The sequence below is a fragment of the Micromonospora sp. CPCC 205539 genome, from assembly GCF_036906815.1.
Taxonomy (GTDB): domain Bacteria; phylum Actinomycetota; class Actinomycetes; order Mycobacteriales; family Micromonosporaceae; genus Micromonospora.
This window is the reverse complement of the sequence record NZ_JBAKHW010000006.1, coordinates 112,895-158,113: the sequence shown is the minus strand read 5'-3', so window position 1 is coordinate 158,113 and position 45,219 is coordinate 112,895. Positions and strand designations below refer to the sequence as shown.

Below are 45,219 nucleotides of genomic sequence, written 5' to 3'. Positions count from 1 at the left end.
CTCAACGACCGCCCCCGCATGACCCTGGGCTGGGCCACCCCAGGTGAGAAGATGACCCAACTCCTCGGTGTTGCAACCACCGGTTGAGCCCGCCGTCCTGACGGAAACTGTCCAAGATTCACGGGGCCACCTGCGCGGGCGCCGAGGCTACGCCTCGCTACCTCTGCTGCTCTGTCGATCCGCGACGGGCTTGGTGCGGGTTCGCGCACCTTCGACGACAACACCGATGCTTCAGTGCGGGGATCAGTGCAGCGAAGGGCTTGTGGTGGCGGGCGGTGATCTCGCGTCGTGCGGCACCACAACTCGATGAACGTCGGAGTGAGGTCCGCGCGAGAGCGGGTAGGGCGCAGGCAGCCGGCAGGGGAGGGCCCTCTGCTCGCAAGGTGCTGGCGCCCGGTCGGGCCCGCGGTCGGGTCGACGTTGCGGAACTCTTCCGGAAAATCCACCTCGGTAAATGTTCCGCTACGAGCCGGGCGACGGATCCAGCGCTGATGGCGTGAGTGTGCATGCCACTCGGGAGGTAGCGGCCTTCCGGAAAATCTCGTCTTGACAATCGAAGATTTTCGATTGAAGCTGACAACGTCACGCGAGCCGCGGTCAGGGTCGGGCGAAGGGCAGTCCTCGATCTACTCCCCTTCCATGCGCCACTCTGCGGAGGAATCGCGATCAATGAGACCGAACACCAGACTGCTTGCTGTCGCCATGGCGATCGGGACGCTGGCTGCCGCCGCGTTGACGGTCGCCGCGCCAGCGTCGGCGGCAACGCTGACGCAGGTGACCGGCTTCGGCACCAACCCCACCAATCTTCGGATGCACCTGTACGTCCCCGACCAGGTGGCGTCCCGGCCGGCAATCCTGCTCGCCCTGCACTACTGCACCGGGTCGGGCCCGGCCTACCACTCCGGCACGCAGTACGCGTCCCTCGCGGACCGGTACGGGTTCATCGTGATCTACCCGTCGGTGACCCGCAGCAGCCTGTGCTGGGACGTGTCCTCACCGCAGGCGTTGCGTCGCGGCGGAGGCAGCGACCCGGTCGGACTCATGGCGATGGTCGACTACGTACGGCAGCGGTACGCCGCCGACCCGGACCGCATCTTCGCCACCGGCACCTCGTCGGGGGCCATGATGACCAACGTCATGCTGGGCCTGTACCCGGACGTGTTCACGGCGGGCGCGTCGTTCGCCGGTGTGCCGTTCGCGTGCTTCGCCACCGGGGGCTCCTCGGAATGGAACAGCGAGTGCGCGAACGGCCAACTCATCAGGACCGCGCAGCAGTGGGGTGACCTGGTCCGGGAGGCCTACCCCGGCTACGCGGGCCGGCGGCCACGGATGCAGGTGTGGCACGGCACCAACGACGAGACACTGCGCTATCCGAACTTCGGCGAGCAGGTCAAGCAGTGGACCAACGTGCATGGGCTGTCTCAGACCCCGACCTATACCGACTCGCCGCAGTCCGGTTACACCCGCACGCGGTACGGCGGCAACGGTGGCACGGCCCCGGTCGAGGCGATCAGCATGCAGGGCGTGTCGCACAACCTGCCGGTCGACGCCGCGCAGGTGATCCGCTTCTTCGGCCTGGAGAGCGCCACGCCGCCGCCGACCACGCCGCCCCCGACCACGCCACCCCCGACCACACCACCCCCGACCTCGGGTGCCTGCCGGATCGGGTACGCGGTCAACGCCTGGAACACCGGGCTGACCGCGAGCATCACCATCACCAACACCGGCACCGCCGCGGTGAACGGCTGGGCGCTGACCTTCACGCTGCCCACCGGCCAGCGCATCAGCAACGGGTGGAACGCGCAGTACGCCCCGACCAGCGGCGCGGTGACCGCTCGCAACGTCTCCTACAACGCCACCATCGCACCGAACGCGTCGGTCGACATCGGCTTCCAGGCCACCCACGGGGGTGCCGCCGGCAAGCCCTCCTCGTTCGCTCTGAACGGCGCCCCCTGCTCGGTCGCGTGAACCCCCGACACCCCGAAACCACCCCCAGAACTGGAGCTGCACGATGAGAAACGCGACATGGAAGGCGGCATCCAGAGCCGCCCTCGCGCTGACCGGGGCGGGCGCACTCGCCGCCGGCATGGCGATGGTCCTGGTGGCCCCGGCCGCGGCCGGCACCACGCTCGGCGCGTCCGCCGCCGAGAAGGGTCGCTACTTCGGCGCGGCGGTGGCCGCCTACAAGCTGAGCGACAGCGCCTACACCACGATCCTGAACCGTGAGTTCAACTCGGTGACGCCCGAGAACGAGATGAAGATCGACGCCACCGAGCCGCAGCAGGGCCAGTTCAGCTACGGCCAGGCCGACCAGATCGTCAACCACGCGCGCAGCCGCGGGATGAGTGTGCGCGGCCACACGCTGGCCTGGCACTCCCAGCAGCCCGGCTGGATGCAGAACATGAGCGGCAGCGCGCTGCGCCAGGCGATGCTCAACCACGTCACCCAGGTGGCGACCCATTTCCGGGGCCAGGTCGTGGCATGGGACGTGGTGAACGAGGCGTTCGCCGACGGTAGCTCCGGTGCCCGCCGCGACTCCAACCTGCAACGAACCGGCAACGACTGGATCGAGGCGGCGTTCCGGGCCGCCCGCGCCGCCGACTCCGGCGCGAAGCTCTGCTACAACGACTACAACACCGACAACTGGTCGCATGCCAAGACCCAGGCCGTGTACGCCATGGTGCGCGACTTCAAGCAGCGCGGCGTGCCGATCGACTGCGTCGGCTTCCAGTCGCACTTCAACAGCGGCTCGCCGTACCCGAGCAACTACCGCACCACGCTGTCCAGCTTCGCGGCGCTCGGCGTCGACGTGCAGATCACCGAGCTGGACATCGAGGGCGCGTCGGCGGCCACGTACCGCAGTGTGGTCGAGGACTGCCTCGCCGTTGCGCGATGCAACGGTGTGACGGTGTGGGGCATCCGGGACAGCGACTCGTGGCGGGCCTCGCAGACGCCGCTGCTGTTCACCAGCGGTGGTGCCAAGAAGCCGGCGTACGACGCGGTCCTCGCCGCACTCAACAACGGCACGACCCCCACCGACCCGCCCACCACGCCGCCGCCCACCACGCCGCCCCCCGGCCCGGGTGGCTGCACGGCGGCGGTCGCGGTGAACCAGTGGACGGGTGGCTTCGTGGCGACGGTGAAGGTGACCGCCGGCTCGTCGGCCATCACCTCCTGGACGGTCACGCTCACGTTGCCGTTGGGCTCGACGGTCACCAACGCCTGGAACGCCAACCGCAGCGGTGACACCGGCACGACGAACTGGACGAACGTGGCCTACAACGGTCGGGTCGGCGCCGGCCAGTCCACCGAGTTCGGGTTCCAGGCCAACGGCACGGCCGGCGGCCTGACCCCGACCTGCGCGGCGGGCTGAGTCACGCCGGCTGGTGGGGAGCGTGGCTGCGAACCCTCCCCACCAGCCGGCTCGGCCCGGCCCCGCTGACCGTCAACCCAGACTGATCCGGACCGGCTCGTCGGCCGGTCCACTGGGCAGGCGCACGGTGACTCGGCCGTCGGCGGCGGCCACCGTGCCTCGGCTCGTGCTGACCGGTCGGCCGGTGGCCAGCACCACCACGTCGTCGCCCTGCGTGGGGCGTACCACCAACGAGTCGCCGTCGGTGGAGATCAGCTCGCAGGTCGTCTCCACCAGCGTCGCGTCGCCGACCCGGAGCCCGTACGGCAGGATCAAGCCGGTTCGGGCGGGTACCCGGAGCGCTCGGCCATCGAGTACCGGGGTGCCGTGCCAGCTCAGCGTTACCGTCACCGCCGACGGTGCCACGTTGACCAGGTGCAGCAGCCGCTGCCCGGCCCGGTCGACGGTCGAGGTCAGCACCAGGCCGGGGCCGTCCGTCTGCGGGTCGAGTCGGGGGCGTACGCCCAGTCGTTGCAGGGCGTCGCGCCAGAATGCGAGGTCGCACGGGACGTCGGCGGCGACCACCACGGCCCGGCCGGCGCCGTACGCGATCTCCACGGCACACGGGTCCCCGGAGCCGACCTCGGTGAGGATCGGTTGGGCGTTCGCGCCGGCGAGGCGCTGGGCGTAACCGACCCGCACCTCGGGGCGGGCGGCCGCCCACCCGTGCCCGACGACCGACGGGAAGTAGTGCGGCCCGCCCTCCACCCGTCCGGTGACGCTCAGCCCCAGCGCGTCGGCGAGCAGCGTGCAGGGCGTGCCGTCGTGGTCGCGGTCCGGCAGCACCCCGTGCAGCAGCAGCCCGCCGCCGCCGTGCAGATGGTCGACGAGCCGTTGCTGGACGTCCCGCCCCAGCGTCGTGGCGCTGGCCAGGGCGATCACCCTGCTGGTGGGGCCGGCCGACTGGAGATCCAGGGCCGGGAACGAGTAGCCGGCCAGCAGCAGCGCCCGAGCCAGCACGTCGCGTGGCCCCATGCCCCGGAACCGTTCCAGGTCGGCGACCTGCTCGGCGCGCGACGACGAGGCCGGGTGGTGGTACTCGGTGAGGTAGTGGTCCGGGACGAAACCGAGCGCCAGACCGTCGTTCTCCTCGTCGGAGTCGGCGAGCAGGTCGGCGACGCCGCGGACCGCGTGCAGCGCCCGCTTGGCCGCGTCGAACGTCGGGTTGAGCCGCCCCTCCGGTCCGACCGGTGCGGCGAAGCCGTGCCGTTCACCGGTGAAGGCGATCCGGTCGTTGCCGTCGCCCACCGGCTCGGCCAGCGGCGGGTTCTGGCCGCCGGCGAAGAGGTAGAGGTTGAGCAGCCGATTGCCCTGCGCCACGCAGAGCCGGGTCTTCAGCTCGACCGCCTCCGGCGGGTACAGCGTCGACAGGTCCTCGCCGTAGTCGCCGTTGCCCGCCTCGAACTCCAGCGAGGTCAGGGGTTGGTCGGCGTCGTGCACGGCGGCCAGGAACGCATTGCTCACGTACAGGTCCGCGACGTTGGTGACCGTGAGGTCGCCCAGGTAGTAGTCCGAGCCGGAGGTCACCTGTGGCAGGCCGCGGTAGGACTCGAAGAGCTGACTGATGCCGATCGGGAACGTCCGGCCGCGACCACCGCCGGTGCCGTGCACGTTGATCAGGAACGGCACTCCGCGTATCCCGTGCCGTTCGGCGCTGGCGCGCAGCTCGGCCACGTAGCGGCGGTACCGGTCGCGCATGTAGCGGCCCAGGTCGTCGTGCAGGGCCAGGGACCGCGCTTCGGCCGGGGTGCGCAGCGCCGCCGCCCAGGCCGCTGGGTCGCCCGCGTCGGCCCCGATCCGCTCGGCGGCGGCATCCTTGCCGTACCGGTCGATGGCCCACCGGCGCAGGTCCTCGCAGAGCAGGTCGGTGAGGTCGGGGGAGTTGGTCACCCAGGAGAGCATGCCGATCTCGTTGTCCAGCTGCACCGCGATCACCGGGCCACCGCGGCCGGCCAGCCGCTCGGCGATCACCGGCATGACCTCGGCGTACCAGCTGTCGGCGGCGGCGAGGAACTCCGGGGCGAGGTAGTCGATGGTGCGGGTCCCGATCGGTGCGCCGTCCCAGGTGGACGGCAGCAGGTGCGGGTGCTCGTCGTACACCCGGTAGGGAATGCCCTCGTTCTTGACCTCGGCCATAATGAACGGCCCGGGGCGGACCACCGCGTGCAGGCCACGCTCGTGGGCCAGGTCCAGGAAGCCGGCCAGGTCCCGCTGCTCATGGGTACGCCCCGTGAGGTCCACCGTGCCGTCCGGCAGCTCGTGCCAGAGCCAGGGGACGTACGTGGCCACCGTGTCGGCGCCGCACTCGCGTAGCCGGTCGAGGCGGTTGGCCCAGTCGGCCCTGGCCAACCGGAAGTAGTGCACCTCTCCGGCGAGCAGCAGTCGGGGGCGACCGTCGATGACGATCCGGCGGTTCTGGAGTAACACTTCGGACATAAGACCTGTCTCATCCTCTCGGCGGGCATCTCGGGCGGTCCTCTTGTGATCTACCACGAGCCTGCTTATGGTGCCTGAAACCGGTTTCTGTTAACCGCACGTTACGGATCGAGGGGGCCATGGGCAACAGTCGGATCACGGTTCGGGAGATCGCCCGCCTGGCCGGTGTGTCCGTCGCCACGGTCTCCCGGGTCTCCAACGGCACCGGCCAGGTCTCGGCGGAGCTGCGGCAACGGGTCCTCGACGCGATCGAGCTGCACGGCTATCGCCCCGACCACCTGGGCCGGGCACTCGCCGCCCGCCGGCACGGCGCGCTCGGTCTGGTCTTCCCGGGCCTGTCCGGCCCCTACTTCAGCGAACTCATCCAGGGCTTCGAGTCCGAGGCGGTGCCCGCCCGAGCCAGCGTGCACATCCTCTGCACCCACCTGCGGGAGGACTCCGACGCCCAGGTGTTGGAGATGGCCCGGCGCGTCGACGGCATCGCCGTCATGGGCGGCACCATCTCCGATTCGGCGCTGCTCCGGCTCGGCGAACTGGTCCCGGTGGTCGTCCTGGCCGGTCCCGGACGTGCCGCGGTGCCCTCGGTCGGCGTGGACAACGCCGCGGCCATGCGTCGGCTGACCGGGCACCTGCTCACGGAACACGGCCTCCGTGACCTGGCCTTCGTGGGTACCCCCGAGGGGTCACCCGACGTCAGCCAACGGTGGTCCGGCTTCCTCGCCGCCCACCGGGAGCTGGGGCTCACCCGGCCCAGCGACCCGGTCCGGGTCAGCATGCAACAGCCCGACGGGGTGCTCGCCGCCGATCGGTTGCTGCGTGACCGTCGGCCCCCGGGCGCCATCGTCTGCGCCAACGACGAGATCGCCCTCGGCGCCCTGGTCGGTGCCCTCGGCCGTGGCCTGCGAGTGCCACAGGACCTGGTCATCACCGGATTCGACGACGCGCCCATGGCCGCGCTCGTCTCCCCTCCACTCACCACCGTGCGCCAGCCGGTGCGGGAGCTGGCGGCCGAGGCCGCACGGCTGATCCTGCACGCCGCTGGCGACCCCGGCGCCCCCGCGCCGGACAGCATCGTCCTCCCCACCGAGCTTGTCGTGCGCCGCAGTTGTGGCTGCCCGACGGCCACCACCCCTGGAGGTACCGGCAAGTGAAGAGATCCAAGCTCGCCCGGACGGCCGCACTCGTGGCGGCGTTGGCACTGACGGTAACCGGTTGCACCGGTACCGAGTCGGCCTCCGGCCCGGGCACCGAGGGCCGCATCGCCTACCTCGACTACGGCGACTTCGGCGGCGGCAGCAGCCCGCAGGCGAACTACAACCCGTATCTGGACGCCACCCGTCTCGGTGCCACCGAGTACGTCTTCGAGCAGTTGGTCGCCTACGACAGCTACGGCTGCCAGGCCAAGCCCTGGCTCGCCACTCAGTGGACGTGGACGGACCCGCAGACGCTGGTCTGGAAGCTGCGCGACGGGGTGACGTGGAACGACGGCAAGCCGTTCACCGCCGAGGACGTCACCTTCACCTACGACATGCTCAAGCAGCACAAGGCGCTGGACGTCAAGGGGATCTGGCGGTATCTCAGCGCGGTCGAGACCACCGACCCGAAGACCGTCACGATGCGGTTCACCCAGCCGGGCGCGGCGGCGTTCACGCTGTTCGGCGAAATCAAGATCGTGCCGAAGCACATCTGGTCCACCGTGGCCGATCCAGTGACCTACACGAACGCCGAGAAGCCGGTCGGCACCGGGCCGTTCACCGTCAAGGCCTTCAACCCGCAGCAGCTCACCCTCGGCCGCAACGCCACCTACTGGCAGGCTGACAAGGTCAAGGTCGACGAGCTGCGGTTCCACAAGGCCGACGGCGGCGGCCAGATCGACCAGCTCAAGCTCAGCCGCGGCGAGTACGACACGAACGCCATGTTCGTCCCGGACATCAAGAAGGCGTACGTCGACCGGGACCCGGCGAACAACAAGTACTGGTACCCGTCCGGCGGATCGATCAGCGTCTACCTGAATCTCACCAAGGCCCCCTTCAACGACACCGCCTTCCGCAAGGCCCTGGTACCCGCGTTCAACCGGCAGGAGATCGTCGACAAGGCGCAACTCGGCTACGTCAAGCCGGCCAGCCAGACCGGCCTGGTGGTACCGGGACAGGCCCAGTGGCTACCCAAGGACCTGCCCAACCAGGGCGTCGTCGGCTACGACCCGGCCAAGGCCGACGCCGACCTGACCGCCGCCGGCTACCCGAAGAACGGCGACGGCAAGCGCGTCGGCAAGGACGGCAAGCCGATCGCCTTCAGCTTCCGGGTCCCCGGCTCCTGGACCGACTGGGTGCAGGCGCAACGGATCATCGTCGCCAACCTCAACGCGCTCGGCTTCACCGTCCGGGCCGAGACGCCGACCCCCGAGGCGTACGAGAACGACCGGGCAATCGGCAACTACGACGCCGTGCTCGGCGTACACGGCGGATCCTGCAACATGTTCCGCAACTTCCAGGAGCCGCTGGCCAGTGACCAGTCCGCGCCGATCGGCAAGAAGGCCGTAAGCAACTTCGTGCGCTGGAACGACCCGCACACCGACCAGTTGATCGCCACCCTGCGCACCGCCACCGACGAGACGGCGCAGAAGGCCGCCGTCGCGGACCTGACCAAGGTGATGGTGGACCAGGTGCCGGTGATTCCGCTCTGGTACGGGGCGAAGTGGTTCCAGTACCGCACCGCGAAGGCGACCGGCTGGCCGAGCGAGCAGGACCCGTACGCCGGGCCCAGCGACAACCTGCTCATCGTCACGCACCTGCAGCCCGCTGGGACCCCCGCCAAGTAGCCGCTGGCCGGCCGGCGTGCCCGCGCGCGCCGGCCGACCCGTCCCCCGGAAGGGAGGGCCCCGGTGGCCTACGTCGCCAGACGCTTCCTGTTCTTCATCGGCACCCTGTGGGCCGCCGTCACACTCAACTTCCTGATTCCCCGGCTGCAACCCGGCGACCCGGCCGAGGCGATCGTGTCGCGGCTGGCCGGGCAGAGCGAGAGCATCGACCCGGCCCAGCTGCAAGCCATCCGGATCATGCTCGGCACCCCCGACGGCAACCTCTTCGAGCAGTACCTGCAGTACCTCGGCGCGGTCGTGCACGGCGACTTCGGGGTGTCGTACACCTACTTCCCCTACAGCGTCACCCACATGATCGGGCAGGCGCTGCCATGGACGGTGATCCTGGTCGGGGTCACCCAGATCATCTCGTTCATCGTCGGTACGCTGCTGGGCACCTGGGCCGCGTACCGGCGCAACAGCCGGGTCGACTCGTTCATCACCCTCGGCTCGACGTTCCTCGGCACGCTGCCCTTCTTCTGGCTCGCCCTGCTGCTCATCTACGTCTTCGCGATCACCCTGCGCTGGTTCCCCGAGCGCGGCGGCTACGGCGGCGGCAGCAGTCCCGGTTGGAGCTGGATCTTCATCTCCGACGCGTTCCAGCACAGCGTGCTGCCCGCGGTCGCGCTGCTGATCACCGGCCCGATCGGCTGGATCATCGGAATGCGCAACAACATGGTGCAGAGCCTCGGCGAGGACCACGCCCGGCTCGCCGTGGCCCGCGGTCTGCCTCGACGGCGCATCGCGCTCACCTACGGCGCGCGGATCGCGATCCTGCCCAACGTCACCGGCTTCGCCATCGCGCTGGGTAGCGTCCTCGGCGGCACCGTGCTCGTCGAGACGGTCTTCAACTACCCGGGCATGGGCCGACTGCTGCTGGAGTCGGTGTCCAGCCGGGACTATCCGCTGATGCAGGCGATCTTCCTGTTCACCACGGTCGGCGTGCTGGTGGCGAACTTCCTCGCGGACCTGCTCTACGGGTTCCTCGACCCCCGGGTCCGAAAGGCGGAGACGGTATGACCGAGTGGACCGAGGAGCTGTCATGAGCACACCCGCACCCGCCGTACCGGCGCCGGGCGCCGACACCGAGGGCGTGCAGGCCGCCGCTGTCGAGCTGGCACGGCGCAGTCGGCTGCCCGGCTGGTTCGTCATCCTGTGGCGCAACCACAAGTGCCGCACCGGGCTGCTGATGTTGGGCGCCTTCGTGCTGGTCGCGCTGCTCGCCCCGCTGATCGCGCCGTACGATCCGCGCGGCGACGACTTTCCGACCTCGCTCGGCCCGACCGGCGCGCACTGGCTCGGCACCACGGCGCAGGGCGAGGACGTCTTCTCGCAACTGGTCGCCGGTGCCCGTACCTCGTTGATCGTCGGGCTGGCCGCGGGGCTGCTCTCCACCCTGATCGGGCTGGTCATCGGGCTGACCGCGGGCTACGTGGGGGGCTGGGTCGACGAGGTGCTCTCGTTCCTGATCAATCTCGGCCTGGTGGTGCCGGCGTTGCCGCTGATGGTGACGCTGGCCGCGTACGCGCCGGTCCGTGGCCTGTGGCTGATCATCGCGGTGATCAGCGTGACCGGCTGGGCGTACGGCGCCCGGATCAAGCGGTCGCAGATCATCACGCTGCGTACCCGGGACTACATCACTGCCGCCCGGTTCGCCGGGGATGGCACCGCCCGGATCATCGCCCGGGAGATCGTGCCCAACATGACCTCGCTGATCGTGGTCGGCTTCATGGGCGCGGCACTCGGCGCGATCGGTGGCGAGGCGGGCCTGGCCTTCCTCGGGCTCGGCGATCCCCAGACGGTCAGCTGGGGCACCATGCTCAACCAGGCCAGCCTCGGCGGGGCCCTGCTCACCGGGCAGTGGGCCTGGCTGATCGCCCCCGGCCTGGCGCTGTCGCTGCTGATCACCTCGTTCACTCTGATCAATTTCGGTATCGACGCGCTGAGCAACCCCCACCTTCGGGAGGATTGAGATGGCCCTGCTCCAGGTGGAGAACCTCTCCGTCACCTACACACCACGCGACCTGCCGGCCAACCGCGCCGTGCACGACGTGTCGTTCGACATCGGCGAGGGTGAGTTCGTCGGCCTGCTGGGCGAGTCCGGCTGCGGCAAGTCGACGCTGGGCAACGCCATCCTGCGGCTGCTCTCACCACCCGCCAGGATCAGCGGCGGCCGGGTCACTTTCGACGGCGTCGATGTGACCAGCGCCAGCGAGGACGAGCTTCGTGGCCTGCGCTGGACGGACCTGTCCACGGTCTTCCAGAGCAGTATGAACTCGCTCAACCCGGTGATCCGGGTGCAGGCGCAGTTCGCCGACACCTTTGCCGCTCACAAGATTCCCGGCGACGTCACCGCGCGGGCGACCGAGCTGCTCGAGCTCGTCTCGCTGGAACCGCACGTGCTCAAGGCGTACCCGCACGAACTGTCCGGCGGTATGAAGCAACGCGTGGCGTTGGCCCTCGCGCTGGCCCTGCGCCCCAAACTGGTGGTGCTGGACGAGCCGACCACCGGGCTGGACGTGGTCGTGCAGCGCAGCATCCTCACCCGGCTGGCCGAGCTGCGCCGCGAGCTGGGCTTCGCGGTGCTGTTCATCAGCCACGACCTAGGCACGGTGCTGGAGATGGCCGACCGGGTAATGGTGATGTACGGCGGCGAGATCGTCGAGAACCGGTCGGCGGCCAGCATGCTGGCCGAGCCGCGGCACCCCTACAGTCGGGGCCTGCTCGGCTCGTACGCCGACCCGCGCCTGCCCGACGTGCAGGTCACCTACATCCCGGGCCGGCCTCCGGACCTGTCCCAGCCCCAGCCCGGCTGCCTGTTCGCCCCACGGTGCCCCCATGCCGAGGACGCCTGCCGGCAGGTCCATCCCGAGTTGCTGCCCGAGCACGGCGGGCTGGTCCGCTGCCTGGTGGCCCAGGAGGACCGCCTGCCGGTGGTGCGGCTCGGCGCGGCGGACGCCGCCGCCACGATCGGCAGCCATTTCCCGGCCACCGGCACCCTCACCGAGTCGGCCGGCACCCCCGACGCGGCCGTCCTCTCCGTCGACGGGGTCAGCAAGCGTTACACCAGCCGGCGTGGGCTGCGCACCAGCACGGTCGAGGCGGTTCGGGACGTGTCGTTCACCCTGCATCCGGGGCGGGTCACCGCCCTGGTCGGGCAGAGCGGCAGCGGCAAGTCGACGATCGCCCGCCTGATCACCGGCGTCGAGCGGCCCAGCACGGGGGAGGTGCGCTTCGACGGCGACAGCGGCCCGACGGTGCGGGTGGACCGGCTGCGCGGCCGGGCCCTGGTCAACTACCGCCGGCACGTGCAGATGGTCTTCCAGGACCCGTTCAGTGCGCTCAACCCGACCCGGACCGTGGCGTACGCCCTGTCCCGCCCGCTGGTCAACTTCGCCGGGTTGCGCGGTGCCGCGATCCGGGAACGTGCGGCGCAACTGCTGGAGAGCGTGGGGCTGGCACCGGCTGGGCAGTTCCTCGACAAGCTGCCGCATCAGCTCTCCGGTGGGCAGCGTCAGCGGGTGGTGACCGCCCGGGCACTCGCCCCCGATCCGCAGGTGCTCATCGCCGACGAGCCGATCTCGATGCTGGACGTGTCGATCCGCGCCGAGATCCTGGAGCTGCTCGGCGAGCTGGTCCGCAACCGGCGGCTCGCGATGCTCTACATCACCCATGACCTGCTCAGCGCCCGGCTGCTCGCCGACGAGGTGCTGGTGCTCAACCAGGGGGTGCTGGTGGAGCGTGGCCCGACCCGGGAGGTGATCGGGGCGGCGCAGGACGACTACACGAAGCTGCTGCTCGAATCGATTCCCAACCCCTTCGCTCCGGCGGCGCGCCCGTAGCGGTGCGCCGGCGGCGCGGGCCCGGTCAGCGCAGCCAGGCCGCCGACCGGGCGGGGAGCGTCGCGGTGTCCACCCGGGCGCTGGCGAGCAGCACCTGGCTGCCGTACGGTCGCCAGTCGGTTGGGGTGTCACCCAGGTTGACCAGGCAGCTCGGGCCGTCGGCGCCGCGTCGGAAGGCGAGGCAGTCGGCGGGAGCGTCCAACCAGGACACCTGCGCCGGCCGGCCTCGCCAGCACGACTCGCGCAGCCGCAGCGCCGCCCGGGTCAGCGCCAGCGCCGAGGCCGGGTCGTCGGCCTGCCGGGCCACCGAGAGGTCACCCCAGCTGACCGGCTGCGGCAGCCACGGCGTGGACCCGGCCGGCCCGAAGCCGTACGGAGAGGGCTGCTCGGACCAGGGCAGCGGCACCCGTGCGCCGTCGCGCCCCCGGTCGGTCCCGCCGGAGCGGCGGAACACCGGATCGCGGATCTCGTCGTCGGCCAGCGCCACCTCGGGCAGACCCAGCTCGTCACCGGCGTAGAGGTACACGGCGCCGGGCAGCGCGAGCATCAGCAGCAGCACGGCGCGGGCACCGTCATCGCCCCACCGCTGTACGGCCCGACTCACGTCGTGACTGCCGTACACCCAGGCCGGCAGGCGGCCGTGGCGGGTGGTGGCGGTGAGCAACGCGTTCACCCCGGCCCGCCAGGGTTCCGGCCGGAGTGGCCAGTAGAGCGGGTCCATCGCGAAGGCCTGTCCCAGCTCGTCCGGGCGCAGGTACGGCTCGATCACCCCGGGCCCGCCCCAGGTCTCCGCCACGCCGAGCCGGTCACCCGGGTACGCGGCGAGCTGCCGCGCCCACCGACGGTAGATCTCGTGCACCTCCTCGCGGTCGCTGTACGGCGCTGGGTCACCGGGCCGCCAACCCGCTGGCAGTTCCGGATAGGCCGGATCCTTGGTCAGCGAACCGGCGGCGTCGAAGCGCACACCGTCGACGCCGCGATCGAGCCAGAACCGCAGCGTGGCCTCCGCGTCCTCGGCCACCTCGGGATGCTCGTGGCGCAGATCGGGCTGCTCGGTGTCGAACAGGTGCAGGTACCACTCGCCGTCGCCGAACGGCGCCCACGCGGAGCCGCCGAAGATGGAGGGCCAGCCGTTCGGTGGCAACTCCCCGGCCACACCTCGACCGGGCCGGATGTGGAACCGGTCGCGCTCCGGCGAGCCGGGGCCGGCCGTCCGGGCCGCGACGAACCACGGGTGGGCGCTGGAGACGTGGTTGAGCACCAGGTCGACCACCACCCGCAGGCCGAGGCGGTGTGCGTCGGCGATCAACCCGTCCAGCTCGGCGAGGCTGCCCAGGCGCTCGTCGACGGCGCGGTGGTCGGACACGTCGTACCCGGCGTCGTGGTCCGGGCTCGGATAGAACGGGGTCAGCCAGACCGCGTCGACGCCGAGACCGGCCAGGTAGGGCAACCGGGACCGCGCCCCGGCCAGGTCGCCGAGGCCGTCCCCGTCGGCGTCGGCGAAGGAGCGCAGGTAGACCTCGTAGGTGACGGCCTCCCGCCACCATGGTCCGGTGTCGGTCATCGCGGGGTCAGCTCCAGCAGGGAGATCGATGGCATGGGCAGGTTCACCGGCAGCTCGACGCGGTGACGATCCGGTGTGAGCGTCACCGGCGGGGTAGCGTCGGCGAGCCGGTCGGCGGCCCGCAGGGCCGTCCACTGCTCGTCGGTCGGCCACCCGTCGACACCGAGTCGGCGAGCGGTGGCGGCGAGGTTGGAGGTTTCCTCGTCGAGCCGCCGATGCCGCAGCTCGTACGCGCGGTGCGTCAGTCCGTCGACGCGCAGCCGGACGGACCGGTGCAGCCGGTCGCACTGGTCGGTCCGGTCGAGCACGCCCTGGTCCAGGGTGCCGTTCCAGAGCACCACCGCGACCCGGCCGGTGTGCGGGTCGGCCGACGGCCAGGCCTGGACCAGGGTGTTGGCGCCGTCCCCTTCGAGCCGGGCGGCGAGCTGCACCGGGGCCAACTGCTCCAGCATCCACAGCGCCCAGAACCGGGGTTTCGCCAAGCCACCCACCGAGAGCAGCCCGAATCCGCCGTGCAGCAGCGCGGGCGGCCGACCCAGCTCCTCGAAGTGGTCGCTGGCCACCCAGCAGGCGAGCGCCGCCACTCGGCCGCTGGCCTCCCGCATCCCGGTGACCACGAAGGCCGCCGAGAGCACCGAGTCGTTGACCGGCGCGAAGTGGGTGGGGGAGGGGCCCCACTCGGTCCAGAGCAGCGGCGTGCCGGCCCGACCGTGTCGAGCCAGCGTCGGGCGCAGGTCCAGCGGAGGGCTGCCGTAGACGTGCGTCGAGAGGAAGTCCAGCGGGGTGTCCGAGGCGTCGACGTGGTCGAGGAACGGCTCGACCCACTTCGTCGCGGCGGTCGCCGGACCGCCGACGGGAAGTCCGGGGCACGCCGCCCGTACGGCGCGGGCGGTCACGTCGTACATCCGCAGGTAGTCGTCCCGGCTGCCGCTCCAGAAGCAGTCCAGGTCGGGTTCGTTCCACACCTCGACCGCCCAGCGACGCAGCTCGGCGTCGCCGACCCGGTGCCGCAGGTGCCGGATCAGGTCCCCGACCAGGGCCGCCCACCGGTTCCAGTCGCGGGGTGGGCTGGACACACCCGCGTCGGTCACCACTCGCGACGGGTCGCGGGCCAGCGCCCGAGGGGTGAACGACAGCTCCAGCACCGGCCGCAGACCGGTCGGGGCCAACGCGTCGAGGACCGCGTCGATCCCGGTGAAGTCGTGCACCGGCTGGCCGTCGACCTCGCGGTAGACGCCGAGGTCGTCGCCGAGGATGCCGTGTGCCCGGACCCGCTCGACGCCCAGCTCACGATGTACCCGGGCGAGCGCGGCGGCGAGCCCGCGACCCATCTCCTCGCCGCCGACCCGGTCGGTGCTGAGCAGCAGACTCAGGTGCTCGGAGCCGATCATGTCCCGCCACGGCCGGTGCACCGGCCCGAGTGGGCGGGCGGCGTCGACGGTCACCTCGACCACGCCGTCGCCGTCGGCCAGGGCCGCGACCGGCGGGGACGGCGGCCCGAGAGGACAAGCGTCGGGTCGGTCCGCGTCGAGCACCGGACGGATCGCGTACCGCACGGTCCGTCCGGGCTCGACGGTCGTGTCCCCGTACGGCGGGCCGGGCACCGCCAACAGGTCACCGCCGCGATGGTCGACCACCCGGTACGGGCCGTCGCCGTCGGCCCGGTGCACGAGGTAGCCGACGGCACCGGGCACCTGGTCCCAGTCGACGCTCACCTGACCGCGACCGGCCCGGACCCGAGGGCCGCCCGGGACGTCGTTGGTCGACCACGCGGCGGGGGAGGTCACCGCTCAGCTCCCGGTGACCTCGACCAGCACCGCGCCCGGCTGAGGTAGGTGCAGGTCCACCACGGCAGCCCCGCCCCTGACCCGGATGTCGACCTTCTCGGTCACCAGCGTGTCGGCGGCGCGCAGCGCGTCCCACTGCTGCTCCGCGGGCCAGTCGGTCACGCCGAGCCGAGCGGCCAGCGTGGTGACGTCGCCGTGCTCGCGGTCGAGCCGGGTCACCGTCACCGCTCGTCCGGCGGCACCCTCGACGGCGAGGCGGACCTGTCGGGCCAGCGCCGGGTCACCGTCGCGCTTGGACTGGTCGAGCGTGGAGGCCCAGACCAGGATGGCGAGGCTGCCGTCGGCACGGCGGCTGGCCCAGCTCTGCACCAACCCGTCCGCGCCATCTCCGGACGCCTGGACGCTCAGCTCGGTCTCGCCGAGTTCGGCGAGCATCCGCAGGGCGTGGTAGCGGGGCTTGGCGATGCCGCCCACGGTGATCAGACCGAAGCCGCCGTGCAGCAGTCGCGGCGGGCGGCCCAGCTCCTCGAAGTGGTCGCTGGCCACCCAGTAGGAGAGCGCGTCGACCCGGCCGGCGGCTGAGCGCATGCCGCTGAGCAGGAAGGTCGCCGCCGAGGTGCCGTCGTTGACCGGGTGGAAGTGGGTGGGCGTGACGCCCCACTCGGTCCACAGGATCCGCGCGTCCGGGAAACCCAGCCGATGCAGGGTGGGGCGCAGGTCCAGCGGCGGGCTGCCGTAGGTGTGCGTGGAGACGAAATCGACCGGTGCGCCCGAGCGGGTGGCGTGCTCCAGCAGCGCGTCCACCCAACCGGCGGCGGCCGACGACGGTCCACCGACGGCGATGCGCGGGTCGACGTCCTTGACCGCCTTGGCGGTGACGTCGTAGAGCCGCATCCACTCGTCGCGGGTGCCGGACCAGAACACCTCCAGGTTCGCCTCGTTCCAGACCTCGAAGTCCCAGCTCAGCACCGTCTCGCCGTACCGCTCCAGCAGGTGCGCGACGAACGCCTGGACCAGGTCGGCCCAGCGCTGCCAGTCCTTGGGCGGGGAGATGTGACCGCGGTACTGGAAGACCGTCTTCTCCGGGTCGCTGGCCAGGTCGTGGGGCAGGAAGCCGATCTCGACGACCGGTCGCAGGCCGATGGAGAGAAGCAGGTCGTAGACCCGGTCGACTCCGGTGAAGTCGAGCACCGGCTCGCCGTCGACCTCGCGGTACACGGCCAGGTCATCGTGGAAGATCGCGTGCGCGCGAACCGACTCCACTCCGACCTCGTCCCGGATGCGGCGCAACGCGGCGAACAGCTCGCTGCCGATCTCCCGGCCGCCGGAGGTGTCCGTGCAGAGCAGTTGGGACAGCCGCTCGCTGCCGATCATCGGCTGCCAGGGGCGGGGCAGGGCCACGCCCTCGTCGGCGGCGTCGACTCGCAGCGCGACGGTCGGGGCGGCGTCGCCCGCCGGCAGCGCGGCGGCGTGGACCGGGGCGCTGAGCGGGCCGGTCACGGTGACCTCGGGTACGGCGGCCACCGCGTACGCGTAGGACTGGCCGGCCTCGCCGGTGGTGTCGACGTACCAGGTGTCGGGCACGGAGAGGACGTCGCCGCCGAGGTGGTCGATCGGGGTGAGCTCGCCGGTGGGCACGCCGTCGCGCAGCGGTGCGCGATGCGCCAGGTAGCCGACGGCGCCGGAGACCGGTGCCCAGCGCAGGTGGACGTGACCGACGCCAACGGTGGCCACCAGGTCGCCGGGCGGGGTGAGGTGTGGGGTCGCGTTCGTTGTGCCCTGCTCGTCGCTGCGCAGCGCGATGCGGGCCTCCCAGTCGGATCGGGCGTCTGCCGGCTGGCGGTCGCTTGCGCTCGTCACCGGGTGCCTCCAGGTGTGTCGTTGGTCGTCCGGGTCCGGAGCACTGTAACCGGTTTCTGCGATGGTTGCGCCCGGGGAGCCGCGACTTTTCACGTATTGGGTGCGGCCGTCACACGTCGACGTCCCGCCCGAAGCTGCGGCCAGACCGCCCCGAGCCTCGCCCGCGGACGTGGTGGGCTACCCGCTCGTTGTTAGCCGGCCTGGTGAAGACCGGCCCTGGGACGACGGCCGGTCGTCGTGGGGTCCGATGTGCTGCTCGCCGGGCAGCCGCAGCTGGCCCGGACGACCACCTCGGTCGGCAGCACCAGGGCCGACCCGCTGCCGTCGGCGTTCTCGGTGGCCAGGTGCAGCAGCAGTCGCGCGGTCTGCGCGGCCAGCTCGCGGACCGGCTGTCGCACGGTCGTCAACGCGGGCGTGACGAGGGCCGCCATGGGGACGTCGTCGAAGCCGGTGATCACGAGATCCTTCGGCACCCGGAGCCCGTGACCGGACGCGCCGACGAGCACACCGAGGGCGGTCTCGTCGTTGGCGCACACGATGCCCTGGGGGAGAATGCTCCGGCGCAGCACCTGCTCGGCGGCGAAGACCCCGTCGGGCTGCTGTAGACCGACCCGGATCGGGGCGCGCGGGAGTGGCAGGCCCAGTTGTCGGTGTGCCTCCCGGAAACCCGCCCACCGCTCGCTCACGTCGGGCGACCCGCTCGGGTTGCCAACGAAGTCGAGCCGCCGCAGGGCGTGGTCCACCAGCAGGTGTCGGGTCAGGGCGGTCATCGAGGCGGCGTTGTCGACCCGTACGGACGACACTCCGGGTGGGCCCTCACCGGCCAGGACCACGACCGGGAGCATCCCGGCCAACTCCTGCAGAGTCTCCTCGGAGAGGGTGCCACCCAGCACCGCCAGACCGTCCACCCGGTGCGCCATCTCGATCACCTCGGTGTCGGAGTCGGCGCGCAGATGGGTGCAGAGGATGTGCACGCTGGCCCGGGAATTGACCGCCTCGGACTCGAAGCCCTGGATCAGTTCCGAGAAGTACGGGCCGGACAGGCCCGGAAAGACCAACCCCACGGCGCTGTGGCGACGGGCGGCCAGCGCCTGGCCGACGTGGTGCGGTCGGTAACCGTGCTCCTCGATGGCCTCCAGCACCCGACGCCGGGTCTCCTCGGACACCTGACCCGTGCCGTTGGAGACCCGGGAGACCGTCGCGACGGACACGCCGGCCAGGCGGGCGATCTCCCGGGCCGTCAGTCGACCGTTGCCCATGCTCGTCGATCCACTCCTGTCATCGGCGGATACCGGTTACCGCAGCACTATATGGAGGTGGGTCGAAGGCCACAATCGGGCCGGCGGGTCGGTCGTGTCGGCGAATGCCCTGGTCAGTCGCCGGAGAACCCCCAGAAGTAGATCTCCTCGGGTTGGCCCTGGGTGTCGTGCAGGACCGCGCAGCGACCGAGCCAACTCCGCTCGGCCAGGCTATCGATCGCATCCACATGCTCGCGGGTGAGCCGCTCGGTCCCCGCGTGGCGCAGCGCCTCGGTGGCGGTCACCGGTTGGACAGTGCCGAAGGCGGGTTGCTCACCCTCGGACAGCACCCGGTGGACGTCGAGGATGGAGTGCGTGCCGGTCTCCTGCGCCAACTCGTCACCGAAGAGTTCCTCCATCGTGGTGGGACGGTCGTCGCAGTCCCGAGCCGAGTTGGGAATCGGACCGTGCGCCCACCAGTACCTGCCCTCGGTGAACATCTCCTCTCGCAGGGCGTCCAACGCCGCGTCCAGATCTGGTTGGTACGCGACGAAGTAGCCCCAGCCGGATGCGCCCACGATTGCCTCTTCCTCCCACGCTCGAACAGTGCCGGGACCGTAGCGGGGACCACCGACGTTCTCGTCGAGCCTCAGGCGGAGGGGGCGGCGCGGGCGTCGAGGAAGCGGCGCTCGGCCGCGTTGCCGGCGAGCGTGGCGGCTCGCCGGTAGGCCGCCGCGGCCTCCTCGGCACGGCCGAGGCGGTGGAGCAGGTCGGCGCGTACCGCATGGAACACGTGGTGGCGGTCGAGGCCGGTCAGGGCGTCGACCAGCATCAGCGCGGCGGCCGGGCCGTCCACTTCGGCGAGCGCGACCGCGCGGTGCAGCGCGACGACCGGACCGGGCGTCAACGCCGTCAGGTGGTCGTACAGCGCGAGGATCTGCGGCCAGTCGGTGGCCGCGGCGGTCGGGGCGTCGCTGTGTACGGCGTTGACGGCCGCCTGCAACTGGTACGGGCCGGGCTGGTCGCGGCGCAGGCACCGCCTGAGCAACTCCTGGCCCTCGGCGATCAGCCTGGGATTCCAGAGCGTGCGGTCCTGATCGGGGAGGCGCACGAGATCGCCTCCCGGACCGGTGCGCGCCGGTCGCCGCGCCTCGATGAGCAGCATCAGCGCGAGCAGGCCGAGCACCTCCGGCTCGTCGGGCATCAGCTCCGCGAGCAGGCGGCCGAGCCGGATCGCCTCGGCGCTCAGGTCGTCGCGGACGAGGTCGTCGCCGGAACTCGCGGTGTAGCCCTCGTTGAAGATGAGGTAGATGACGGCGAGGACGGCACGGAGACGATTCGGCAGGTCGGCGTCCCGAGGAACCCGGTACGGGATGCCGGCGTCGCGGATCTTGCCTTTGGCGCGGACGAGCCGTTGGGCCAGGGTCGACTCGGGTACGAGGAACGCGCGGGCGATCTCGGCGGTGGTGAGCCCACCGAGCAGCCGGAGTGTGAGCGCGACGCGGGCGGCGGGCGCGAGCGCCGGATGGCAGCAGGTGAAGATCAGACGGAGCCGGTCATCGCGCACGGGGCCCTCCTGCCCGGGATCGGGTGCGTCGTCCGGCGCGTGCACCACCAGCGCCTCGGCCTGCCGATCGGCCCGGATCGACTCACGGCGCAGGCGGTCGATCGCCCGGTTCCGGGCGGTCGTGATGATCCACCCGGCCGGGCTGGGTGGCACCCCGTCGACCGGCCAGCGCTGCACAGCTGTGGCGAACGCGTCCTGGACCGCGTCCTCCGCGACGTCGATGTCGCCGAAGACGCGGACCAGGACGGCGACAGCGCGGCCGTACTCCTGGTGAAAGACCGCCTCGACGGCGTCGCTCATGCGACGGGCCGCACCTCGACCGGCAGCGTCAACGCGCGGGCCAGCTTGGCGCCCCACACCAGGGCGGCGTCCAGGTCGGGCGCGTTGACGACGGTGAAGCCGCCGATGTGCTCCTTGCCCTCGGTGAACGGGCCGTCGGTGAGCAGGTCCTCGCCGTCGCGGGCCCGCACGACCGTCGCGGTGCTGGCCGGATGGAGGCCGACCGAGAACACCCAGGCACCAGCCGCCCGCATCTCCTCGTTCACCGCGTCGAGGTCAGCCATGATCGGGGCGAGGACCTCGGGCGGCGGGGGGTCGCCGTCCGGCTGGTAGATGCTGAGCAGGTACTGCCTCATGGCCACAGGCTCCTATCCGGCGGTCGGACGGTAGGTCGCGATGATCACTCCGGTCGTCGTGGGCACGACGTCGACCAGCTCCAGAGTGCCGTACGCGCCGTCGGGGAACAGTTTCGTCCCGGTGCCGAGCGTGAGCGGATGGATCGACAGGGTGTAGACGTCGACCAGCCCGGCCCCGGCGAGCGACTGCACCAACCGCCCGCTGCCGAGCACGACCAGGTCGCCCTCGACCTGGCGCTTGAGCGCGGCCACGGCCTCCGTCGCGTCGCCGCCGAGCAGGGACGAGTTCTCCCAGGGCAGGGGCTCGGTCAGGGTACGCGAGGCGACGTATTTGCGTTTCCGGTTGAGGACCTCGGTGTACGGGTTGCCATCGGTCTGCTTCGACCAGAAGCCGTGGAACTGCTCGTAGGTGCGCCGGCCGAAGAGCATCGCGCCGTCCGCGCCCATACCCTTGCCCATCGTCTCGGCCATGACGTGATCGGCGTACGGGTGGGCCCAGCCGCCGTGCGGAAAGTCGCGCCGCGTGTCCTCGTCGGCCCCGCCCGGCGCCTGCATCACACCGTCGAGGGTCACGTTCTCCACCACAACGAGCTTGCCCATCACGTACTCCTCGCGTAGCGGGCCAGCCCATCGCCGGCCCGTCACCACCTACACGAACGAGCCGTCCCCGGATCGACAACGCGTGCGAACGGAAGCAGCGCTCACGAGACAAACCGGCCGATTTCAGGGTGGAGCGAGTCCCAGCCGGTCACGTCGAGCGCGGTTGCGCTCAGGCGGGGGTGTCGTCCTCGGTTGGGCGAGGCTGGCGGTACTTCTTGATCCATGCCTCGATGTCCGCGGCCAACCAGATTTTGGTCCCACGTAGCTCTTGGTACGGCTTCGGGAAGGTCGGGTACCGCGCGAGTTGCTGGAACCGCTGCCGCGAGACGCCCAGGCGCTCTGCGATCTCATACGGGCCCATGAGTTGCCCCGGCCCTCGGTCCATGAACCGAAGGTAGGGCGACGGGCTCTTTCCTTTCGGATATTGTCAGTTGACTAATGCTTCTGAGCGCGGCATTGTGGCGGTGTGCCGCGATTCGTGCGATACGAGGAGTACCTAATCGCTGTCGCTCTCACCCTTGCCCGCAGGCATAAGCCCGTGTGGTCGTGGGTCAAGTGGCGCAACGTCTGCTGGTGCGGGAACGAGCTGCCCTGCCGAGCGAGGCATCGCATCCCGATCAGCCGGGGGCACTGGCCGGGTGAGGGCCGATGACGAAGCACAAACCTGTACTGCCCTTGTGGCTGTGCGAGGAGTGCGCGCGTCCCTGGCCCTGTGCTACGCGTCGCGTGGAGTTGCTGGGGGAGCGCGACCGAGTGCGGCTCGCCCACTACATGAGCCTCTGCCTGATCTCCGCTCGTCAGGACATGAGCTGGGCTCCCGCCGATGTGCTCCGACGTAGGTTCATCGGGTGGCTGCCGTGACCATGCCCAAGTCCGGTGAGCTGCTTTACGTGAGCGGGGTGGCCAGCGTGCAGTTCATCCGTCCGATCTTCTTCCGCGTAATCCGCGTGCTCGACTGGATCACGTACAACGGGTGGATCTGGCTGGAGGGGGTACCAGCTCGATGCCAAGGGCGACGCGGTGGCGCGACGGTCGATCTTCGTCATGACGGCCGGCCTGCGTTCCGCCCCGGCTTCGGTCCCGTCCGCGCCACAACGTGGGGCAGCTCCCGGGTACGCAGGCAGCGGACTTCGGCCTCGTCGTGGGAGCCACCTCCGGATCGACGACGCGTTGCAGCGCAAGCAGCGCTCACGAGGCACCCCCGCAGATTTCAGGGTGTGATGTCTTGGCTCATCCCGGACATAAGCCTGGTAGGGGGTGCTGTGGCCGTGATTGAGGACCAGTTCACCGAGTTGTACGAGCGTCATCACGCTGACGTGTGGCGCTACGTAGCTCGGCGGGTTGTCGGCTCCGACGTCGCTGATGTCGTTGCCGAGGTCTTCCTGGTCGCGTGGCGCCGCCTGGCCGACGTTCCGTCCGGGACGGCGTTGCCGTGGCTGTACGGGGTGGCCCGGCTAGTGCTGGCCAACGAGGCGAGGGGCCGCCGACGCTGGCATGAGTTGACGTTGCGGGTCGCCGCCGAGCCGGATCAGTCCGTGGTGGGGGATCACGCGGATGCCGTGATCGGTCAGCGCGACGTGGCGGTGGCGTTCGGGCAGGCGTCCGATGCGGATCAGGAAATTCTGCGGTTAGTGGCCTGGGAGCGACTCAGCGCTGCCGAGGCGGCGCTCGTGCTCGGATGCTCACGGGCGACATTCGCGATGCGGCTGATGCGGGCCCGCCGCCGGCTTCGGGCACGACTTGGTCCGGTTGGTGACGGCGCGAGCCAGACGCCGGGGGCGGCGCCGTCGATGTCGAATCGGGGTGCGTGAGGTGAACGCCGTCGAGGACGTGCGCCAGTTGCTGGGTGGCCTGGATCCGGCCCTGGACGGTCGGACCGGTGACGAGGAGCGTCGGAGGCGCGATCTGACCCGCATCCTCGCCTCCGACCGCACGGCAAGGGCCGACCCGCAGAAGGTTTGGCGGCGTCGTCTGGTGCTGGCCGCCAGTGCGGCGGTCCTGGCGGTGGCCGCTGGCGCGGTCGCTCTCGAGTCGGCTCGGGAGCCACAGCCGGCGTTCGCCGCGACTCCGGCGATCCTCACCTTCGGACCGCCGGCGAGCGCGGAAGCGGCCAACATGCGGCTGCGGCACCTTGCCGAGGTGGCTGCGGCGCGGCCGGTCCTGCAGCGGCCAGCCGGGACGGTGGAGTATCTGGAATCGACGAACTGGTTTCTGAACTCATCAATCTCCGGCGGGCGGACGGCATCGGCCGTAGTACCGCAGCAGTGGCGGTCCTGGCGGACCGACGACGACGCCGGTCGGATGGACAAGAGAAGCCTGCCGCCGACGTTTCGATCCGAGGCCGACCGTAGGGAGTGGCAGCGGCGGGGTGGCCGGGTCGACTCGTCGCAGGAGGTGAGCGACTACGCCGCAGGCGAGTTTTCGGGATGGACGGGTGCGGTGCCAACGGACGCGGCCGCGCTGCGTGAGTGGCTCGCCGGGGGTTTACGCCCGGACCTGGGGCCCGTGCAGCATCTGGAGAACGTCGCCCAACTCGCCGGAGTGCGGCTGCTGAACCCGGCGCAGCGTGCGACGGCGCTGCGGCTGCTGGCCGACCTACCGGGCATCGCGGTGAGCGGGACCGTCACCGACCGGGCCGGGCGTAGGGGAGAGGCGTTCTCCATCTTGTCCAACGCCCATGGCCTGCCCGCCCAGTACACCGTCATCGTGGACCCGGACACCGGCGGTCTCCTCGGCTACGAGGAGGTGCTGACCACGACCGCGGGCAAGTTGAACGTGACGGTGCCTGCGGTGGTCACCTACCGCTCATACCTGGTCGCCGAATACGCGGCGATGCCCCGCTGAAGCCTCAGCCGTCGATGCGCGTGATGTTGCGGATCTTGTTGGACGCGTCCAGAGCGGCGACCTTGTACGCCTCGGCCAGCGTCGGATAGTTGAACACCGCGTCGACCAGGTAGTCGATGGTGCCGCCGCAGCCGATCACCGCCTGCCCGATGTGGACGATCTCGGTGGCGGCGGTGCCGAACACGTGCACGCCGAGCAGCCGGCCGTCGTCGGGGGAGACGAGCAGCTTGAGCATGCCGTACGAGTCACCCACGATCTGGCCGCGGGCCAGCTCGCGGTAGCGCGCGATACCCACCTCGAACGGCGTCGAGCTGTCGGTCAGTTGCCCCTCGGTCTGCCCGACGAAGCTGATCTCGGGGATCGTGTAGATGCCGATCGGCTGCAGGCCGTGCATCTCCCGGATCGGCTCGCCGCAGGCGTGCTGCGCGGCCAGTCGCCCCTGCTCCATGGAGGTGGAGGCCAGCGCCGGGAAGCCGATCACGTCACCGACCGCGTAGATGTTCTCCACCGACGTGCGGTAGTTCGCGTCGACCTTGATCCGGCCGCGCTTGTCCGCCTCCAGCCCGGCCGCCGCCAGCGCCAGGTCGTCGGTCTGGCCCTGCCGGCCGGCCGAGTACATGACGGTGTCCGCGACGATCTTCTTGCCGCTCTTCAGGATGCAGAGCGCCGCCGTCTGGTGCTTCTCCACCGCGGCGACCTCCTCGCCGAAGCGGAACGCCACGGACAGGTCGCGCAGGTGGTACTTGAGCGACTCGACGACCTCGTCGTCGCAGAAGTCGAGCATCCGGTCGCGGCGCTCCACCACGGTCACCTTGGTGCCGAGCGCGGCGAACATCGAGGCGTACTCCATGCCGATCACGCCGGCGCCCACCACGACCATGCTGCGGGGTACGGCCTGCAGGTTGATGACGCCGTCGGAGTCCACGATGGTGCGGTCGTCGAAGTCGACGCTGTCCGGGCGGGCCGGCCGGGTGCCCGCCGCGATGATGATTTTGTCGAAGGTGACCTTGGTGTCGCGCCCGGAGCCGCCGTCGACCCAGATCGAGTGAGCGTCCGCGAATCGGCCGGTGCCGGTGATCATCGCGACCCGGTTGCGGGCCAGTTGATTGCGGATGACATCGGTCTGCCGGGTGATCACGTGCTGGGTGCGGGCCGCCAGGTCGCTGACCGTGATCTCCTCCTTGACCCGGTAGCTGCTGCCGTACAGGTCACGCTGGCTCAGCCCGGTCAGATAGAGCACGGCCTCGCGCAGCGTCTTGGAGGGGACGGTGCCGGTGTTGATGCACACCCCACCGATCATGTCGCGGCGGTCCACGATGCCGACCCGCCGGCCGAGCTTGGCGGCGGCGATCGCGGCCTTCTGACCACTGGGCCCGGAGCCCAGCACCAACAGATCGTAGTCATACACAGGGATCAGCGTCGCAAGATGTCGCGGCCCGCGCCAGACCCGGGAGTGAGCGTTACTCGTCCGCCGCTAACCCACGAGGCGGCGTTCCCAGGCCCAGGCGGCGATCTCGACGCGGTTCCGGGCCGGGAGTTTCGACTGCACGCTCGCCAGGTGGGTCTTGACCGTCCCCACGGCGATGAAGAGTCGGGTGGCGATCTCGGCGTTGGTCAGGCCGCGGGCGACGAGCTTCACGACGTCGAGCTCGCGGGGGGACAGCCCGGCGTCGTCACGCGCCGGGGCGGGCGCACTGAGGTGCTCCAGCAGCCGTACCGTGATGGACGGGCTGATCAGCGCGTCGCCGGAGACGGCCGCGCGGGCCGCCTCGACGAGCAGCGCCGGGCCGGAGTCCTTGAGCAGGAAGCCGCAGGCACCGTTGCGCAGCGCGGTGTGCACGTACTCGTCGAGGTCGAAGGTCGTCACCACGACCACCCGGATCGGGTCGGCGACGCCCGGCCCGGCGAGCAGCCGGAGCGCTTCGAGGCCGTCGAGGCGCGGCATCCGGATGTCCAGCAGGACCACATCCGGACGCAGACGCCGGGCCAGCTCGACCGCCGCGACTCCGTCGGGAGCCTCGCCGACCACCGTCATGTCCGACTGCGCACCAATGATCATGGCGAAGCCGGTACGGACCATCGCCTGGTCGTCGGCGATCAGCACCCGGATCACGAGCCCACCGCCGGCCGCAGCGGCAGCGCCGCGTCGAGCACCCAGCCGCCGGTGACGCCGGGCCCGGCGGTGATCGTGCCGCCGAGGGCGCGTACCCGCTCGGTCAGGCCGATCAGGCCGAAGCCGTGGCCCCGGGCCGGCGCGGTGCGCGGTGTCGCGCCGTCGTCGGCCACCCGGACCAGCAGCCAGTCCGGGGTACGGCGCACGGACACGTCCACGGATCGGGCGTCCGGGGCGTGCTGACGGGTGTTGGTCAACCCCTCCATCACCACCCGGTACGCCGAGGTGGAGACCTCCACCGGCAGCCCGTCCAGCGGGCCGTCGACGTGCAGGCGGGCCGGTGAACCCGCCGACTCGTTGTGACCCGACAGCAGCGGCGCCAGGTCGGCCACGCCGGCGAGGGGGGCCAGCGGCGCCTCCGGCGGGGCGTCCGGATTCCGCAGGATGCCGACCATGCGCCGCATCGAGGTCATCGTCTCGGCACCGGCCCGCTCGATCTGCTCCAGGGCGGTGATGACCCGCTGCGGGTCCTGCTCCGCGACGAACCGGGCGCCCTGCGCCTGCACGACGATGCCGGTCACGTGGTGGGCGATGAAGTCGTGCAGGTCCCGGGCGAACTCGGCGCGCTGCTCGGCCCGGACCAGCGCGATCGTCCGGTCCCGTCGGGTGGCGTTGAGGCGCAGGTAGAGCCCACCCGCCGCCGCACCGACCGCGGCGAGCGCCTGGACCAGCCCGAAGATCACGGACACGTTCTCGACGCCGGCGCGCAGCGGTAGCGCGGCGACGGCGAGCGCCGTGACCGCCACCGCCCACGGCGCGAGCCGGGCCGCGCCGCTGCGGGCCACCACGAAGACCACCGCCATCAGCCCGGCGGACTCCGCGAGCCCCCAGCTGCCGCCGAGCAGGTACGTGCCGGAGATGGTCAGCAGAGCGCTACCTGCGGTGACGGTGAGTGAGGCCGCGCTGAGCAGGAGCGCCGCCACCGGCAGAGGTCGGGAGCCCGGTCGGTGCACCGGCAACCAGACCAGCGCGGTCGCCACCGCCAGCCCCACCCGTACCAGGACGACCAGGGCGTCGGCCAGGCTCAGGCCGCTGATGACGCCGAATCGCAGGTCGAAGAGGCCGAGGAGGGCCATCGCCGCGAGGCCGGCGAGCTGGCCCAGGCGTACCCACCATGTCGGAAGTCCCGGGGTGTTCATCGTGACCCAGCGTAGCCATGTTGGCCGTGGCGGCAGATCAGCCGAAAGGCAGACCCGGTGCTCGCGATCCCCGACCGCGGGCCGATGCGGCCGCCGGGCGGTCGGGGCGACGCTTCCCCGGTCACACCCGCAGTCACTGGAGGAACAATGAAAACCCACGCCCCGCCGCAGACCGGCCAGGCCGCCGTCGCCGCGGTCGACCTGGTCAAGGTGTACGGCCACGGAGACACCGAGGTCCGTGCCCTGGACGGGGTCTCGGTCGGCTTCGGCCGTGCCGAGTTCACCGCGATCATGGGACCGTCCGGGTCCGGCAAGTCGACGCTGATGCACTGCCTCGCCGGCCTGGACACGGCCACCTCCGGGCGGGTCCTGCTCGGCGGCACGGATCTCACCGGGCAGTCCGATCGGACGCTGACCCGGGTACGTCGCGACCGGATCGGGTTCGTCTTCCAGTCGTTCAACCTGCTGCCGCAGCTCACCGCCGCGCAGAACATCACCCTGCCACTGGATCTCGCCGGTCGGCAGCCCGACGCCGACCTCCTCGCGCACCTGGTCGAGGTGCTGGGGCTCGCCCAGCGCCTCGGTCACCGGCCCAGCGAACTCTCCGGCGGTCAGCAGCAGCGGGTGGCGCTGGCCCGGGCGTTGGTGTCCCGACCCGAGGTGGTCTTCGCCGACGAGCCGACCGGCAACCTCGACTCCCGTACCGGGGCGGAGGTGCTCGGCATCCTGCGTGACTCCGTACGCGACCTCGGCCAGACGGTCGTCATGGTCACCCACGATCCGATCGCCGCCGCGTACGCCGACCGGGTGGTGCTGCTCGCCGACGGCCGGGTCGCCGGCGAGATCGACAGGCCGGACCAGGACTCGGTCACCGGCGCGCTGCGTGATCTGGCGGCCCGCGCGTGAAGGCGCCGGTGCTGCGTACCCAGGTGAGCGCGGCGGCCCGTCGCCCCGGCCGGCTGATCCTGACCGGGCTGGCCATCCTGGTCGCGTCGTTCGTCGTCTTCGGCACCGTGCTGGTGCAGCAGATCACCGAGCGGACCGCCCGGGACAACCTCAGCGGCACCCCGGCCGCCACCGACCTGGTGGTCGGCGACCCCAACCAGCCGCCGCCCACCGTGGCGGCGTTGCGGCAGGTCCGCGCCGTGCCCGGCGTCGCGGAGGCGGTCGGCCGGGTGATGGTCGGGGTGTCGCTGGGCGAGGGGTACCTCAACCTGCGGGCCGATCCCGGCACGGGTCCGCTGGCCACCGTCCGGCTGCTCCGGGGCAGCTACCCGGACGCCCCGGGCGAGATCGCGGTCAGCCCGCGGACCGTCGAGCGGCTGGGGCTGTCCATCGGCGCCGTGACCAGTGGGACCGGTGGTGAGCTCAGCGCACCGAGCGAGCTCACCGTCACCGGCCTGGTCGACACGCCCGACGACGACGGCTACAACGCGTACGCCCCGGACAGCGTCCTGGCCGCGTGGGGTGGCCTGACCACGGTTGAGCGCGTCGACCTGCGGGTGGCATCGGGCGAGTCGGCGGATGCCGTCCGCCAGCGGGTCACCGCGGCGATCCCGGCCGGCCTGCTGATCCGTACCGGCGAGGAGGTTCGCGAGGCGGAGGCCAACGCGGCGGCCGCGCAGGTCGGGAAGCTCTTCGCGCTGGTCGGCATGTTCGTCGCGATCGCGGTCGTCGCCGCAGCCCTGGTGGTGACCTCGACCTTCCGCATCGTCTTCGCCCAGCGGATGCGGCAGCTCGCGCTGCTGCGCGCCGTCGGCGCGGGCCGGGGGACCCTGGTGGGGGCGCTGATCGCCGAGGGAGCCCTGACCGGGCTGGTCGCCGGTGTCGTCGGGGTCGTCGGCGCCCTCGCCGTCGGGCACGCGCTCCCGGTGATCCTGCGCGCCAGCGGCCATTCGGTCTCGTCGCCGGGCCTGCCCTGGGCGGCGGCTGTCGCGGTGGTGGTCGGTGCCGTCGTCCTCACCGTGCTGGCGGTCCTGGCACCGGCGCTCTCGGCTGCCCGGGTCGCCCCGCTGGAGGCGCTGCGGGCAGCGAGCGTGACCGCCGGCCGGCGCGGCATCGGGGTGCTGCGCCTGGTGTTCGGGCTGTTGTTGGTCACCGGTGCGGCGCTGGCGTACGCGGGGACGTTCAGCCAGCTACCGAAACCGGATCAGCAGTCCTACGACCCGACGAGACCGCTGCTCCTGCTCGTCGCGTCCGGCGCGTCGGCGTTCTTCGCGCTGGTGGCCCTCGGGCCGCTGCTGGTGCGGCCGGTGCTGGCCGTGGTGGGTTGGCCGCTGCGCCAGTTCGGGCCGCACGGTCGGCTGGCGGTTGGTGGGATCGGCGGCACTCCGCGCCGGGCCGCGGCGGTCTCCGTCGTGGTCGCGCTCGGCGTGACTCTGATCTCCGGGGTGGCCATCGGTGGCGCATCGTTGCGGGTCCTCGTCGACCGGGAGATGGCGCTGTCCGCGCCGGCCGACTTCGAGGTCGCCACCGACGGTGGAACACTGCCGGCCGCGGTCGTGACCCGGGCCGAGGCGGCGCGTCACGCGCTGGCCCGGGTGGTGCCCTACCGGCGGGTCGACGTCACGCTGACGCGGGATGGTGGCCCGGTCGGTTCCTCCGAGTACGGGTACTCGACGACCGACCTCGACCTGCTGGCGTTGTCGACCACCAAGGATCTGGACGTGGCGCAGGGCACGCTGGCCGACCGGGGCCCCGGTCGGATCGTGCTCGGCAACTGGGCCGCCCGGGACACCGGTCTGCGGGTCGGCGACAGCGTGGCGCTCGCCCTCGCCGGGCGGACGGTCGACGTGCGGGTTGTCGCGGTCCTGCCCGACCAGGGGCCGCTGAATGCGGCCATCGTCGCCGACCGCGGTGACCTCGACCGGCTCGGTGCGCCCGCGGCGTACTCCGGTCTGCTGGCCGACGCGGCCCGCTCGGGCGAGGACGGCCGGACCGCCGGGGTGCGGGCCCTGCGGGAGGCGATCAGGGGCAGCGACGGAGTGGCAGTTTCGGTGCTGGCCGACGACCGGGACCGCGTCAACGACCTGTTGAGCACCCTGCTCTGGATCGCCGTCGGCCTGGTCAGCCTCACCGTGCTGATCGCCGTGGTCGGGGTGGGATCGACGACCGCGCTCTCGGTGGTGGAACGCGTACGCGAGTCCGGGCTGCTCCGCGCGGTCGGCCTGTCCCGGGCCGGCCTGCGCACCATGCTCACCGCCGAGTCCGGCCTCTATGGGGTGATCGGTGCGACGTTCGGCCTGATGCTCGGGGTCCCGTACGCCTGGTTGACCGTGCAGGCCCTCGGGATCAACGCGCCGCTGGCGCTGCCGGTGCTGCCGCTGGTCGGGCTCTTCGTGGCGCTGGTCGTGCTGACCGCCCTGGCCGGCGTCCTGCCGGCGCGGCGGGCGTCGAAGGTCAGCCCGGTGGCGGCGTTGGGGATCGAGGGCTGAACACCGGCGCGGCCCGGCGACCCGCGGAGCGGGGTCGCCGGGCCGGCGCGGTCAGGAGAGGTTGTTGGCGTGGGTCAGCGTCTCCCACGCGACGAAGAGGTTGTTGGTCCCGGCGGGTCGCTGTTGCAGCGTGAGGGTCTGCGTATTGGTCATCACGTTGCCCAGGCGGGTGCTCATCGCGTTGAAGCCGACCTCGGTGATCGGGCCGAGGCCCCGGGTGAGGCTGCCGCCGCAGAGCCACGAGGGCGCCGCCTCGCCGAGCTGGTACCTCGAGTGGAAGCCGAGCGCCTGCCGCAGCCGCTCGCCGACCTGGGGGTACAGGTCCCGGTTCTGGATGCGGGAGGTCTCCGCGACGTGCGAGATGGCGGAGATGCCGTACCCGGTGTGGACGAAGTCCCGGCAGGTCTCCTGCGCGAGGCCGGCGACGAAGGTGGACTGGCCCTGCCAGTAACCGATGATCTCGCCGCTGGTGTCGAGGCCGCTGCCCGGCACCGTGTACGGCAGGGCTCCGTCGCTGGGCAGGTAGATGAAGGCCCGGGTCCGGTTGAGGAAGCGGGTGACCGCCGCGTCGTAGGTGGCCCGGTCGTCGAGGAAGACGGCGATCCCGATGGTGGCCTCCATCATGGTCAGCTCCCAGTTGCCGTTGCTGTTCGACCCGTTGCGGACCATCGGCAGGTAGACGTTGCGCAGCATGGTGGCGAACCGGTTGGCGTTGGGCCAGCTCGTGTAGGTGTACTTGATGATCTCGGCGGCCCGGGGCCACGCCGAGGCGGCCCATCCGGTCTGCAGCGGGGCGTTGCTGCCGGTGTGCGAGGTGATCGTGGCCGACCAGGCGTCCATGATCTGGATCGCCTTCTGGGCGTACCGGGCGTCGCCGGTGATGTGCCAGGCGAGCGCGTCGGTGTACGCGGCGATCGCGTCCTCGCGCTCCTCGGTGCAGCCGTTGTTCGGGTTGGAGTAGGAGCCGCATTCCACGACCGCGCGGGGCGCGGGGGTGCGCGACAGTGAGGCGTACCGGCTGCCCATCATCTGGGAGTACGCCGACGCCCACGGCTGCGCGCCGGCCTGCACCCGACCCCGGACGAAGTCGAGTTGCCCCCGGCTGACCAGCACCCCGGGGTGGGTGAAGCCACCCGACGGGGGCGGGGTGCCGCCGCCGGTGGGCAGCGTCCACGTCTGGTTGGCGGTGCCGGTGCAGCTCCAGATCTGCAGGGGGGTGCCGTCGGCGGAGCTGGGGCCGGTCGCGTCGAGGCACTTGCCGGAGATCGGGTTGACCAGTTGCCCCGCGCTGGACGACCACTGCTGTGCACCGGTGCCGTTGCAGTCGTAGATCTGCACCCGGGCGCCGTTGGTCGTGCCGGCGCTGGCGATGTCGAGACACTTGCCGAGCGCCCGGATCGTGCCGTCGTCGGCGACCGTCCACTGCTGTGCTGTCGAGCCGTTGCAGGTGTAGAGCTGCACGGGAGTGTTGTTGGCGGGGCTCGCCGCGGCCACGTCGACGCACTTGCCGCCGTACCCCGTGATGGCGCCCACCGTGGCGGCGGAGGCCGCGGAAGCGCCGGCCACCAGGATGGTCGGTACGGCGAGCACGGCCGCGGCGAGCGCGACGCCCAATCGTGATGCCATGTGTGGTCCCTCCGGGCGGGCGGATCCGACTGTAAAGGATGTTAATTATTACAGCCCGCGCTCACGGATATCAATGCGTTGCGGGGGTGGCAATTGACCGATGTGGCCCTCCCGGCGGCGGCCGAACCTAGCATCGGGGGAGGCTCGCCCCGCACGAGCAGAAGGCGTCGGCATGAGCGAGACGGACTTCCGGGCCGACCTCGCGAAGTTCGACATCCCAACCCTGGTGATGCACGGCGAGGACGACCAGATCGTGCCGGTGCGGGACTCGGCACACAAGACCGCCCAGCTCGTGGCCAACGCCAAGGAGATCTACTGCCCGGGTGCCCCGCACGGCATCACGTCGACGATGCAGGACCAGGTCAACAAGGACCTGCTCGCGTTCCTGAAGAGCTGACCGGTCCTCAGACGAGCTGGGCGCCGATGACGGCGAGCAGGCGCAGCTTCTCGGCACTCTCCGAGCCGGGCGCGGCGGTGAAGACCAGCAGCGTCTGCGACTGATCCGGGTCCACCAGGATCTGGCAGTGCAGCTCCAGCGAGCCGACCTCGGGGTGCTGGAAGCGCTTCGGCGGGCAGTACGCGCCCGGCACCGGGTGCTCGTCCCACAACCGCGCGAACTCCGGGCTGGCCGCCAGCAGGTCGTCGACGATCTCCGCGGCCCGCGAACCGCGGCCGTCCCGGGTGTACGCGCCGTGCAGGTGCGCGGCGATCAACCGGCTCTGCGTGGCGTGGTCCTCCGCCGGGTGCAGCAGCCGCGCCGCCGGGTCGGTGAACCACCGGTGGTGCCGGCTGCGGGCCAGCCCGGTGTGCCGGGTGTCGTCGCCCAGCAGCGCGATCGCGGGCGCGGTCTGCGCCAGGGTCTCGCCGATGTGGTTGACCACCTGCGCGGGAGTGTCGTGCAGCCGGTCCAGGATCCGCATCATCCCCGGATTGACGTGATCGGCCCGAACCGTCCGGTGGGGGACGGCGTGCCCAGCGAGCTGGAACAGGTGGTCGCGCTCGGCGAGCGAGAGCCGCAGGCCACGGGCCAGGGCGGCGAGCATCTGCTCGGAGGGGTGCGGACCCCGCTGCTGCTCCAACCGGCTGTAGTAGTCGGTGGACATTCCGCTCAACGCGGCGACTTCCTCGCGCCGCAGACCGCCGGTACGCCGGCGCTGGCCGCGAGGTAGCCCCACGTCCTCCGGCTGGAGCGCCTCACGCCGGGTCCGCAGAAAACTGGCGAGCTGAACGCGATTCACAGTGCTCTTACCTCCCCAAACAAACCAACCACACCGCCGCCCCGGTGTTCCCCTCTTCCCTGGTGATCAAGGGGGGTGGCGGCCCGCTCGCGCGATGATCGACTCGACATCGCCGATATCGCGGTGTCCGGTCGGCGAAACACCCCGACATCACCGACCTCGTGTCGACCGTGCGCAATCCCCGCGCGCGCCCCCGCGATCTTGCACTTACGGTCGCCGATTCGGCCCGTTTGCCCCCTTTGTCGAGGCAGTAAGTGCAAGATCGCGGGGGTGACCGTCGGCTCGCGGGGGTGACCGTCGGCTCGCGGGGGTGACCGTCGGCTCACCGGGCTGACCACCCCGTCTCGCCGTCCGACCAGTCGTTCGGGCGGAGATCCACTTCACGTCGCCGATATCGCGGGGTCTGGCTCGACGGGTTACCGCGATATCGCCTACCCGGTCTCGTGAGGGCCCGGGCGTCAGCGCTGGATGGACTTCGTCTCCAGGAACTCTTCCAGGCCCTGCCGGCCGAACTCGCGGCCGTTGCCGGACTGCTTGTAGCCGCCGAACGGGGCGAGCGGGTTCCAGTGGCCGGCGTTGACGTCGACCTGGCCGACGCGCAGCCGCTTGGCGACCGCCAGCGCGTGCTCCGGCTCGCCCGAGACGCCGCTGGTCAGGCCGTACAGCGTCCCGTTGGCGATCGCGACGGCCTCCTCCTCGTCGGCGTACGGGATGATCGTCAGCACCGGCCCGAAGATCTCCTCCTGGGCGATCACCGACGTCGGGTCGACGTCGGCGAAGATCGTCGGCTGGACGTACGCGCCGGTCGTCAGGCCCTCGGGCCGGCCCGGGCCGCCGAACACCAGGCGGGCGCCGTCGGCGATGCCACGCTCGATATAGCCATTGACCTTCTGCCGGTGCGCCTCGGAGGCCATCGGGCCGATCCGGGTGGCCTCGTCGGTCGGGTCACCCACGGTGTACTGCTTCGCCGCCTCGACGGCCAGTGCGACCACCTCGTCCTGGCGGGACGCGGGCACCAGCATCCGGGGCCACGCGCCGCAGACCTGGCCACCGTTGGTGAACACCATCATCAGACCCCGGTTGACCGCCTCGGGCAGGTCAGCGTCGTCGAGGATGATGTTCGCGCCCTTGCCGCCCAGCTCCAGCGCGACGCGCTTGACGCTCTCCGCGGCCACCGCGGAGATCCGCTTGCCGGCCCGGGTGGAGCCGGTGAAGGAGATCATGTCGATGTCCGGGTGGGCGGAGATGGCCTCGCCGACGATCGCGCCGGTGCCGTACACCACGTTCAACACGCCGGCCGGCACGCCCGCCTCGGCGGCGACCTCGGCGAGGATCCGCGCGGTCAGCGGGGCGTTCTCCGACGGCTTGAAGACCATCGTGTTCCCGGCGAGCAGGGCCGGCGCCAGCTTGGAGATGATCTGCTGGAGCGGGAAGTTCCACGGGGTGATCGCACCGACCACGCCGACCGGCTCGCGGACGATCAACGAGGTGCCGATCTCCTCGGTCCAGGGGAACTCGTCGGCGAGACCGACGACGGATTCGATCACCGCGGCCGGGAAGCTGACCTGGGCGGTGCGGGCCAGGGCGACCGGCGCGCCCATCTCGGCGGTGATCGCCCCGGCGAGCTCCTCCTGCCGGGCGGTCAGGCCGGCGGCGACGCGCCGCAGCACGTCCGCCCGCTGCTGCGGGGAGGTCGCCGCCCACCCGGCGAAGGCGGCCCGGGCGGCGGCGACGGCCCGGTCCACGTCAGCGGCGGTGCCGGCCGGCGTCTCGGCGACGACGTCGCCGGTCGCCGGGTTCACGACGGGAATGGTGCCGGCCGAGCCGGCGACGGTCTCGCCACCGATCCAGTGGCCGGTGACGGTGTAGGTGGAAGATGTCATGGACCGACCGTGGCACCGGCCCAGGACCCCATCCAGGTGCGGTTTATCCAGGGTTTCGCGATCCCTGGCTACGGCCCGGTGAGGAAGCTCAGCTCTTCAGCCACGCGCGGATCTCCTCGCCGTGTTCGTCGAGCCCGGGCGGCGGCAGCTCGTACCGGGCGGGTGTGTCGGAAAAGGTGATGGGGTTGCGGATCCCGGGCACGTCGCCGACAGCGACCACCGGGTCGAGCCCCAGATCCTGAGCGAACGCCACGCCACCGTCGATGGTGTTGATCGGCGCGCAGGGCACGCCGGCGGCGAGCAGGTCACGGAACCACTCGTCCTTGGTCCGCTCGGTAAGCCGTTCGACGAGCAGCGGTCGGAGCTGATCGCGGTTGGCCGTGCGGTCCTGGTTGCGCCGAAAGCGTGGATCGTCGGGCAGGGCGGGCAGGCCGAGCACCCGGCACAGCTTGCGGAACTGCCCGTCGTTGCCGGCGATGACGATCAGCTCGCCGTCGGCGGTGGGCAGCGGCTCGTACGGGGAGAGGCTCGGGTGCGCGTTGCCCATCCGGAACGGGACGGTGTCGCCCGCGACGTAGCCGCTGGAGTGGTTGACCAGACCGGACAGCGCCGAGCTGAGCAGGTTGACCTCGACGTGCTGGCCCTGCCCGGTCGCGCCCCGGTGGTGCAACGCGGCGAGGATGCCGATGTTCGCGTGCAGCCCGGCCACCACGTCGAAGACCGAGATGCCGGCGCGGTACGGCGGGCCGTCCGGGTCGCCGGTGAGGCTCATCAGCCCGGAAATCGCCTGCACCATGAGGTCGTAGCCGGGGAAGTCCCGGCCGGCGCCGGTGCCGAATCCGCTGATGCTCGCGTACACGATCGTCTCGTTGCCGGCGGCCACGGTGTCGTAGTCCAGGCCGAACCGGGCGAGGCCGCCGGGTCGGAAATTCTCGATCAGCACGTCGGCGCGGCGGGCCAACTCCTGTGCGATGGTCAGGTCGTCCGGCTGCTTCAGGTCGAGGGCGATCGAGCGTTTGTTGCGGTTGATGCCGAGGTAGTACGTCGAGATGCCCTCGCGGGTGGGTGGCATCCAGGTGCGGGTGTCGTCACCACCGGGACTCTCCACTTTGATCACCTGCGCGCCCAGGTCCGCCAGGAGCATCGTCGCGTACGGCCCGGCGAGGATCCGGGAGAAGTCCGCCACGAGCAGGCCGGCCAACGGCCCCGCCGATTGCTGAGTCATGTCACCACCCGTTCTGCGCGGACCCGTGCCCGCCCGAACAGCTTGCCTCGACGTCCTGCGCTCCTTGCGCCCCGGCTGCCGTCGACCGCACCGCGCTGCCCAGCCTGCCGATGCCCCGCCGCGCCGGCCGACGGCACGTATCCGGCGGTCCGGGCTGATCCGGACCGCGACCCGTCTGGCCGGGTCTGCTGACTGATCACCACCCCGACGAGTGGCTGTAAAAGGAGGGCCGTTCGGATGCGCGGCCGTGCGGTCACGGAATCCGGCGGCGAACCGTCACAATCGGCAGTTAGTCTGCCTCCGCGCGTCGCTGCCCTGGCAGGTCGCGCCCGCGCCCGGTAGGCGCGGCGTCGCCGCCACCGCCCACCTCTGGCCGGCTCAATCGACTACAGGAGAGTTAGTGACACAGCAATCTGTCGCGACATCGGACAAACTCGACGCCGCGGTGCTCAAGGTGGCCGGCGTCGTCGTCCTCGGCGCGATCATGTCGATCCTCGACGTGACGGTGGTCAGCGTGGCGCTGCCCACGTTCCAGAACGAGTTCGACGCGACCTACGCCCGCGTCGCGTGGACGATGACCGCCTACACCCTGGCGCTGGCCACGGTGATCCCGATCAGCGGGTGGGCGGCCGACCGGTTCGGCACCAAGCGCCTCTACATGGTGGCGTTGGCCCTGTTCACCATCGGCTCCGGGCTCTGCGCCACGGCCGACTCGATCGGTGAGCTGATCGGCTACCGCGTGCTGCAGGGCCTCGGCGGCGGCATGCTCATGCCGCTGGGCATGACCATCATGACCCGGGCGGCCGGCCCGCACCGGATCGGCCGGCTGATGGCCGTCCTCGGCATCCCGATGCTGCTCGGCCCCATCGGCGGCCCGATCCTCGGCGGCTGGCTCATCGACACCGCGAGCTGGCACTGGATCTTCCTGATCAACCTGCCGATCGGTGTGGTCGCGCTCATCTACGCGCAGATGGCGCTTCCGAAGGACGCCCCCGAGCCATCGGAATCGTTCGACTTCCTCGGCATGTTGATGCTCTCGCCAGGGCTCGCCCTGTTCCTCTACGGCGTGTCCTCCCTGCCGGAGGCGGGCACGTTCACCGAGGCCAAGGTGTGGGCACCCATGCTGGTCGGCTCCGTGCTGGTGGTGTCGTTCGTGCTCTACTCGTTCAAGCCCCGGCACCCGCTGCTCGACCTGCGGCTGTTCCGCAACCGCGGCCTGACCATCGCCTCGATGACGCTGTTCGTGTTCATCATCGCGTTCATGGGCGCCGGCCTGCTGTTCCCGAGCTACTTCCTGCAGGTGCGTGGTGAGTCGACGCTGGCCGCCGGTCTGTTGATGGCGCCGCAGGGCATCGGCGCGATGATCACCATGCCGATCGCCGGCACGCTGGCCGACCGGGTGCCCATCGGCCGCACCGTCCCGTTCGCGCTGGCGCTGATCGTCGTCGGATTCTTCAGCTTCACCCAGGTCGACCCGAGCACCTCGTACTGGCTGCTCGGCGGCTCGTTGTTCGTGATGGGCCTGGGCATGGGCGGCACGATGATGCCGATCATGACGTCGGCGCTGCGGACGTTGCAGGCGCAGGAGGTGGCCCGTGGCTCGACGCTGGTCAACATCCTGCAGCAGATCGGTGGGTCCGTCGGTGCCGCCGTCATGTCGGTGATCCTGACCAACGAGCTGAACGGCTCCCGGCCGATCCCCGGCGCGGTGGACTCGAGCGGCAAGCCGATCACCGAGGCGGGGCTGGCCATCGCCGCCCAGCAGAAGCCGGAGCTGCTCCAGCAGATGCCGGTGGACCCGTCGGTCATCGAGCGTGGGCTCGAGTTCGCCGCGAAGTCTTTCGGCCACACGTTCTGGGTGGCGTTCGCGCTGGTGCTGCTCACCTTCATCCCGGCCGCCCTGCTGCCGCGCCGACGCCAGCCCGCGCAGCCGCTCGACGACCAGCAGGCCGAGCTGGCCACGCCTGTCGTCATGCACTGATCGACCCCGCCCGCCGCGCTCAGCACCACGAGAGGTGGTGAGCGCGGCGGCGTGGCGTCAGCGCAACGGACCGTCGCCGGGCCCGTCGGGGTCCTCGACCAGGTGGACCGCGGCTTCCTCCGCGCTGGCGGCACCCGCGTCGATCCCGGCGTCCCAGGCCACCGACTCGGCCTCCTGGTCCTCGCCGAGCCCTTCGTCGTAGGCGACGAGTCGGCCCGCGCGCGCCTCGCGCTCGTACCCCCGACGGGTCAGCTCGTCCTCGTCGTCGCCGCCCTCGGCGTACGGGTCGGTGTCCGGCTCCTCCTGAGCGAGATACTGCTCCAGCGACTCGCCCGCCCGCTCCTCGGCGGGGGTGGTGCCGAACCGGTTGGCGCCCCTCCACTGATCCTCGGCGACGATGCCGGTGTCCAGCGGGTCGCTGACGCGGTCGTCGTCCAGGGTGTCGGAGGCGTCCAGCACCCCGTCGTCCTCGGCCACGTTCCACTCCTCGACGGAATCCATCCGCTCGGTCTGGCTCACGGCGGTCTCCTCCTCGTTACGGTGCAGCGATCCGACCAGCCTAGGACCGTCCGGCGGATCCGCACGCCGAGGGTGATCAGCGCCGCAACAGCTCCACCACGGCCTCGGTGAACTCCGCCGTCTGCTCGACATGCCCGAAGTGCCCGCTGTGCTCCAGCACCACCAGGCGCGAGTCCTTGAGGCCCGCGTGCAACTGCTCGGCCCAACGGGGCCCGCAGATGAAGTCGTGCGCTCCGACGATCACGACGGCGGGCACGGTGATCTCGCCGAGGTCGCTCCGTACGTCGAACGGTGTGGGGTCCTGCGCGCCGGCTGGTGCCGCCCAGGCGCGCACGGCCGCCTGAAGTGGGGCGAACTCGGCCTGGTGGCCCCAGAAGTCCGCGAAGTACACCGGGAGGGCCGTGCGCAGGCCGGCGCTGAGCGACTCGTCGTCGGTGGCGGTGACCGCCTGCTGGAAGGCGGCCGGGATCGCCGCGGCCTCCGGCCGGTCGGGGTGCCGCTGCGGGTAGGCGGTGAGCCCGGCCATCGCCTCGGCCCAGAACTCGGCGCCGGTGACCGGCGAGGTGTCGTACAGCGCGAGACCGGCGATCCGGTCCGGGTGCGCCAGCGCGTACCGCTGGACGACGAAGCCCCCGTGCGAGTGCCCGAGGAGATACACGCGGGGCGTGCCGAGGTGGTCGACGACGGCGTGTAGGAACCGGACATACGTGTCGAGACGGTAGTCGGCGGCGTTCTCGAGCCGACCGGACGCGCCCGTGCCGACGGGCTCGACGTACACCATGGTGAAGTGCTCTTCGAGGCTCGGCATCCGCAGGTAGGCCCATTCGATACCGGGCCCGCCGGAGTGCACCACGCACACCGGGCCGGCCCCGGCGACGTGGTAGACCTGCGCGACGCCACCGATGGTGAACTCGTGCGTACCCGGAGCGAGAACGTCGACGTCGTGGCTGGTGGAACCCATGACTGATCTCCCGATGCATGACCCGTGCGGCGAGTGCCGACACGGCAACTGGTGAGGGACGCGAACCAGATGCGGGGGCCGACCGGAAAGTTCGCCCGGCGGGGAGAGTTTCTTTCAGACCAGGGCCGGCTGGCGGATCTCGCGACCGGGAATCGGGTGAAAGAGGGTGAACTGTCGCACGCGCCCCTCGCGCAGCACCTGCAACCACAGCGCCGCCGGAGGGCAGTGCTCCGGGTCGTCCGGCGGACTGATCAGGTCGGTCTCCCAGATCAGCACGTCGCCGCTGGCCACGACGTTGCGCAGCCGCTGTCGTACGCCGGCCGTCAGGTCGCTCGTCATGCCGCGGATCGCCAACTCGGTGCCGCCGCGTGGCCCACCCGGCACGATCATCTGGGCGTCCGGCCACCAGCTCTCGCGGACCACCCGGTCGAAGTCGCCGCGCATCGCCGTGGCGATCATGTCCTGGCCCTCGCGCCACCGGGCGTCGTTCGCCGCCGTGACGTCGGCGTGCGCCGCGGCCGCGGCCGCCCGCAGGCCGCCGGCGAGGGCGTTGCGGGCGTGGCTGAGGCGGCTGCGGACGGTGCCGACCGGCACGCCGCACACGGCCGCGATCTGCTCGTACGAGGAGGCGTCGCTGAAGTACCGCAGCAGCGTGACCATCCGGTCGGCCTCGGAGAGCTGCCCGATGGCGTGCCACACCCAGTCGCGCATCGCGCCCTGGTCCAGTGCCTCCTCGGGCGTGGGGGTGTCCGCGGGGCGGGCGAACCACTCCGGATCGGCGACCGGCAGCGGCGCGGGCCCTCGCAGCGCCATCCGGCTGTTGTTGCGCACGATGGTCCGCAGCCAGGGGCCGACCGCGGACGGGTCACGCAGGTCGCCGATGCGGCGCAGCGCCACCACCATCGCGTCCTGCACCGCGTCCTCGGCGTCCGGGCCGTAGCCGAGCAGGCTCAGCGCGACCGCCCGCATCCCGGCCTCGTGGCGGGCCAGCAGCACACCGAACGCGGCCGCGTCTCCGGCCTGCGCGAGCAGGACCAGCTCCGCGTCACCCTGCGCCACGCCCGATTCCCCCTGTGAGTCCTGATCTGACCGCTCTGCGACGTGTCGACCGATTCGGTCTGGTAACCCAGCAGATCCAGCCTACGGCGGCCAGCGGATGACCCGTTGGGCCACCGTGCAGGCCCGGATGCCCGGTGGGGAATGCCGGAAACTGACGTGCGTCCGTCATAGCGTGGCCGGCATGACGTCAACCGACATCCTGGCGACGAATCGGCCCCTGGTGGCCGGCTGTGTCCCTGCCGAGGGCTCGCGGTGACCGATTTGAGCTGGCCGCAGGTCTGCGCCCGGCGCCTGGAACGGCACGCGCTCTCGGCCTCGACCCCACCCGGCCCCGAGCCGGCCACCGCCGCGATCGCCACGGTGGCGTCCGCGATGTGTGGCGCGCACGCCCAGGTCGCCTCCGCCGCCGAGCTGTCCGTCGGCCTGCGCGTTCCGGGCGCCACCCGAAGCGCGGTGCGCCAGGCGCTCTGGACGGACCGGTCCCTGGTCAAGACGCGCGGCCCCCGCGGGACCGTGCACCTGCTCGCCGCCGTGGACCTGCCGATGTGGACCGGCGCGTTGTCCGCGACGCCGGCCCCGCCGTTCGAACAGGGCCGCGACCTGCTGACCCCCGAGCAGACCGAGCAGGTGCTCGCGGCCATCGGTGCCGCGCTGGCCGAGGCCGAGCTGACCACCGCCGAGCTGACCGAGCAGGTCGTCGCCCGCACCGGTTCCTGGGCCGGCGAGCGGGTCATGGACGCGTTTCAGGACAAGTGGCCACGGTGGATCGCCGCGATGGCCGCCGCTACCCGGGCCGGCGTTCTCTGCTTCGGCCCGACCCGAGGCCGCGCCGCCACCTACACCAGCCCGGCCCGCTGGCTGCCCGGGTTCACGCCGATGGCCGGCCCCGCGGCGCTGGCCGAGCTGGTCCGGCGCTACCTGTACGCGTACGGGCCGGCCACCCCGGCGCAGTTCGCCCGATGGCTGTCGGTCCCCACGCCCTGGGCGGCGGAGCTGTTCGACTCGGTGGACCTGACACCGGTCACGGTGGAGGGCACCCGGGCGTGGGTGGCGGCCGGTGACACCGACTTCGCGGAGGACCGGCCGTCCGGGCTGCGGCTGCTGCCCTACTTCGACGCGTACGTGATCGGTTGCCACCCGCGTGACCGGCTCTACCCCGGGGCCGCCGCCGAGCGGGCGCTGGCCCGTGGCCAGGCCGGCAACTTTCCGGTCCTGCTGGTCGACGGCACGGTTGCCGGTGTGTGGCACCACCGTCGCTCCGGCCGCACGATCCACGTCACCGTCGAGCCGTTACGGGCGCTGAGCGCCGGCCGACGGCGCGCGTTGGCCGAGTAGGTCGAGCTAGTCGGTCAGATCCTGGAGGGCACGCCGTCGCTGACCGTCGGCACGGTCGACGTCGGCCCGCACGCGTAGCCGCCGACGTTGCGAGTGACTGTCACGATGGCCTGGTGTCGATGCCACCCGCCACCGCGCACCCCCGGCCCGGCCGGCAGGGGAGAGGCGGCACGGTGGCCTGGATCGTCGTCGGCGCCACCATCGTCGGGGTCCTCGCCCTGGGGTGCGTCGGTGTCAGCGTCGCCGGCTTCTGGATGTACGCCAACCACGACCGCATCGAGCTGATCGACAGTCCGCAGGTGAGCGAGGTGGCGGAGCGGGCCTGTGCCTCGATGCGGGCGACGGTGGTGGCGACGGCGGTGTCACCGGGGGCCACCCCCGCGGCCCGGGTGCGCTCGCTCCGTGAGCAGGACACGGCGGTGACCGCCATGGTCGCGCAGGTGCGGAGCCTGGGCAGCGACCGGCTGCGGGACGACCTGCCGACCACCGACTGGCTGACCGACTGGGAGAGCCTCGTCGCCGCCCGCGAGCGGTACGCCGATGCGCTGTCCGCCGGCGGCGACCCGCACTTCGAGGTGCCGACCGCCGATGGGCGGCCGATCGTCGACCGGATGAACCGGGTCGGCCTGACCTGCGAGGTGCCACCGCAACTCGTGGATCTTCCCTGAGCGTGCGGGCGGCGCCGGCGCGGCGCTCCACCGGTGCATGATGAGGGTGTGGACATCGAGCCGGTCGACTTCGCGCCCCGGCAGGCGTTCGGCCCGGCGATCCTGCGGCAGCGCTGGCAGGATCTCACCTTCCTGCACTGGGCCGTCGCACCGGAGGTCGTCGCGCCGCTGCTGCCCGCCGGGACCCACCCGGACACCCTGGACGGGGTCAGCCACGTCGGCCTGATCGGCTTCCGGATGGTCGGACTGGGCTTCGGCCGTGGGCCCGGGATTCCGTACTTCGGCACGTTCTGGGAGACCAACGTCCGGTTGTACTCGGTGGACGACACCGGCCGGAGGGCCGTGGTCTTCCGGTCGCTCGACGCGTCCCGGCTGGTCCCGGTGCTGGTCGCACAGGCGACGCTCCGACTGCCGTACCTCTGGTCCTCGATGCGGCTGGACCGCGACGGCGACCGCCTCACCTACCGCTGCCGACGCCGCTGGCCCGGCCCGGCCGGCACAACGAGCCGGATGGTCGTCCGGGTGGGGGAGTCGATCGCCGACCCGACCCCGCTGGAACACTTCGTCACGGCCCGCTGGGGCCTGCACACCCGGGCGTACGGGCGCACGCTGCACCTGCCGAACTGGCACCCGCGTTGGCCCTTGCGCCGAGCCGAACTCTTGCACCTGGACGACGAGTTGGTGGCGGCGGCTGGGCTGCCGGCGCCGGCCGAGCCGCCGGTCAGCGTGCTGTACTCGCCCGGCGTCGGGGTGCGGTTCGGCCCACCGGTCCGGCTGACCGGGACCGGGTAGGCACCCGCCCCCGGTCAGCCGAGAGGCCCTCACTAGTATCCTAGGACGCCCTACGCGTGGTGATCCATCCCAATGAGGCAGCGGCGCTCCTCAGTCGGCGGCGCTCCTCAGTAGCGGCCACCCTCGGGTGCCGGCAGTGCGTCGAGGTCGGCGAGGTCCTCCGCGCTGAGCTGCACGTCGCCCGCCGCCGAGTTGTCCACCAGGTACTTCGGGGTCTTGGTGCCGGGGATGGGGATGACGTAGCGGCCCTGGGCGACCACCCAGGCCAGCGCGACCTGCGCGGGGCTGACGCCGGCCCGGTCGGCGATCTCGCGGACCCGGCTGACGATGGCGAGGTTGGCGCGCAGCGCGTCCTGCTGGAAGCGCGGCAGGCCACGCCGGAAGTCGTCGGTGGGCAGATCGTCGAACGAGGTGAACCGGCCGGCGAGGAAACCACGGCCCAGCGGGGAGAACGGCAGGAAGGCGATGCCCTGCTCGGCGCAGTACGGCAGCACCTCGGCCAGCGGGTCGCGGGTCCACAGCGACAGCTCGGACTGCACCG

Annotated in this window: 36 protein-coding genes and 1 pseudogene (1 of these 37 running past the window's edge); 17 read left to right on the top strand and 20 right to left on the bottom strand. The window is 71.4% G+C overall.

Annotated elements, in window-relative coordinates:
• Positions 1 to 669: 669 nt before the first annotated feature.
• Positions 670 to 1,968: an extracellular catalytic domain type 1 short-chain-length polyhydroxyalkanoate depolymerase gene (locus V6V47_RS08105; protein WP_442934203.1), complete on the top strand. Its 1,299-nt coding sequence runs from the start codon at positions 670 to 672 to the stop codon at positions 1,966 to 1,968.
• A gap of 43 nt (positions 1,969 to 2,011) precedes the next feature.
• A complete protein-coding gene (locus V6V47_RS08100; protein ID WP_334627447.1) occupies positions 2,012 to 3,373 on the top strand; it encodes an endo-1,4-beta-xylanase in 1,362 nt (453 codons plus the stop codon).
• A gap of 72 nt (positions 3,374 to 3,445) precedes the next feature.
• On the opposite strand, the gene V6V47_RS08095 is transcribed toward V6V47_RS08100, so the two are convergent.
• Positions 3,446 to 5,848: a beta-galactosidase gene (locus tag V6V47_RS08095; protein WP_334627446.1), complete on the bottom strand. Its 2,403-nt coding sequence runs from the start codon at positions 5,846 to 5,848 to the stop codon at positions 3,446 to 3,448.
• A 119-nt stretch (positions 5,849 to 5,967) separates the two neighbouring features.
• On the opposite strand from V6V47_RS08095, the gene V6V47_RS08090 reads away from it, so the two are divergent.
• From V6V47_RS08090 to V6V47_RS08070, 5 genes are all read left to right on the top strand, one after another.
• Positions 5,968 to 6,999 carry a LacI family DNA-binding transcriptional regulator gene (locus tag V6V47_RS08090; protein WP_334627445.1) on the top strand — a complete coding sequence of 344 codons (1,032 nt, stop codon included), beginning with the start codon at positions 5,968 to 5,970 and terminating at the stop codon, positions 6,997 to 6,999.
• Positions 6,996 to 8,669, top strand: a complete 1,674-nt coding sequence (locus V6V47_RS08085) for an ABC transporter substrate-binding protein (RefSeq protein WP_334627444.1) — start codon at positions 6,996 to 6,998, stop codon at positions 8,667 to 8,669. Before V6V47_RS08090 ends, V6V47_RS08085 begins: the two co-directional genes overlap by 4 nt.
• Before the next feature lie 63 nt (positions 8,670 to 8,732).
• Positions 8,733 to 9,728, top strand: a complete 996-nt coding sequence (locus V6V47_RS08080; protein ID WP_334627443.1) for an ABC transporter permease — start codon at positions 8,733 to 8,735, stop codon at positions 9,726 to 9,728.
• 22 nt (positions 9,729 to 9,750) lie between these two features.
• Positions 9,751 to 10,680 carry an ABC transporter permease gene (locus tag V6V47_RS08075; RefSeq protein ID WP_334627442.1) on the top strand — a complete coding sequence of 310 codons (930 nt, stop codon included), beginning with the start codon at positions 9,751 to 9,753 and terminating at the stop codon, positions 10,678 to 10,680.
• Position 10,681: 1 nt separating this feature from the next.
• Positions 10,682 to 12,550: an ABC transporter ATP-binding protein gene (locus V6V47_RS08070; RefSeq protein ID WP_334627441.1), complete on the top strand. Its 1,869-nt coding sequence runs from the start codon at positions 10,682 to 10,684 to the stop codon at positions 12,548 to 12,550.
• Between the two features lie 25 nt (positions 12,551 to 12,575).
• Here V6V47_RS08070 and V6V47_RS08065 read toward each other — a convergent pair whose 3' ends face one another.
• The 8 genes from V6V47_RS08065 to V6V47_RS08030 form a co-directional block, all read right to left on the bottom strand.
• Positions 12,576 to 14,114, bottom strand: a complete 1,539-nt coding sequence (locus V6V47_RS08065; RefSeq protein WP_334627440.1) for an alpha-amylase family glycosyl hydrolase — start codon at positions 14,112 to 14,114, stop codon at positions 12,576 to 12,578.
• Complete coding sequence (locus tag V6V47_RS08060; RefSeq protein WP_334627439.1) at positions 14,111 to 15,901, bottom strand: GH39 family glycosyl hydrolase; 1,791 nt, start codon at positions 15,899 to 15,901, stop codon at positions 14,111 to 14,113. The genes V6V47_RS08065 and V6V47_RS08060 overlap by 4 nt, the downstream gene beginning before the upstream one ends.
• A 3-nt stretch (positions 15,902 to 15,904) precedes the next feature.
• A complete protein-coding gene (locus V6V47_RS08055) occupies positions 15,905 to 17,761 on the bottom strand; it encodes a GH39 family glycosyl hydrolase (protein ID WP_334627438.1) in 1,857 nt (618 codons plus the stop codon).
• Positions 17,762 to 17,952: 191 nt separating this feature from the next.
• Complete coding sequence (locus V6V47_RS08050) at positions 17,953 to 19,020, bottom strand: LacI family DNA-binding transcriptional regulator (RefSeq protein ID WP_334627437.1); 1,068 nt, start codon at positions 19,018 to 19,020, stop codon at positions 17,953 to 17,955.
• Positions 19,021 to 19,133: 113 nt separating this feature from the next.
• On the bottom strand, positions 19,134 to 19,577 hold the full coding sequence (locus tag V6V47_RS08045) for a hypothetical protein (RefSeq protein WP_334627436.1): 444 nt from the start codon (positions 19,575 to 19,577) through the stop codon (positions 19,134 to 19,136).
• A 71-nt stretch (positions 19,578 to 19,648) separates the two neighbouring features.
• Positions 19,649 to 20,866, bottom strand: coding sequence for an RNA polymerase sigma factor (locus V6V47_RS08040; protein WP_334627435.1), 1,218 nt, complete (start codon positions 20,864 to 20,866; stop codon positions 19,649 to 19,651).
• Positions 20,863 to 21,201, bottom strand: a complete 339-nt coding sequence (locus V6V47_RS08035; RefSeq protein ID WP_334627434.1) for a YciI family protein — start codon at positions 21,199 to 21,201, stop codon at positions 20,863 to 20,865. The genes V6V47_RS08040 and V6V47_RS08035 overlap by 4 nt, the downstream gene beginning before the upstream one ends.
• A gap of 12 nt (positions 21,202 to 21,213) precedes the next feature.
• Positions 21,214 to 21,801: a dihydrofolate reductase family protein gene (locus tag V6V47_RS08030; protein WP_334627433.1), complete on the bottom strand. Its 588-nt coding sequence runs from the start codon at positions 21,799 to 21,801 to the stop codon at positions 21,214 to 21,216.
• 863 nt (positions 21,802 to 22,664) lie between these two features.
• Here V6V47_RS08030 and V6V47_RS08025 point away from each other — a divergent pair.
• The 3 genes and pseudogenes from V6V47_RS08025 to V6V47_RS08015 all read left to right on the top strand — a co-directional run bounded on the left by V6V47_RS08025 (position 22,665) and on the right by V6V47_RS08015 (position 24,645).
• A pseudogene (locus tag V6V47_RS08025) lies at positions 22,665 to 23,022 on the top strand (hypothetical protein).
• A 47-nt stretch (positions 23,023 to 23,069) separates the two neighbouring features.
• Positions 23,070 to 23,612, top strand: a complete 543-nt coding sequence (locus V6V47_RS08020) for an RNA polymerase sigma factor (RefSeq protein ID WP_334627432.1) — start codon at positions 23,070 to 23,072, stop codon at positions 23,610 to 23,612.
• 1 nt (position 23,613) lies between these two features.
• A complete protein-coding gene (locus tag V6V47_RS08015; protein WP_334627431.1) occupies positions 23,614 to 24,645 on the top strand; it encodes a CU044_5270 family protein in 1,032 nt (343 codons plus the stop codon).
• A gap of 4 nt (positions 24,646 to 24,649) precedes the next feature.
• Here V6V47_RS08015 and sthA read toward each other — a convergent pair whose 3' ends face one another.
• From sthA to V6V47_RS08000, 3 genes are all read right to left on the bottom strand, one after another.
• Positions 24,650 to 26,053, bottom strand: a complete 1,404-nt coding sequence (sthA, locus tag V6V47_RS08010) for a Si-specific NAD(P)(+) transhydrogenase (protein ID WP_334627430.1) — start codon at positions 26,051 to 26,053, stop codon at positions 24,650 to 24,652.
• 66 nt (positions 26,054 to 26,119) lie between these two features.
• The gene (locus V6V47_RS08005) at positions 26,120 to 26,758 is read right to left on the bottom strand and encodes a response regulator transcription factor (protein ID WP_334627429.1); all 639 of its coding nucleotides are present in this window, start codon (positions 26,756 to 26,758) and stop codon (positions 26,120 to 26,122) included.
• Positions 26,755 to 27,957: a sensor histidine kinase gene (locus tag V6V47_RS08000; protein WP_334627428.1), complete on the bottom strand. Its 1,203-nt coding sequence runs from the start codon at positions 27,955 to 27,957 to the stop codon at positions 26,755 to 26,757. The genes V6V47_RS08005 and V6V47_RS08000 overlap by 4 nt, the downstream gene beginning before the upstream one ends.
• Positions 27,958 to 28,104: 147 nt before the next feature.
• On the opposite strand from V6V47_RS08000, the gene V6V47_RS07995 reads away from it, so the two are divergent.
• Both V6V47_RS07995 and V6V47_RS07990 read left to right on the top strand, forming a co-directional pair.
• Entirely contained in the window at positions 28,105 to 28,863 is a 759-nt protein-coding gene (locus V6V47_RS07995) for an ABC transporter ATP-binding protein (RefSeq protein WP_334627427.1), read from the top strand.
• A gap of 8 nt (positions 28,864 to 28,871) precedes the next feature.
• Entirely contained in the window at positions 28,872 to 31,391 is a 2,520-nt protein-coding gene (locus V6V47_RS07990; protein ID WP_334627426.1) for an ABC transporter permease, read from the top strand.
• A 51-nt stretch (positions 31,392 to 31,442) separates the two neighbouring features.
• Here V6V47_RS07990 and V6V47_RS07985 read toward each other — a convergent pair whose 3' ends face one another.
• Positions 31,443 to 33,017: a ricin-type beta-trefoil lectin domain protein gene (locus V6V47_RS07985; RefSeq protein WP_334627425.1), complete on the bottom strand. Its 1,575-nt coding sequence runs from the start codon at positions 33,015 to 33,017 to the stop codon at positions 31,443 to 31,445.
• Between the two features lie 172 nt (positions 33,018 to 33,189).
• On the opposite strand from V6V47_RS07985, the gene V6V47_RS07980 reads away from it, so the two are divergent.
• Positions 33,190 to 33,414, top strand: a complete 225-nt coding sequence (locus V6V47_RS07980; RefSeq protein WP_334627424.1) for an alpha/beta fold hydrolase — start codon at positions 33,190 to 33,192, stop codon at positions 33,412 to 33,414.
• A gap of 7 nt (positions 33,415 to 33,421) precedes the next feature.
• Here V6V47_RS07980 and V6V47_RS07975 read toward each other — a convergent pair whose 3' ends face one another.
• From V6V47_RS07975 to V6V47_RS07965, 3 genes are all read right to left on the bottom strand, one after another.
• Positions 33,422 to 34,255 carry a helix-turn-helix transcriptional regulator gene (locus tag V6V47_RS07975; protein ID WP_334627423.1) on the bottom strand — a complete coding sequence of 278 codons (834 nt, stop codon included), beginning with the start codon at positions 34,253 to 34,255 and terminating at the stop codon, positions 33,422 to 33,424.
• 458 nt (positions 34,256 to 34,713) lie between these two features.
• On the bottom strand, positions 34,714 to 36,138 hold the full coding sequence (locus V6V47_RS07970) for an aldehyde dehydrogenase family protein (protein ID WP_334627422.1): 1,425 nt from the start codon (positions 36,136 to 36,138) through the stop codon (positions 34,714 to 34,716).
• 88 nt (positions 36,139 to 36,226) lie between these two features.
• Complete coding sequence (locus tag V6V47_RS07965; RefSeq protein WP_334627421.1) at positions 36,227 to 37,363, bottom strand: CaiB/BaiF CoA transferase family protein; 1,137 nt, start codon at positions 37,361 to 37,363, stop codon at positions 36,227 to 36,229.
• A 400-nt stretch (positions 37,364 to 37,763) separates the two neighbouring features.
• Between V6V47_RS07965 and V6V47_RS07960 the strand changes: the two genes are divergently transcribed.
• Positions 37,764 to 39,344 (top strand): DHA2 family efflux MFS transporter permease subunit, encoded by a 1,581-nt coding sequence (locus V6V47_RS07960; RefSeq protein ID WP_334627420.1) that lies wholly within the window; start codon positions 37,764 to 37,766, stop codon positions 39,342 to 39,344.
• Positions 39,345 to 39,401: 57 nt separating this feature from the next.
• Here V6V47_RS07960 and V6V47_RS07955 read toward each other — a convergent pair whose 3' ends face one another.
• The 3 genes from V6V47_RS07955 to V6V47_RS07945 form a co-directional block, all read right to left on the bottom strand.
• Complete coding sequence (locus V6V47_RS07955; protein WP_334627419.1) at positions 39,402 to 39,863, bottom strand: DUF5709 domain-containing protein; 462 nt, start codon at positions 39,861 to 39,863, stop codon at positions 39,402 to 39,404.
• Positions 39,864 to 39,939: 76 nt separating this feature from the next.
• Positions 39,940 to 40,824, bottom strand: a complete 885-nt coding sequence (locus V6V47_RS07950; RefSeq protein ID WP_334627418.1) for an alpha/beta fold hydrolase — start codon at positions 40,822 to 40,824, stop codon at positions 39,940 to 39,942.
• 114 nt (positions 40,825 to 40,938) lie between these two features.
• Complete coding sequence (locus V6V47_RS07945; RefSeq protein ID WP_334627417.1) at positions 40,939 to 41,883, bottom strand: RNA polymerase sigma factor; 945 nt, start codon at positions 41,881 to 41,883, stop codon at positions 40,939 to 40,941.
• A gap of 252 nt (positions 41,884 to 42,135) precedes the next feature.
• Between V6V47_RS07945 and V6V47_RS07940 the strand changes: the two genes are divergently transcribed.
• From V6V47_RS07940 to V6V47_RS07930, 3 genes are all read left to right on the top strand, one after another.
• Positions 42,136 to 43,218 carry a winged helix DNA-binding domain-containing protein gene (locus tag V6V47_RS07940; protein ID WP_334627416.1) on the top strand — a complete coding sequence of 361 codons (1,083 nt, stop codon included), beginning with the start codon at positions 42,136 to 42,138 and terminating at the stop codon, positions 43,216 to 43,218.
• A 113-nt stretch (positions 43,219 to 43,331) separates the two neighbouring features.
• Positions 43,332 to 43,886 (top strand): hypothetical protein, encoded by a 555-nt coding sequence (locus V6V47_RS07935; RefSeq protein WP_334627415.1) that lies wholly within the window; start codon positions 43,332 to 43,334, stop codon positions 43,884 to 43,886.
• Between the two features lie 48 nt (positions 43,887 to 43,934).
• Positions 43,935 to 44,678 carry a YqjF family protein gene (locus V6V47_RS07930; protein WP_334627414.1) on the top strand — a complete coding sequence of 248 codons (744 nt, stop codon included), beginning with the start codon at positions 43,935 to 43,937 and terminating at the stop codon, positions 44,676 to 44,678.
• 107 nt (positions 44,679 to 44,785) lie between these two features.
• Here the strand turns inward: V6V47_RS07930 and V6V47_RS07925 are convergent, their stop codons facing one another.
• Positions 44,786 to 45,219 carry the end of an aldo/keto reductase gene (locus V6V47_RS07925; RefSeq protein WP_334627413.1) on the bottom strand. Its footprint extends 544 nt past the window's final position, so 434 of the gene's 978 nt are visible here — the last part of the coding sequence; its start codon lies off the right edge, out of view; it ends in the stop codon at positions 44,786 to 44,788.

Bases quoted from the DNA above. Each gene is read 5' to 3' on its own strand.
- V6V47_RS08105 (WP_442934203.1), top strand. From the start codon at position 670: ATGAGACCGAACACCAGACTGCTTGCTGTCGCCATGGCGATCGGGACG.
- V6V47_RS08070 (WP_334627441.1), top strand. From the start codon at position 10,682: ATGGCCCTGCTCCAGGTGGAGAACCTCTCCGTCACCTACACACCACGC.
- V6V47_RS07965 (WP_334627421.1), bottom strand. From the start codon at position 37,363: ATGACTCAGCAATCGGCGGGGCCGTTGGCCGGCCTGCTCGTGGCGGAC.
- V6V47_RS08065 (WP_334627440.1), bottom strand. From the start codon at position 14,114: ATGACCGACACCGGACCATGGTGGCGGGAGGCCGTCACCTACGAGGTC.
- V6V47_RS07985 (WP_334627425.1), bottom strand. From the start codon at position 33,017: ATGGCATCACGATTGGGCGTCGCGCTCGCCGCGGCCGTGCTCGCCGTA.
- V6V47_RS08000 (WP_334627428.1), bottom strand. From the start codon at position 27,957: ATGAACACCCCGGGACTTCCGACATGGTGGGTACGCCTGGGCCAGCTC.
- V6V47_RS07950 (WP_334627418.1), bottom strand. From the start codon at position 40,824: ATGGGTTCCACCAGCCACGACGTCGACGTTCTCGCTCCGGGTACGCAC.
- V6V47_RS08100 (WP_334627447.1), top strand. From the start codon at position 2,012: ATGAGAAACGCGACATGGAAGGCGGCATCCAGAGCCGCCCTCGCGCTG.
- V6V47_RS08050 (WP_334627437.1), bottom strand. From the start codon at position 19,020: ATGGGCAACGGTCGACTGACGGCCCGGGAGATCGCCCGCCTGGCCGGC.
- V6V47_RS08075 (WP_334627442.1), top strand. From the start codon at position 9,751: ATGAGCACACCCGCACCCGCCGTACCGGCGCCGGGCGCCGACACCGAG.
- V6V47_RS07995 (WP_334627427.1), top strand. From the start codon at position 28,105: ATGAAAACCCACGCCCCGCCGCAGACCGGCCAGGCCGCCGTCGCCGCG.
- V6V47_RS08090 (WP_334627445.1), top strand. From the start codon at position 5,968: ATGGGCAACAGTCGGATCACGGTTCGGGAGATCGCCCGCCTGGCCGGT.
- V6V47_RS07970 (WP_334627422.1), bottom strand. From the start codon at position 36,138: ATGACATCTTCCACCTACACCGTCACCGGCCACTGGATCGGTGGCGAG.
- V6V47_RS08095 (WP_334627446.1), bottom strand. From the start codon at position 5,848: ATGTCCGAAGTGTTACTCCAGAACCGCCGGATCGTCATCGACGGTCGC.
- V6V47_RS08035 (WP_334627434.1), bottom strand. From the start codon at position 21,201: ATGAGGCAGTACCTGCTCAGCATCTACCAGCCGGACGGCGACCCCCCG.
- V6V47_RS08030 (WP_334627433.1), bottom strand. From the start codon at position 21,801: ATGGGCAAGCTCGTTGTGGTGGAGAACGTGACCCTCGACGGTGTGATG.
- V6V47_RS08040 (WP_334627435.1), bottom strand. From the start codon at position 20,866: ATGAGCGACGCCGTCGAGGCGGTCTTTCACCAGGAGTACGGCCGCGCT.
- V6V47_RS07980 (WP_334627424.1), top strand. From the start codon at position 33,190: ATGAGCGAGACGGACTTCCGGGCCGACCTCGCGAAGTTCGACATCCCA.